The 55,980-nt window shown below is 69.4% G+C and carries 57 protein-coding genes and 1 tRNA gene (2 of these 58 cut by a window edge); 32 read left to right on the forward strand and 26 right to left on the reverse strand.

What is annotated here, in order from left to right; genetic code table 11:
- Positions 1-525, forward strand: the 3' portion of a protein-coding gene (locus HNP44_RS03930) for a MaoC family dehydratase N-terminal domain-containing protein (protein WP_259141366.1). The gene continues 33 nt to the left of window position 1, outside the view; 525 of the gene's 558 nt are visible here — the last part of the coding sequence; its start codon lies beyond the left edge, outside the window; it ends in the stop codon at positions 523-525.
- A gap of 22 nt (positions 526-547) precedes the next feature.
- Here the strand turns inward: HNP44_RS03930 and HNP44_RS03935 are convergent, their stop codons facing one another.
- Entirely contained in the window at positions 548-1,333 is a 786-nt protein-coding gene (locus tag HNP44_RS03935; protein ID WP_259141365.1) for a sulfite exporter TauE/SafE family protein, read from the reverse strand.
- Between the two features lie 25 nt (positions 1,334-1,358).
- On the opposite strand from HNP44_RS03935, the gene HNP44_RS03940 reads away from it, so the two are divergent.
- Complete coding sequence (locus HNP44_RS03940; RefSeq protein ID WP_259141364.1) at positions 1,359-1,868, forward strand: CGNR zinc finger domain-containing protein; 510 nt, start codon at positions 1,359-1,361, stop codon at positions 1,866-1,868.
- Positions 1,869-1,940: 72 nt separating this feature from the next.
- Entirely contained in the window at positions 1,941-2,579 is a 639-nt protein-coding gene (locus HNP44_RS03945) for an LppU/SCO3897 family protein (protein WP_259141363.1), read from the forward strand.
- Here HNP44_RS03945 and HNP44_RS03950 read toward each other — a convergent pair.
- Positions 2,566-3,561, reverse strand: coding sequence for a bile acid:sodium symporter family protein (locus HNP44_RS03950; protein WP_259141362.1), 996 nt, complete (start codon positions 3,559-3,561; stop codon positions 2,566-2,568). The two genes, HNP44_RS03945 and HNP44_RS03950, sit on opposite strands and share 14 nt — an antisense overlap.
- A gap of 303 nt (positions 3,562-3,864) precedes the next feature.
- Here HNP44_RS03950 and HNP44_RS03955 point away from each other — a divergent pair, with 303 nt between their 5' ends.
- The 3 genes from HNP44_RS03955 (at position 3,865) to HNP44_RS03965 (ending at position 6,001) form a co-directional block, all read left to right on the forward strand.
- Complete coding sequence (locus HNP44_RS03955; protein WP_259141361.1) at positions 3,865-4,044, forward strand: hypothetical protein; 180 nt, start codon at positions 3,865-3,867, stop codon at positions 4,042-4,044.
- 331 nt (positions 4,045-4,375) lie between these two features.
- The gene (locus HNP44_RS03960) at positions 4,376-5,386 is read left to right on the forward strand and encodes an acyl-ACP desaturase (RefSeq protein ID WP_259141360.1); all 1,011 of its coding nucleotides are present in this window, start codon (positions 4,376-4,378) and stop codon (positions 5,384-5,386) included.
- 192 nt (positions 5,387-5,578) lie between these two features.
- Positions 5,579-6,001 carry a DUF5994 family protein gene (locus HNP44_RS03965; protein ID WP_259141359.1) on the forward strand — a complete coding sequence of 141 codons (423 nt, stop codon included), beginning with the start codon at positions 5,579-5,581 and terminating at the stop codon, positions 5,999-6,001.
- 240 nt (positions 6,002-6,241) lie between these two features.
- On the opposite strand, the gene HNP44_RS03970 is transcribed toward HNP44_RS03965, so the two are convergent.
- Entirely contained in the window at positions 6,242-6,451 is a 210-nt protein-coding gene (locus tag HNP44_RS03970) for a cold-shock protein (protein ID WP_259141358.1), read from the reverse strand.
- A 395-nt stretch (positions 6,452-6,846) separates the two neighbouring features.
- Between HNP44_RS03970 and HNP44_RS20875 the strand changes: the two genes are divergently transcribed.
- The 5 genes from HNP44_RS20875 to HNP44_RS03995 all read left to right on the forward strand — a co-directional run bounded on the left by HNP44_RS20875 (position 6,847) and on the right by HNP44_RS03995 (position 11,094).
- Positions 6,847-7,134 carry a LuxR C-terminal-related transcriptional regulator gene (locus HNP44_RS20875; protein ID WP_374758729.1) on the forward strand — a complete coding sequence of 96 codons (288 nt, stop codon included), beginning with the start codon at positions 6,847-6,849 and terminating at the stop codon, positions 7,132-7,134.
- Between the two features lie 280 nt (positions 7,135-7,414).
- On the forward strand, positions 7,415-8,446 hold the full coding sequence (locus HNP44_RS03980; RefSeq protein ID WP_259141357.1) for an MspA family porin: 1,032 nt from the start codon (positions 7,415-7,417) through the stop codon (positions 8,444-8,446).
- A 30-nt stretch (positions 8,447-8,476) separates the two neighbouring features.
- On the forward strand, positions 8,477-8,698 hold the full coding sequence (locus tag HNP44_RS03985) for a hypothetical protein (RefSeq protein WP_259141356.1): 222 nt from the start codon (positions 8,477-8,479) through the stop codon (positions 8,696-8,698).
- Positions 8,695-9,141, forward strand: a complete 447-nt coding sequence (locus HNP44_RS03990; RefSeq protein ID WP_259141355.1) for a hypothetical protein — start codon at positions 8,695-8,697, stop codon at positions 9,139-9,141. Before HNP44_RS03985 ends, HNP44_RS03990 begins: the two co-directional genes overlap by 4 nt.
- A 234-nt stretch (positions 9,142-9,375) precedes the next feature.
- A complete protein-coding gene (locus HNP44_RS03995; protein ID WP_259141354.1) occupies positions 9,376-11,094 on the forward strand; it encodes a hypothetical protein in 1,719 nt (572 codons plus the stop codon).
- 1,027 nt (positions 11,095-12,121) lie between these two features.
- Here HNP44_RS03995 and HNP44_RS04000 read toward each other — a convergent pair.
- The 3 genes from HNP44_RS04000 to HNP44_RS04010 all read right to left on the reverse strand — a co-directional run bounded on the left by HNP44_RS04000 (position 12,122) and on the right by HNP44_RS04010 (position 14,216).
- Positions 12,122-12,206 (reverse strand) — tRNA-Ser (locus tag HNP44_RS04000).
- Positions 12,207-12,246: 40 nt separating this feature from the next.
- The gene (locus tag HNP44_RS04005; protein ID WP_259141353.1) at positions 12,247-13,422 is read right to left on the reverse strand and encodes a thiolase family protein; all 1,176 of its coding nucleotides are present in this window, start codon (positions 13,420-13,422) and stop codon (positions 12,247-12,249) included.
- 35 nt (positions 13,423-13,457) lie between these two features.
- Complete coding sequence (locus HNP44_RS04010; protein ID WP_259141352.1) at positions 13,458-14,216, reverse strand: 3-hydroxyacyl-CoA dehydrogenase; 759 nt, start codon at positions 14,214-14,216, stop codon at positions 13,458-13,460.
- Positions 14,217-14,366: 150 nt separating this feature from the next.
- Here HNP44_RS04010 and HNP44_RS04015 point away from each other — a divergent pair, with 150 nt between their 5' ends.
- On the forward strand, positions 14,367-15,332 hold the full coding sequence (locus HNP44_RS04015) for an NAD(P)H-quinone oxidoreductase (RefSeq protein WP_259141351.1): 966 nt from the start codon (positions 14,367-14,369) through the stop codon (positions 15,330-15,332).
- On the forward strand, positions 15,329-16,318 hold the full coding sequence (locus HNP44_RS04020) for a hypothetical protein (RefSeq protein ID WP_259141350.1): 990 nt from the start codon (positions 15,329-15,331) through the stop codon (positions 16,316-16,318). Before HNP44_RS04015 ends, HNP44_RS04020 begins: the two co-directional genes overlap by 4 nt.
- A gap of 5 nt (positions 16,319-16,323) precedes the next feature.
- Here HNP44_RS04020 and HNP44_RS04025 read toward each other — a convergent pair whose 3' ends face one another.
- Positions 16,324-16,965, reverse strand: a complete 642-nt coding sequence (locus tag HNP44_RS04025; protein WP_259141349.1) for a LysE family translocator — start codon at positions 16,963-16,965, stop codon at positions 16,324-16,326.
- Positions 16,966-16,968: 3 nt separating this feature from the next.
- The gene (locus HNP44_RS04030) at positions 16,969-18,174 is read right to left on the reverse strand and encodes a cysteine desulfurase-like protein (protein WP_259141348.1); all 1,206 of its coding nucleotides are present in this window, start codon (positions 18,172-18,174) and stop codon (positions 16,969-16,971) included.
- Between the two features lie 121 nt (positions 18,175-18,295).
- Between HNP44_RS04030 and HNP44_RS04035 the strand changes: the two genes are divergently transcribed.
- The 5 genes from HNP44_RS04035 (at position 18,296) to HNP44_RS04055 (ending at position 23,173) form a co-directional block, all read left to right on the forward strand.
- Complete coding sequence (locus tag HNP44_RS04035) at positions 18,296-18,805, forward strand: bacterial proteasome activator family protein (protein WP_259141346.1); 510 nt, start codon at positions 18,296-18,298, stop codon at positions 18,803-18,805.
- 102 nt (positions 18,806-18,907) lie between these two features.
- Complete coding sequence (gene wzm / locus HNP44_RS04040; protein ID WP_259141345.1) at positions 18,908-19,765, forward strand: galactan export ABC transporter permease subunit Wzm/RfbD; 858 nt, start codon at positions 18,908-18,910, stop codon at positions 19,763-19,765.
- A 1-nt stretch (position 19,766) separates the two neighbouring features.
- A complete protein-coding gene (gene wzt / locus HNP44_RS04045) occupies positions 19,767-20,564 on the forward strand; it encodes a galactan export ABC transporter ATP-binding subunit Wzt/RfbE (protein WP_259141344.1) in 798 nt (265 codons plus the stop codon).
- Positions 20,557-21,468 (forward strand): galactofuranosyltransferase GlfT1, encoded by a 912-nt coding sequence (gene glfT1 / locus HNP44_RS04050; protein WP_259141343.1) that lies wholly within the window; start codon positions 20,557-20,559, stop codon positions 21,466-21,468. The genes wzt and glfT1 overlap by 8 nt, the downstream gene beginning before the upstream one ends.
- A 70-nt stretch (positions 21,469-21,538) precedes the next feature.
- The gene (locus tag HNP44_RS04055; RefSeq protein WP_259141342.1) at positions 21,539-23,173 is read left to right on the forward strand and encodes an acyl-CoA synthetase; all 1,635 of its coding nucleotides are present in this window, start codon (positions 21,539-21,541) and stop codon (positions 23,171-23,173) included.
- 64 nt (positions 23,174-23,237) lie between these two features.
- Here HNP44_RS04055 and HNP44_RS04060 read toward each other — a convergent pair whose 3' ends face one another.
- From HNP44_RS04060 to HNP44_RS04090, 7 genes are all read right to left on the reverse strand, one after another.
- Positions 23,238-23,654, reverse strand: a complete 417-nt coding sequence (locus HNP44_RS04060) for a DoxX family membrane protein (protein WP_259141341.1) — start codon at positions 23,652-23,654, stop codon at positions 23,238-23,240.
- Positions 23,655-23,752: 98 nt separating this feature from the next.
- The gene (locus HNP44_RS04065; protein WP_259141340.1) at positions 23,753-24,964 is read right to left on the reverse strand and encodes an MFS transporter; all 1,212 of its coding nucleotides are present in this window, start codon (positions 24,962-24,964) and stop codon (positions 23,753-23,755) included.
- On the reverse strand, positions 24,957-26,471 hold the full coding sequence (locus HNP44_RS04070; protein ID WP_259141339.1) for an FAD/NAD(P)-binding protein: 1,515 nt from the start codon (positions 26,469-26,471) through the stop codon (positions 24,957-24,959). The genes HNP44_RS04065 and HNP44_RS04070 overlap by 8 nt, the downstream gene beginning before the upstream one ends.
- Positions 26,472-26,618: 147 nt before the next feature.
- Positions 26,619-28,334 carry a hypothetical protein gene (locus tag HNP44_RS04075; RefSeq protein ID WP_259141338.1) on the reverse strand — a complete coding sequence of 572 codons (1,716 nt, stop codon included), beginning with the start codon at positions 28,332-28,334 and terminating at the stop codon, positions 26,619-26,621.
- On the reverse strand, positions 28,334-28,771 hold the full coding sequence (locus tag HNP44_RS04080) for a GtrA family protein (protein ID WP_310437654.1): 438 nt from the start codon (positions 28,769-28,771) through the stop codon (positions 28,334-28,336). The genes HNP44_RS04075 and HNP44_RS04080 overlap by 1 nt, the downstream gene beginning before the upstream one ends.
- Before the next feature lie 29 nt (positions 28,772-28,800).
- Entirely contained in the window at positions 28,801-29,292 is a 492-nt protein-coding gene (locus HNP44_RS04085; protein ID WP_259141337.1) for a hypothetical protein, read from the reverse strand.
- Entirely contained in the window at positions 29,282-29,500 is a 219-nt protein-coding gene (locus HNP44_RS04090) for a helix-turn-helix transcriptional regulator (protein WP_259141336.1), read from the reverse strand. The genes HNP44_RS04085 and HNP44_RS04090 overlap by 11 nt, the downstream gene beginning before the upstream one ends.
- A gap of 149 nt (positions 29,501-29,649) precedes the next feature.
- Between HNP44_RS04090 and HNP44_RS04095 the strand changes: the two genes are divergently transcribed.
- Complete coding sequence (locus tag HNP44_RS04095; RefSeq protein WP_259141335.1) at positions 29,650-29,910, forward strand: hypothetical protein; 261 nt, start codon at positions 29,650-29,652, stop codon at positions 29,908-29,910.
- A gap of 14 nt (positions 29,911-29,924) precedes the next feature.
- Positions 29,925-31,760 (forward strand): glutamine--fructose-6-phosphate transaminase (isomerizing), encoded by a 1,836-nt coding sequence (glmS, locus tag HNP44_RS04100; RefSeq protein ID WP_259141334.1) that lies wholly within the window; start codon positions 29,925-29,927, stop codon positions 31,758-31,760.
- Here glmS and HNP44_RS04105 read toward each other — a convergent pair whose 3' ends face one another.
- From HNP44_RS04105 to HNP44_RS04125, 5 genes are all read right to left on the reverse strand, one after another.
- The gene (locus tag HNP44_RS04105) at positions 31,761-33,140 is read right to left on the reverse strand and encodes an aldehyde dehydrogenase family protein (protein ID WP_259141333.1); all 1,380 of its coding nucleotides are present in this window, start codon (positions 33,138-33,140) and stop codon (positions 31,761-31,763) included.
- On the reverse strand, positions 33,137-34,390 hold the full coding sequence (gene doeA / locus HNP44_RS04110) for an ectoine hydrolase (protein WP_259141332.1): 1,254 nt from the start codon (positions 34,388-34,390) through the stop codon (positions 33,137-33,139). Before doeA ends, HNP44_RS04105 begins: the two co-directional genes overlap by 4 nt.
- The gene (locus HNP44_RS04115) at positions 34,387-35,640 is read right to left on the reverse strand and encodes an aspartate aminotransferase family protein (RefSeq protein ID WP_259141331.1); all 1,254 of its coding nucleotides are present in this window, start codon (positions 35,638-35,640) and stop codon (positions 34,387-34,389) included. The genes doeA and HNP44_RS04115 overlap by 4 nt, the downstream gene beginning before the upstream one ends.
- 34 nt (positions 35,641-35,674) lie before the next feature.
- On the reverse strand, positions 35,675-36,823 hold the full coding sequence (gene doeB2, locus HNP44_RS04120) for a N(2)-acetyl-L-2,4-diaminobutanoate deacetylase DoeB2 (protein ID WP_259141330.1): 1,149 nt from the start codon (positions 36,821-36,823) through the stop codon (positions 35,675-35,677).
- A 305-nt stretch (positions 36,824-37,128) separates the two neighbouring features.
- On the reverse strand, positions 37,129-38,289 hold the full coding sequence (locus tag HNP44_RS04125; protein WP_259141329.1) for an acyl-CoA dehydrogenase family protein: 1,161 nt from the start codon (positions 38,287-38,289) through the stop codon (positions 37,129-37,131).
- Between the two features lie 98 nt (positions 38,290-38,387).
- Between HNP44_RS04125 and HNP44_RS04130 the strand changes: the two genes are divergently transcribed.
- From HNP44_RS04130 to HNP44_RS04165, 8 genes are all read left to right on the forward strand, one after another.
- Positions 38,388-39,014, forward strand: a complete 627-nt coding sequence (locus HNP44_RS04130; RefSeq protein ID WP_259141328.1) for a TetR/AcrR family transcriptional regulator — start codon at positions 38,388-38,390, stop codon at positions 39,012-39,014.
- 68 nt (positions 39,015-39,082) lie between these two features.
- Positions 39,083-40,504: an FAD-binding oxidoreductase gene (locus HNP44_RS04135; RefSeq protein WP_259141327.1), complete on the forward strand. Its 1,422-nt coding sequence runs from the start codon at positions 39,083-39,085 to the stop codon at positions 40,502-40,504.
- A gap of 28 nt (positions 40,505-40,532) precedes the next feature.
- Positions 40,533-41,294: a decaprenylphospho-beta-D-erythro-pentofuranosid-2-ulose 2-reductase gene (locus HNP44_RS04140; protein ID WP_259141326.1), complete on the forward strand. Its 762-nt coding sequence runs from the start codon at positions 40,533-40,535 to the stop codon at positions 41,292-41,294.
- Positions 41,295-41,337: 43 nt separating this feature from the next.
- Positions 41,338-43,224: a galactan 5-O-arabinofuranosyltransferase gene (locus HNP44_RS04145; protein ID WP_259141325.1), complete on the forward strand. Its 1,887-nt coding sequence runs from the start codon at positions 41,338-41,340 to the stop codon at positions 43,222-43,224.
- Between the two features lie 2 nt (positions 43,225-43,226).
- Positions 43,227-44,054: an SDR family NAD(P)-dependent oxidoreductase gene (locus HNP44_RS04150; RefSeq protein WP_259141324.1), complete on the forward strand. Its 828-nt coding sequence runs from the start codon at positions 43,227-43,229 to the stop codon at positions 44,052-44,054.
- An 83-nt stretch (positions 44,055-44,137) separates the two neighbouring features.
- The gene (locus HNP44_RS04155) at positions 44,138-45,160 is read left to right on the forward strand and encodes an ABC transporter substrate-binding protein (protein ID WP_259141690.1); all 1,023 of its coding nucleotides are present in this window, start codon (positions 44,138-44,140) and stop codon (positions 45,158-45,160) included.
- A 105-nt stretch (positions 45,161-45,265) separates the two neighbouring features.
- Positions 45,266-46,930 (forward strand): TIGR03767 family metallophosphoesterase, encoded by a 1,665-nt coding sequence (locus HNP44_RS04160; protein WP_259141323.1) that lies wholly within the window; start codon positions 45,266-45,268, stop codon positions 46,928-46,930.
- Between the two features lie 85 nt (positions 46,931-47,015).
- Positions 47,016-47,375, forward strand: a complete 360-nt coding sequence (locus HNP44_RS04165) for a hypothetical protein (protein ID WP_259141322.1) — start codon at positions 47,016-47,018, stop codon at positions 47,373-47,375.
- Here HNP44_RS04165 and HNP44_RS04170 read toward each other — a convergent pair.
- Genes HNP44_RS04170 through HNP44_RS04180 form a run of 3 tightly spaced genes read right to left on the reverse strand, consistent with a single transcriptional unit; the run spans position 47,372 to position 49,196 of the window.
- Positions 47,372-47,947, reverse strand: coding sequence for an energy-coupling factor transporter transmembrane component T family protein (locus HNP44_RS04170; protein ID WP_259141321.1), 576 nt, complete (start codon positions 47,945-47,947; stop codon positions 47,372-47,374). The genes HNP44_RS04165 and HNP44_RS04170 overlap by 4 nt on opposite strands.
- Positions 47,947-48,630, reverse strand: coding sequence for an energy-coupling factor ABC transporter ATP-binding protein (locus tag HNP44_RS04175; RefSeq protein ID WP_259141320.1), 684 nt, complete (start codon positions 48,628-48,630; stop codon positions 47,947-47,949). Before HNP44_RS04175 ends, HNP44_RS04170 begins: the two co-directional genes overlap by 1 nt.
- On the reverse strand, positions 48,627-49,196 hold the full coding sequence (locus tag HNP44_RS04180; RefSeq protein ID WP_259141319.1) for a biotin transporter BioY: 570 nt from the start codon (positions 49,194-49,196) through the stop codon (positions 48,627-48,629). Before HNP44_RS04180 ends, HNP44_RS04175 begins: the two co-directional genes overlap by 4 nt.
- 40 nt (positions 49,197-49,236) lie before the next feature.
- Between HNP44_RS04180 and HNP44_RS04185 the strand changes: the two genes are divergently transcribed.
- Complete coding sequence (locus HNP44_RS04185; RefSeq protein ID WP_259141318.1) at positions 49,237-49,818, forward strand: TetR/AcrR family transcriptional regulator C-terminal domain-containing protein; 582 nt, start codon at positions 49,237-49,239, stop codon at positions 49,816-49,818.
- Between the two features lie 91 nt (positions 49,819-49,909).
- Here the strand turns inward: HNP44_RS04185 and aroQ are convergent, their stop codons facing one another.
- Complete coding sequence (gene aroQ, locus HNP44_RS04190; protein ID WP_259141317.1) at positions 49,910-50,350, reverse strand: type II 3-dehydroquinate dehydratase; 441 nt, start codon at positions 50,348-50,350, stop codon at positions 49,910-49,912.
- 206 nt (positions 50,351-50,556) lie between these two features.
- On the opposite strand from aroQ, the gene HNP44_RS04195 reads away from it, so the two are divergent.
- Complete coding sequence (locus HNP44_RS04195) at positions 50,557-50,859, forward strand: hypothetical protein (RefSeq protein ID WP_259141316.1); 303 nt, start codon at positions 50,557-50,559, stop codon at positions 50,857-50,859.
- Positions 50,860-50,914: 55 nt separating this feature from the next.
- Here HNP44_RS04195 and HNP44_RS04200 read toward each other — a convergent pair whose 3' ends face one another.
- Complete coding sequence (locus HNP44_RS04200; protein ID WP_259141315.1) at positions 50,915-51,967, reverse strand: hypothetical protein; 1,053 nt, start codon at positions 51,965-51,967, stop codon at positions 50,915-50,917.
- Positions 51,964-52,389: an ImmA/IrrE family metallo-endopeptidase gene (locus HNP44_RS04205; protein ID WP_259141314.1), complete on the reverse strand. Its 426-nt coding sequence runs from the start codon at positions 52,387-52,389 to the stop codon at positions 51,964-51,966. The genes HNP44_RS04200 and HNP44_RS04205 overlap by 4 nt, the downstream gene beginning before the upstream one ends.
- A gap of 101 nt (positions 52,390-52,490) precedes the next feature.
- On the opposite strand from HNP44_RS04205, the gene HNP44_RS04210 reads away from it, so the two are divergent.
- Together HNP44_RS04210 and HNP44_RS04215 are read left to right on the forward strand one after the other, a co-directional pair.
- Complete coding sequence (locus HNP44_RS04210) at positions 52,491-55,742, forward strand: arabinosyltransferase domain-containing protein (RefSeq protein WP_259141313.1); 3,252 nt, start codon at positions 52,491-52,493, stop codon at positions 55,740-55,742.
- A 110-nt stretch (positions 55,743-55,852) separates the two neighbouring features.
- On the forward strand, positions 55,853-55,980 hold the 5' portion of the coding sequence (locus tag HNP44_RS04215; protein ID WP_259141312.1) for an arabinosyltransferase domain-containing protein. 3,256 nt of this gene lie beyond the right edge of the window; only the first 128 of its 3,384 coding nucleotides appear in the window; it begins with the start codon at positions 55,853-55,855; its stop codon lies off the right edge, out of view.

Below are 55,980 nucleotides of genomic sequence, written 5' to 3' on the forward strand. Positions count from 1 at the left end.
CCCGAAGAGATCAGCGCGCGCACCGCGAGCGCCGTCGGCCACCACTACGTGCACCGCGACACCTACCTCGTGGGTCGCGAGAAGATCCGCGAGTATGCACTCGCCTCCCAATTCACCGACCCGGTGCACTTCGACGTCGAGGCGGCGCGCGCCGCCGGCTACACCGACCTGGTCGCGCCGCCGATGCTCGTGAGCGTCGCGGGCATCGTCTCCAACCGCCCGCTCTTCGACGACTCCGTGATCGGGTACGGCGCCAGCCAGCTGATCCAGGCCGACGAGGCGATGACCTACCACCGGCCCGTGGTCGCGGGTGATGAATTGACCATCCATGTGTACGTGGACAAGCACCGCCGCGTCGGCGGGTACGACATGGTGACGCTCCGGAACGAGATGTACGCGCAGGACGGCGAGCACCTGGTCTCGCTCTCCACCACGCTCATCGGTGGCTCGCCCGACGGCGACGAGGCCGGGGACTTCAGCGAGGCTGCGAAGAGCGTGGTGATGCACGGCGTCGTCATCGCCTGATCGCGCCGACGCTGCCGGGCGGTCACCGCGCGAACTGCCGCATCACGTCGTAGCCGAGCTTGCAGATGAACACCGAGACCACGACGAGGAAGACCACCTTGACGAAGCCGCTGCCCTTGGCGACGGCGGTCCGCGCGCCGAGGTAGCCGCCCGCGACGTTGGCGCACGCCATCGCGACGCCGAGCTTCCAGTAGCCCGCGCCCTGCGGCAGGAAGACCACGAGCGAGGCGAGGTTGGTCGCGAAGTTCGCGACCTTCGCCTTCGCCGACGCCTCCAGGAAGGCGTAGCCCATGAGGCCGACCATCGCGAAGACGAGGAATGATCCGGTGCCGGGGCCGAGCGCACCGTCGTAGACCCCGATCGCGAACCCGGCCACCCCGGCCGTCACGAGATGACGGTGCCCGCGGTAGCGCAGGTCCGTCTCGTCGCCGAGGTCGGGCTGGCGCAGCGTGTAGACGAAGACGGCGATGAGCGCGGCCAGGATGATCGGGTTGAACGCCGACCGCGGGATGTGCGAAGCGATGAGCGAGCCCGCGATCGCGCCGGCGAACGCGGGGACGGCCAGCGCTACGGCGGTCCGCCAGTCGGGCCGCACGCGCCGCCAGTAGGTGATGCTGCTCGTCGTCGTGCCGGCGATCGAGGCCATCTTGTTGGTCGCGAGCAGGTGGATCGGCGCGGCCGTCGGGAAGGCGATGAGCAGTGCGGGCAGTTGGATCAGCCCGCCCCCGCCCACGACGGAGTCGACCCAGCCGGCTGCGAGGGCGGCGAGGAGCAGGAGCAGGAGCGTCGTCGTGGTGATGTCGGGCACCGGTCGATCGTGCTGTAATGGCCTTGTGCACATCAACCCTTACGGCGAGGGACCGGTCCTGCTCGCGGTCGACCTGGCGAACGCTCCGGCCGTCGACCTCGACGACCTGGTCCGACGGTGCGACGCGCACGACATGCTCGTCGAGACCGTCGGCGCGGAGGACTTCGCCGGTTGCGACGCCCTGATCGACGCCTGGCTCACCGTGGTGGACGCCGACGATGTCACGACCCGGGTGCATCGGCTCAACGGGCTCCTCGCGGAGCACGCCTCCCACCCGCGGGTCACCGACCACGCCGGCACCGGCTGGCACATCCACTACCGCGAGTCCGGCGCAACACTCACCGGCCAGCTCGCCGTCCTGATCCTCACCGGGACGGCTCTGCACCTGACCACGCGCGGCATGGGCAGGCTGGGCCGGTGTGCCTCGTCGGACTGCGAAGCGGTGTTCGCGGACGTCTCCCGCAACGGCCGGCAGCGGTACTGCTCGCCGCGCTGCGGCAGCCGAGAAGCCGTACGTCGGCACCGCGCCTGCTGACCCCGGCGACACATGATGTATCAGCGATCACATTATCTTGCATACCTAAACATGGTTGTCGATACTTGTCCGGTGACTGCGCCCTACGCCCCTCTGACCTGCACGTTCTGCGGTTCGTCGCCCGCCATCAAGGCGACCGTCCGCGGGCATCAGGGCGTCCTGATCGTCATGCGATTCCTCAAGCTCAGCGGCCCGTACTGCCGATCCTGTGGCATCGCGATGGTCCGCGAGATGTCCGCGAAGAGCCTGTGGCAAGGCTGGACGAGCTTCCTCTCGATCCTGATCAACCCCCTGACGCTGCTGTGGAACCTCGTGATCCGGATCCGCCTGCAGCGCCTACCGGCCGTCCAGTCCTACGGACACGCGCACCCGATGGACGAGGGCAGGCCCCTGTACCAGCGGCTGGGCATGCTCGGCCTGATCATCCCGGTCGCCTTCTTCGGCTGGCTCCTCTACAACAAGTTCGTGCTTCACGAGGCCGACGCGACCGGCGCGAGCGCGGGCGAGTGCGTCTCGACATCGGGCGACAAGCTCGGCGTGGTCGTGCCGTGCGGCGATGCCAAGGCTGAGTTCCGCGTGGCCGGTCGACTGGAGGGCACAAGGAACGCAATCGAGTGCACGACGGCCTACCCGACCGTGACCAAGACCTTCACCGAGACCCGCCGGAGCACGGACTACGTGCTGTGCCTGGAGCCTGTCACGGTGCGGTAGCGCGGGCCTCCTCACGCAGGGGCCGGCGCGCGAGCCACGCCGCGACCACGGCGCCGGAGATGTTGTGCCACAGAGAGAAGACCGCGGAGGGCAACGCTGCGAGGGGCGAGAAGTGCGCCGTCGCGAGCGTGGCCGCCAGGCCCGAGTTCTGCATGCCGACCTCGAACGCGAGCGCGCGCCGGGCGCGGTCGTCGAGGCGACCCACCTTGCCCGCCAGGTAGCCCAGGCCGAGCCCGAAGCCGTTGTGCAGCAACACTGCGAGGAAGACGATGCCGCCCGCCGCGGCGAGCTTGCTCGCGCTGCCGGCGACCACGATCGCGACAATGAAGGCGATGACGATCGCGGATGCCCACGGCAGCACCGGTAACGCTCGCGCGACGAGATTCTTCACGAACCGGCGAGCGAGCACGCCGAGGATCACCGGCAGCAGAACCGTTTTGACGATGTCGACCACCATCCCGCCGGCGTCGATGGGCAGGTAGGAACCGGCGAGCAGCAGCACCAGCAGCGGCGTCACGATCGGGGCGATGAGCGTGGAAACGCTGGCCACCGCCACTGACAGCGCCACGTCACCCTTGGCCAGGAACGCCATAACGTTCGACGCCGTGCCGGACGGCGCACAGCCCACGAGGATCACGCCCACCGCCAACTCGGGCTCGAGGTTCAGGCCGTGGGCGATGACCCAACCCGCTCCCGGCATGATCACGTAGTGCGCGACGATGCCGAGCACGACCGCCCAGGGCCGCTTCGCCACGGAGGCCAGGTCGGGCGGGGTCAGCGTGAGCCCCATGCAGAACATGATCACGCCGAGCAGGTACGGCACCGAGGGCGCGAGCGGCGTGAACGTGCTCGGCGTCAGGTACCCGACGACGCCCGCCACCAGGACCAGGAGTGGGAAGACGGCGACCGCCGTCCGCGCGATCCGTGCCTCCGCCGCGAGGGCGGGGTTCGCGGGGGTTCCGGGCGGCGAGGACGCAGACATTCTTCGATAGTCTCACTTCCCAGTCGAGCGGGTCCATCGCCCTCCCCAATGCTCCGCACCGGAATCACGGACAGCTCACTGACATCGGTGCCGGATCGAACCCATCGAGCAGCGCGAAGACCGGAGTGACGAGACCACCGACCAGGACCACGGCAAGCACCACTCAACTTCGCCTAAAGGCCCGTACGGAAACCTCCTCAACAAGGGCGTGAGACCGTACCGCACAACTATCTCGAGACCGGCATCGCGGAAAGCTCGACGGCTCTTCGCTTCGGACACCACGCCGCCACAGGATAGGAAGCCATGAACACGTCACCTCGAATCGGTGCCGGGCTCGCACTGACCGCCCTGGCCGCCACCACATTGGGCGCCACGGCGTCTGCGGAGACGGTCACCTACGGTCACGGCACGAACTTCGAGTTCCGAGACCCGGGAATGGAGACGACCGTCTGCGTCACGCGACGGGTACGGGTCAGAACCTGATCGATGACAGCCATATCTCTATCATGCAGTCGCAACTCCGAGGGCGAGGCGGGATCGAGAACGTTCGATAACTTCGCGGATGCCGTCGCAGGGGAGGCTGGGGCGGAGCACCTGGTCACGGCATGGTCGGAGCCGCGGAGGACTGGTCGATTGACGCATCGAACAGGATGAGGACACGACCGGCTGTACAGTCGACACAACGCACCGACGTCTCGCGGGCCGTAGCGCCGATTCGCCACACGCCCAATGCCGGTGCCCCACTTCTCGGTGGAGTTCCCACGCTGAGGATCCTCAGAGTGCCGCACCGGCACGACATCGATTGGAGCCAGCGATGGCACCCAGTTCCGCACCGCGCGGCTCAAGCGCGAGTCTGGTCACTCACCGCCCACTGACGCACCTGGAGCTCCTGCGGGAGCTCTCCGGTGTCGCCGAGGACAACGTCAACCGCCATCTCTCGATGACGAAGGACTGGAGCCCCCACGACTACATCCCGTGGTCGGACGGCAAGAACTTCGCCGCCCTCGGCGGATCGGACTACGACCCCGAGGAGAGCCGCCTCGACGAGGTCGCCAAGGCCGCCATGATCACCAACCTCCTCACCGAGGACAACCTCCCCACCTACCACCGCGAGATCGCCGCCAACTTCTCCATGGACGACGCCTGGGGCCACTGGGTCGGCCGCTGGACCTCCGAAGAGAACCGCCACGGCATCGCCATGCGCGACTACCTCGTCGTCACCCGCGGCGTCGACCCGGTCAAGCTCGAGCAGGCCCGCATGATCCACATGACCAACGGCTGGGACCCCCAAGGCAAAGTCGCCCAGCAGACGGAGCAGACCGGCACGATGCTGCATTCGGTGGCGTACGTGACCTTCCAGGAGCTCGCCACCCGCGTCAGCCACCGCAACACCGGCAAGGTCTGCCAGGACCCCATCGCCGACAAGATGCTCCAGCGCATCGCCGCCGACGAGAACCTGCACATGATCTTCTACCGCAACATCTCCGCCGCCGGCCTCGACCTCGTCCCCGACCAGGCGATCCGGTCGATCACCGACACCATCAAGCACTTCGAGATGCCCGGCGCCGGCATGCCCGACTTCCGCCGCAACGGCGTCCTCATGGCCAAGCACGGCATCTACGACCTGCGCCAGCACAAGGACGAGGTCGTCATGCCCGTCCTGCGCAAGTGGAAGATCTTCGAGCGTGAGGACTTCAGCGCCGAGGGCGAGCGCACCCGCGAGGAGCTCGCCGCCTTCCTCGACGAGCTCGAGACCGCGGCCGTCAAGTTCGAGGAGATGCGCGACCGCTCCCTGGCACGGGCGGCCGCCAAGCGGAACTGCTAGACTCGAAAGACGTTCTGCGGTAGGCGGATTCCCTCCGCCCGCAACGGTTCTGCGCGCCGTTTCAGCGCCCCTACAGTGCGGGGCCCCGCGAGGAACACCTCGCCTCTCCTCCCCTGGACCCGGGGACCGCGATCGGGTACGCGCGATCACGCCGACGAGACGGACCCATGGCCGCCACCACCGAATCCACCCGTGAGTCGAGATAGGGCGACGCCGGCCGAGCTGCTCGACATGCTGCGGCGGCCGCCCGCAACGATCGGCCGCCCGGTACCCGGCCGGGTACTGCTCCGCAGCCCCTCGTCGCTACCACACCACATCGCCGGCGTGTGGTGGCCCCGGAGCAGGCAGCTCGAGCAGGAGCTACCCACCGTCATCCCTACGATCGGACTTCGCCTGAAAAAGCTCACCCGCATCAGCTACAGCACCACCGACTGGGCGCGCCGCGAACCCCGGATGGAGATCATGGGTGACCTCGTCGAGCTCGATCCCGCACACCCGTCGGGCCTGATCGTGTTCGCCGGCCCGAACGCCACGATCGCCTTCGGGCTGATCGCGCCGAACACGACGCAGCAGCAGGCGGAGCGCACTGCCACCGCCATGCTCCAGGATCGATGACCCCCGGACAACGAGGAGAAACATGACTGACGAAGCACCCGAGAAGGCGCGGACACGGCGCAAGTGGCCGTGGATCGTCGCAGCCGTCTTCATCGCTTGCACGTTGCTGTCGATGTCATAGCCCTGTCGCCTCACCGTGTGGCTGGGGCTGTCGGCGCCGAGCGAGTCCGAAACGACGAAACCGGCGGCGCTCCAGGAGAATTCTCCTGAGCGCCACCGGCGATTCGTGCTGTCTGGAACCTAGACCTTCTGCACCGCGACGGCCTGGGGGCCGCGGTCGCCGGCCTCCTCCTCGAAGCTCACCCGATCGTTCTCATCGAGGCTGCGGAAGCCGCCGTTGCCGAGGATGCCGGAGAAGTGCACAAACAGGTCCTTGCCGCCGTTGTCCGGGGTGATGAACCCGAAACCCTTGTCGGCGTTGAACCACTTGACGGTGCCCTGTGCTGCCATGTTGTTACTCTCCTGAATATCTGTACGGAATCGACGTTCGATCCCGGGCCTGCGGAGATACGCGAAACCAAGGCAACTGAGTGTCACAGAGATCTGGTGTAGAACTGCCGCGGAAAGTCTTCGCGAGCGTGTCACCAAGAAAATCAACCACTTTCACAGTAGCACCCCCGACGAGCAAGCGCCACCGTTACGCGGAGGGCGCCTCGTCTCGCTGCCCGGTCAATGTCAGGACGGCCGCCGCCCGATCCGGACGCGCCCCGGCGAGGCCGTCCACCACCGCGAGGACGATCAGGACGAAGGGCAGAACGAAGTAGCCTGCGCGAGAGACCAGCGACAGGAGGAGGACCGAAGTCGCACCGAGGGTGCTCGGCGACCGAACCAAGGCGACGAAGGCCGTGCTGCTCTCCGTCCGTCACCGTGCGCCTGGTTCGGAAGTACTCGAAGGCGTACGAGCCCGTGGACACCGGTGCGCTCACCGCCTCACCGGTCGGGAGCGCGAGGTCCTCAAGGCGGTCGCGACCGGGCTGTCCAACAAGGAGATCGCTGCCGGCCTTGTCATAGCCGAGGAGACCGTCAGCGCGAGCATCAACACTGCGCCGCGAGTGGAGGCGCCTGCGTGTGATCTACGCCATGGCCGTTCGCGCGCGCCCCGCGCCGCGGGCATGGCCCGCCCTGGTCGTTGAGCTGCGAGAACACGTCTGCGAGCACGCTCGAGCGGAATTCGAGATCGCGATGCGTGGATGTGTCAGTTTCATAACGGTCCTTCGCGGGACTTCCGAAAGACCGAAACCTCTGCTTCAGTGTGGCCAGAGTTGTTTATGTGACTGAAGTGAATTTCTTGAGCGGGGGGACAAGATGAACCGTGCTGGTGTGAACCAGGCTGTGCGGCGGGGCAACCTCGAGCGTCGGCGACGAGATCGCGGGATCCGGAAACAGCTGTGGAGGGCCGGAGCGTTCGGCTTCGTGGGGGCCACGGTGCTCGCCGGTGGAGTCGTCGCGGCCGCACCGCCGGCAGCGGACAAGGCGCCGCGCCCCGGAGCCATCCGGACGGGCTTGTTCGCCGACACCTCCCGGGCGCTGGAGACCCGCGAGGGCTACGTGATCCGGGCGTGGAAGTACGGCGAGGAGCTGCGGTCGATCATTCCGCTCGGCCGTGCCTTGAACACATATGAGGCGATCGTCTCGATCGCCGGTGAGGGGCTGATCGAGTACAGGGATCCGAAGAACAAGCCGAAGGTGCCGATCCGGAGCGCGTCGATCACGGTGGGTCTGACCTTGGCGTGCGCGGCGACGCCGCAGAGTCTGCAGATCGGCGGCACCTTGTCGAATGCGGTGAACGCTTCGGTGACGCCGTCGCTGTCCGGCACCGTCGGAGCCACCGCAGGCGGCCAGGGCGGTTCGAGCGGCGGGCAGGGCAGCGGCTCGGTCAACGGGTCCATCACACCCGGGATCTCGGGAACACTCGGCGACACGGTCACCACGTCGGGAACCATGACCGGCACCATCGCACCGGGCACATCGAAGGACTTCCCGATCGCCAAGAAGAACCTCGCCGGGCAGTCCGGGTACGTGGTGACCAAGGAGACCCGGATCGCGATGGACTCGTGCCTCGGCGGCGCGCAGGTCCGCGCGTACGCCACCGCGACGCTGTCGACCGATCAGGGCGACTCCGCGATCACCACGTACGGCAAGCCGCTGTTCATCGAGCGCGACAACCCCGGTCCGGCGAAGAATCCGCCGAAGATCACCGAAGATCCCAAGCCGGCACCAGCGCCCGCCGTCGCGGGAACCACGATCGCCGCCGCCACAACGACCGCGCCGGTCAAGCCCGCCCCGAAGCCGGCGGCGCCAGCCGTGAAGCCCGCGGGTGTGGCGCCGAAGCCGGTCGCCGTGTCCCCGGCGAAGCCCGCACCGGCGCCGTCGTCCGCCGCCGCACCGCCGGCGAAGCCCGCACCGGTGAAGCCCTCCGCTGAGCAACTGGTGCAGGTCCGGTGACCGCGCGCCGACGAGCAGGAGAGCGGGCGCATGGCTGAACAGGGACGCGGGAGCGTGCTCAAGGATGCGCTAGGTTTCGCCGCCGGCGCCGTGTTGATCGTGTGCTGCGCGGTGACACTGCCGCAGCTCCCGAAGGCCGTCGACGCGATCGGCCCCTGGCCGGTGTGGGGCGGGTTCTTCGTCCTCACGATGTTGGCGGGCTGGCTGTTCTGGTCGAACATTCAGAACCTCTACGACCACCTGAAACGATGACCGGCCCCAGCGAACTGAACCTCGCCCAGACGCTGCAGCGAGCGTTCATCGAGGCCGGCGAGCCGAGCATCAGCTCGGTGGCAGCGGGGTCGGGCGTCTCACGCCAGCGGCTCTCCGACTGGCGCTCCGGCAAGCACGTACCGAGCCGGTTCGATGACGTCGAACCCGTCATCGCCTACATCCGACTCGTCGCCGACGCGAGCGAACCCGTCGCAATGAACGGCGACCGAGTCACCGGATGGACCGACGAGAACTGGCGGCAGGCGTGGAAGCGCTCGACTACGGTTGCGTCTTCCACTGCGTCCCGCGCATTGCCGCAAGCGGTGGTGTCGACCGAGAAGGTGGATCGGCGGCCCGTCGCGATCGTCGTCGTCGGCCTGCTCGTTTTCCTCGTCGCGGCCCTCGCGGTAGCGGCCTTCCTCGCCAGCTGGGCGTATCGATAGGTGCGCCGGACCGCCGGTCCGGTGCGATCCGGCGACCTTCAGCAACAACCGGCAGAGATCACGGTTCAGTCACGGGCACTCCTCTGACCAGTTCCGATTCGCTGCGGGATCCCGCCGGACATGGCTGGATCGTTGAACCGGCAGACGAGGCCGTGCTCTGGTGAATCCGTCAACCGCCGATCGTGAATACACCGGCCGAGCGGCACCCCCTTCTCCGCACGAATCGAGGCACACGTGGCATCCCCCTCCGACCCACCCACCGACCGCGCTGGCGACACGGAGCAGTTCCCCGTCACGCGCGTCAGCACCGCCGCGGCGACCGATACCGACGACGTGCCGTCGACCGGTGGGCCCGCGCACGCTGTCAGCGCAAACGCTCCGGGGATCAGCCGTGCCGGGTGGTGGGCCATCACGATCGCGGCCGCGGTCGTGTTGGTTCTCGGGTTCTTGCTGACCTTCGGCCCGGCCCGCTACTGGACCCCGGTCCCGGCCGTCTTCCTCGGGTACTTCCTCATCTCCGGCGTCATCGGCCTGGTGTTCTGGAAGGGCGTCCGCGAACTCTGGGACTCGAACCCGACGCTGCACTCCGGCGACGGGCCCGCCACGCCCGGCGCCCGAGTCGCCGCCGCGATCGGTGCCGTCGGCATCGCGTCCGCGCTGATCATGCTCCCCGTCGGCCTCTCCGACGCGCCGGCCAGCGCAGCGCCGTGCCCAGACGGGACAAATACTTGTGGGCCGCAGCCGACCATGGGGCCGCAGCCCACCCAGGGCAACGGCGGCAACACCACCGCCCCGCAAGCACCGAACACCACCGTGCCCGGCTACACCCCACCGGACACGCCGCCGCAGCAGGGCAGCGGCAGCACCCCGACCGTGCAGGGGCAGGTCCCGACGATGCCTACCGGCGACAGCCCGTCGAACGGCTGCATCTTCAACTGCGGCCCCACCCAAGCACCGCAGCAGGCCCCGCAGACCGGGCAGGCCACCCCGCCGCAGACCGCGCAGAACCCGGTCACAACCGCACCGAACACGCCCGCAACCACCCCGCAGGCGCCGACCACCACGGCGCGACTGCGCACCCCGACGCCCGAGACGACCACCTCCACGACCTCGAGCAAGGCGCGCGACCGCGACTACGACCAGCAGCGCAGCAGCGACGAGGACCGCGAGAAGAACTCGCCGTACCCGTACCAGGCCGCCCTTCTCTCGGCGGTCGGCGGAACGTACCGGCGGCGGCGCGATGGCAAAGTCGATCCCAGCCGGATTCTCGTGGACCCTACAACTGCATGGGGCGAGGTGTACGACATCGTCCAGCAAGGCGGATGGACGCAGGGGCCAAATCTCCCAGACCACAGCGTTGACAACGCGACGTGGAACACATGGGAGATTCGAGGTCGCGATCGGCTCGCGCGAACCAAGGTCGGTGTTGGCATGCAGGGCGCCGCGCTCGTCCTCCCTCAGGGTTCACGAGGTCTGCAACAATACGTCGGAGGGACCGGGCGTCCGTTGTCAATCAGCCCAGAGGATCTGATGGCCGATTCCGCTCAATACAATAAGCATGTTTCCGATACCGTTCAACACATCATTTCCGACATGCTCGCGAGGGGCACAACTGGTACGCAGGCGTTTGTATCGAGTTGGGACGGAACGAGTACTGCGACAGATTCGACGGACTGGCACTTCCTCCTCGGAAAGTTCTCAACCAGCATTTCCGGATTGGTGAATCTCAAGCCGGACGGTAGTTACACGGTAAGCTACGTTGTACACGTGTACGACTACTACGACTGGAAGCCGGGCGCCCCCATGCCTGAGATCGCGCAAGACGTAGGCTTGAGCGCTGAGGACATGTTCAGACTGCACATGGTGGGGCTGGCGAAGAACTTTGAAACAGTAGGAACTAGTGCAGTTATCGAAACCATTGGAAAGGTGCAGCCCGCGCCAAGCACCCCGTAAGGATTTCCATGCAGTTTACTCCCGTCCGTCCGTTCACATCCGCCCGCCGTGTCGTCCTGTGGTCGACGTTGATGTGTACTGTCGTATGCATCGCTGGATGCACTACAGACTTCTGGAAAGAGGTGCCAGCAAGCGCCTCCGAACGGCCTATATCGCAGATCGCGAATGAGGCGTTCGCTTGGGGGTACATTCGAGGCGTATCCGACAGTGGGGATGTCACGAGAGCCAAGAAGTCAATTTCCAGCCACGGGGAGATTTCGTATTCCGTCGGTCTTCATGCAAGCAGCTGCTATAGCGCGACGATTGCCTCTCTTTCCCTTCTTCCCGAAGGCATTCCTAGCAACGGGCGGATCGTCTACGGACCGCAGATGGACTTTTCCCCGCCAGGTTATGAATCCGCGCCGGCATCATTGAATCGCGACGTGGGAATTCGAATCCGTAGGATCCTGACCGTCGATTTGGGTGAATCGGACAATTTGACCGGCCCTTGTTCAATGTCAATTGACCTGAACGAGTACTAGTCAGTGCCGTCTGTGAAGGCAATCAGAGCTCTCCGAGGTTGAACAACGAACGAGCTGGGGCAGCGCCGCCGAACTATCGGCGGGGCTGTTCCTGGTTGGCCGGTCGCCACCGTCACGCGGATGCGACCTCCTTCGCCTCGCGGTAGTTGTACACGCTCTGTCTGCTGATGCCGAACTCCGTCGAGAGCCCCGTCGCGGACTCGCCGCTGGCCACGCCTTCGTCTCGTCGAGCGACCGGAACCGCTTCCGGTGCTGGAGTCATTTCCCTCCGGGAAGCGTGGCGTTGACCCGCGCCTCGTATCGGGGTCCACGCGGACCTTCGAAGCACGTACTGTAGCTGGGTAGTCGAGCCATGTGTACATCCCATCGGTGATTTCTTTGATCACCCGCCAGCCGGGACGACACGCCGACACTAGCGCCGAGAATTCCACCGGCGATCGAGGCAAGGTGTGGCAAGTTTCGAAGGTCCCGATGCCGTATTCGGCACCGGGACCCTGCTTTACCTGCGGAAGCGGAGGGATTTGAACCCCCGGTGGTTTCACCCACGCTCGCTTTCAAGGCGAGTGCATTCGGCCGCTCTGCCACGCTTCCCTCGCGCCGTACGATACCGGACCGCACGGCGCCGATCAGCTCAGAGGCGCTCGATGATGGTCCCGTTCGCCATGCCGTTGCCCTCGCACATCGTCTGCAGGCCGTAGCGGCCGCCGGTCTGCTCGAGGTGATTGACCAGCGTCGCCAGCAGGCGGGTGCCCGACGCGCCGAGCGGGTGCCCCAGGGCGATGGCGCCGCCGCGGGGGTTCAGCCGGGCGGGATCGACGTCGAACTCGGCGGCCCAGGCCATGGGCACCGACGCGAAGGCCTCGTTGACCTCGAAGGCATCGATGTCGTCGGCTCGCAGGCCGGCGCGAGCGAGCACCCTGTGTGTCGCGGGGATCGGGCCGCTGAGCATGACCTCGGGGTCGGAGCCGACCACGGAGAAGGCGTGGAACCGCGCCCGTGGGGTCAGGCCCAGGGCCTCGGCCTTCTCGGCGCTCATGATCAGCGCGGCGGAGGCGCCGTCGGTGAGCGGCGACGAGTTGCCCGGCGTGATCGACCAGTCGATCTCGGGGTACCGCTCCGCGAACCGGGGATCGGCGAAGGCGGGCTTGAGTTCGCCGAGGCCGTCAGCCGTGGTCGAGCCGCGGACGGTCTCGTCGACGGCGTGCGTGCCGCCGTCGGGCAGCGTAACGGGCACGATCTCGCGGTCGAAACCGCCGGCGGCGTGGGTCGCGGCGGCCCGACGATGCGATTCCGCGGCGAAGGCGTCCAGCGCCTCCCGGTCGAACTTGCCACGGGCGGCGAGCAACTCGGCGCCGATGCCCTGGTGCGGCAGGCTCGGGAAGCGGGCGGCGAGCGGCGCGAAGGGCGCACCACCGGTGGGGCTGGTCCCCATCGGTACGCGACTCATGGACTCGACGCCGCCGGCGATCACCACGTCGTACGCGCCGGCGATCACGCCCTGTGCCGCGAAATGCGCCGCCTGCTGCGAGGATCCGCACTGGCGGTCGATCGTGGTGCCGGGCACCTCGATCGGGAGCCCGGCGGTGAGCGCGGCGACTCGCGCGATGTTGAGCGCCTGATCCCCCACCTGCTGGACGCACCCGCCGATCACGTCCTCGACGAGGGCGGGGTCGAGGTCGTTGCGCTCGATGAGGGCGGAGATGACGCCCGCGAACAGGTCGACGGGGTGGACGGGGTGCAGGGCGCCACCGGGCTTGCCCTTGCCGGACGGGGTGCGAACGATGTCGACGATGACGGCGTCGGTCATGGCTGTGCTTCCTTCGATCTCAGGTGACTAGGGGTTCAGCGCGGGGCCATGCGGATGGCGCCGTCGAGGCGGATGGTCTCGCCGTTGAGCATCGGGTTGCCCACGATGGCGGCGACGAGGTCGGCGTACTCCGACGGGTCACCGAGACGCGCGGGGTGCGGCACCTGCGCGCCCAGGGAGGCGCGCGCCTCGTCGGGCAGCGTGCCGAGCAACGGCGTGAGGAACAGGCCCGGCGCGATGGTGACGACGCGGATCGCCAGCGATGCCAGGTCGCGCGCGATGGGCAGGGTCATGCCCACGACGCCGCCCTTCGACGCCGAGTACGCCGCCTGGCCGATCTGGCCGTCGAAGGCCGCGACGGAAGCGGTGTTGACGATGACGCCACGCTCCTCGCCGTCGAGTGCATTCTCGGCGATCACGGTGGCCGCCAGTCGGATCACGTTGAACGTGCCGATGAGGTTCACGGAGATCACCTTCGAGAAGGCATCGAGCGGGAACGCGCCCTTCTTGCCCGTGGTCTTGATCGCGTTGCCGATGCCCGCACAGTTCACGACGATCGCGAGGGTGCCCTCGTCGTTGGCGAGGTCGACGGCGGCCTGCACCGCGGCCTCGTCGGTCACGTCGGCGGGGGCGAAGCGCACGGCGTCGCCGAGGGCGGCAAGAGCCGAGGTATCGGCACCCGGCAGGTCGATCGCGACGACGCGGGCGCCGCCGGCGACGAGACGGGTCACCGTCGCCAGGCCCAGTCCGGAGGCGCCGCCCGTGACGAGTGCAGTCTTGTTCTTCAGGTCCATCGCGATCTCCTCGCCCTCGCGCCACCGTTCAAGTGACTGAATGTTCATTCACTTCTAACACGTAGCGAGGTCCCCGACTGCATTCTCGCGAAGCCGAGGCGCGCACCACAGCCCGCGCGACGGCCGCGCCCGGTGTGCTAACCATGAACCATGAGGGCCATCGGCGTCGACGAAACCACACAGGACCTGCGCATCATCGACCTCCCGATCCCCGAACCCGGCCCCGGCGAGGTGCGGATCGCCGTCGCGGCGACGGCGGTCAACCGGGCCGACCTCATGCAGCGCCGCGGCCTCTACCCGCCCCCGCCCGGCGCGAGCCCGATCCTCGGCCTCGAGGTCTCGGGCACCGTCGACACCGTCGGCCCCGACGTCGCGGGCCTCGCCGTCGGCGACGAGGTCTGCGCGCTCCTCGCCGGCGGCGGCTATGCCGAGTACGCGCTCGCGCCGGCCGCGCAATGCCTGCCGGTCCCCATCGGCGTCTCCGTCGTCGACGCCGCGGCGCTCCCCGAGGTCTCCTGCACCGTTCACTCGAACATCGTCACCGAGGCCGGGCTCCGCGCCGGCGAGACGCTCCTGGTGCACGGCGGCGGCAGCGGCATCGGCACCCACGCGATCCAGCTCGGCAAGGCCCTCGGTGCGACGGTGGCCGTCACGGTCGGCTCGGAGTTCAAGGCGCAGCGCTGCCGCGAGCTGGGCGCCGACATCGTGATCGATTACCACGACGAGGATTTCGCGGAGATCCTGCGCGACCGCGCCGACGTGATCCTCGACATCATGGGCGCGAAGTACCTCTCCCGCAACGTCCAGACTCTCGCCCCGCAGGGCCGTCTGGTCATCATCGGCCTGCAGGGCGGCGTCACGGGCGAGCTGAACATCGGTGCGTTGCTGGGTAAGCGGGGCCGGGTCAGCGCCACGAACCTGCGGGGCCGCCCCGCGGTCGGACCGCACAGCAAGGCCGAGGTGGTGGCCGCGGTCCGGGAACAGGTCTGGCCCCTCGTCGCCGACGGTGCCGTGCGCGCCGTCGTCTCCGCGCGCCTCCCGCTCGCCGACGCGGCCACCGCCCACGACCTCCTGGACTCCCCCGAGTCCGTCGGAAAGGTGCTCCTGACCCCATGATCGACGACCTCGCCACCCGCCTCCTCGAGGCTCAGATCGCCTTCGCGCGCAAGCAGCTCCGCGACACGACCTACCACTCGTTGGTGATCGACGAGGTCGACCACGCGCTCGCCGTCGCCTCCGAGCTGACCCTGGCCGAGGCCGTGACGCCAGACATGATCAAAGCCGTCGCCGCCAAGTACGCCGTCCAGGTGCCGGTCGAGGGCGCGATCCCCGAGCTCGTCGGGGAGATCGCCGGCCGCCTGTACCGGCACACCGTCAACGACACCACGCGGCTCGACGAGGTCATCGACAGCCACAGCTTCGAGATGCTGCTGAGCACCGTGACGGAGATGGACCTCACCCGGCGGGTACTGCAGGCCCTGTCCGAGAGCCCCGTCACCGAGGACGCGGTGACCTCCGTCCTGCACGCCGCCGCGTCGTCCGCCGCCGACGATGCGAACCGCGCTCTCGCCCGGAACGCGGTGACCCGCACCGTCGCCGGGGCCGCTGCGCGGGCCCTGCGACCCGCCCTCCCCGCGCTCGGCCAGCGCGCCGACGCCGCCGCCCGGCACGGTGTGCGTTTCGCCCTGCGCCGGGTCGCGGCCGACGGTGACGAGACCCTCGCCGAGGCCGTCCGGGACTTCTGGCGCCAGCACCGCGACAGCGCGGTCGCGGAGTACCGCGGGGTGCTCACCGACGGCGACGTGGAGGACGTGGTGGTGCTGATCTTCGAGTTCTGGCGTACCTTCCGCGACACCGAGTACTTCCGCGCACTGCTCGACGAGGGCATCGACCACGTCTTCGACAAGTACGGCGACGCCTCGCTCTACGAGCTGCTCGCCGAGCTGGGTGTGGGCCGCGAGGACATGATCGAGGAGGCTCTGCGGTTCGGACCGCCGGTGATCGCCGTCCTGGACGAGCGCGGCGTCATCGAGGGCCTGCTGCGCCGCCGACTCACCCCGTTCTTCGAGTCCGAGGAGTACCGCGCCGCAATCGACGGCTGAGCGGATCAGACGAACGCGGTCACCAGGATCACGACGGCACACACCGCGACGATCGCGCCGCCCGCGGCGGTGACGATCCGCCGCATCCGCACGGTCGACCGTGCCCGCAGCACCGCCCCCAGGCCGATGAGCACGAGATTCCAGCCGAACGAGGCGATCCCGACGCCGATCGTGAACGCCGTCGCCACAGGCGGCCGGTGCAGCCCCTCCCCCAGACCCACGGCGATCGCGCCGAAGTACACGAGCGGAAAGGGGTTGACGGCGGTGAGCCCGAAGAACATCGCGTACCGCGCCCATCCCCCGCTCCCGCCGGCCAGCTCGGCACCGTTGGGATCGGCGGGATCAGGACGGAAGGCCTTGCGCACCATGAGGACCGCGACCACGATTAACAGGAGGCCGCCGACGGCGGCGGGCCACCTCCCCCACTGCGCAACGAGCGGCGCCAGCACCGAACCGGCGGCCAGCGCCAGCACGGCGAAGATCAGATCCGCAGTGCCGACGCCCGCGGCGGCGGGGACGGCGCGACGCCAGCCGCGGGAGGCCCCCTCGTGCAACAGCATCACGCCGATGGCGCCGAGCGGGAGGACGGCGCCGAGGCCCGCGAGAATCCCTGCGCCGAAGGCAGCCGCCAGCGCTGACGATCCCACCGTCTAGCCCAGGGAGGCGAGGGCGCGGACCAGCTGGTCCACGTCGTACGGAGTCGAGTAGGGCGCCAGGCCGACGGTGACCGCGCCGCCGTACTCGGGCACGCCCAGCCCGGCGAAGTAGCGGCTCGGCACGTTCGACAGGGCGCACACGCCGTTGTCGGCCAAGCGCTTGGCAGCCTTGGCCGCCGGCACGCCCGGCATCGTGAAGGAGACCGTGGGCACCCGGCGCTCGGCGCGGCCGATGATCGCCACCTGCGGAGCGGAGGCCAGGGAGTTGAGCAAGTAGAACAGGAGGCGCTGCTGGTACTGGCGCAGGCCGAACATCGACTGCTCCAGCCGGTCCCGGCGCGTGCCGACCGACGACTCGTCGAGGCCGGCGAGGTGATCGATCGAGGCGATGAGCCCCGCCAGCATCGCGTACTGATGCTCGCCCAGCTCGAACCGCTCCGGCCCCGTCAGGCTGCGATCGGGGTTCACGGCGCGCAACCGGCCGAACAGCGACGGATCGCGGAAGGCCATCGCGGCCACCTGCGGCCCGCCCCAGCGGTTCGCGCTCACCAGCAGGACGTCGGCGCCGAGCCGCTCGATGTCCAGCAGCTCGTACGGCGCGGCGCTCGTCGCGTCCACCACGAGGAGCGCGCCCACGCGGTGCGCCGCCTGCGCCGCCGCGGCCACGTCGATGACGGTGCCGATGGTCGACGAGGCGTACGGCACCGCGATCACCGACGTGCTCGACCCGGCCAGCTCCTCGAACTGCCACGCCGGGACCTCACCGGTCTCGATGTCGGCCTCGACCCACCGGACCCGGCCGCCGCCGCGATCCGCGACGCGCAGCCACGGCGACTGGTTCGCATCGTCGTCCAGGCGGCAGAGCACGATCTCCGAGCCGAGCCCCAGACGCGCGCTCAGCGACTCTGCGAGAGACGTGAGCAGCTGCTCGCGGCTGGGCCCGAGCACCACACCCTCGGGATTGCCGTTGACGAGGTCGGCCACCGCCACCCGGGCGGCCTGCACGATCGAGCGCGTGTGCGCGGCCCCGGCGTAGACGCCGTAGGGGTTGCTGACGAATCCGCGGAAGGCGTTCGCCACCGCCGAGGACACCGCTCCGGGGATCTGGGCGCCGGCTTGCGGATCGAAGTGGATCCACCCGTCTCCCAAGGCAGGATAAAGCCCCCGGACGCGGGCAACGTCGAATGCGGATACTGCCACCGCAGTCGATGCCCGGCCGGGTTCACCCTGGCCTTCTGAGAACGTGTTCACTGGGACGCAGATTACACCGCCGCACCGACGACACCGTGGTCCGCCCGCGGGGAGCTGCCAGAATGGTGGTATGAGCGATCGCGACGAGGTGGAGATCATTCCCGCGGGTGCCGGCGCCGGCGCCGGCAGCGAAGCGGATGAACCGGACAACCCCGCCGAGGAACTGCACAGCATGGTCGAGCAGCCCGCGAAGGTGATGCGGATCGGCACGATGATCAAGCAGCTCCTCGAGGAGGTGCGCGCCGCGCCGCTCGACGAGGCCAGCCGCGCCCGGCTCAAGGACATCCATCGGACGTCGATCAAGGAGCTCGAGGACGGGCTCTCGCCTGATCTGCAAGCCGAGCTGGAGCGCCTCGCGCTGCCCTTCACGGACGAATCGACCCCGTCGGACGCCGAACTGCGGATCGCGCAGGCACAGCTCGTCGGCTGGCTCGAAGGCCTCTTCCACGGCATCCAGACCGCCCTCTTCGCGCAGCAGATGGCCGCCCGGGCCCAGCTCGAGCAGATGCGGCAGGGCGCCCTGCCTCCGGCGATGAACCCGGGCCCGGAGTCGCAGACCGGTCACGGTCAGTACCTGTGACGGTGCCGCCCGCGGGCGACGGGCGCACCGTCGGAAGGCGACCGGGGCGCTCCCGCTCGACGTGCGCCGGACGAGCCCTCGGGACGGGTACCCTGGCCTACCGTGCCCGTCGATAGCCCCCACGCCGCCCAACCGGCGCCCCTCGTCTCGGACTCGCGCACTTTCTCGCGTGCGATCCGCGACCTGGTCGACGGCGCCACCGTGCATCGCGAGCTTTGGCTCGAACTGGGCTGGCAGGACATCAAACAGCGCTACCGCCGGTCGGTGATCGGCCCCTTCTGGATCACGATCGCCACCGGCGTCACCGCCAGCGCGCTCGCACTCCTGTGGTCGGTGCTGCTCGGCGCCGACGTGAAGACGCTGCTGCCGCAGCTCACCGTCGGCTTCGTCCTGTGGGCCTTCATCCAGAGCTCGATCATCGACGGCGCCGAGGTGTTCATCGCCAACGAGGGCCTGATCAAACAGCTGCCCGCGCCACTGTCGGTGCACGTCTACCGACTGGTGTGGCGACACATGCTGTTCCTCGCCCACAACATGATCATCGTGGTGATCGTGCTGGCGATCTTCCCCCCGAAGCAGTGGTCTTGGACGCAGCTCAGCGTGATCCCCGGGTTCGCCATGCTGGCCATCACCGGGGTCTGGGTCTCGATGTTCTTCGGGATCCTCGCCACCCGGTTCCGCGACATCGCGCCGCTCCTCACCGCCCTGACGCAGTTGCTGTTCTACATCACCCCCGTGGTGTGGACGCTCGACACCGTTCCCGGCGGCAACAGTGAGCGTGCGCAGCTGGTGAAGCTGAACCCGCTGTACCACTACCTGGAGATGGTGCGCGGACCGCTCACGGGCAAGCCCTTCGATCCTCAGCACTGGTACGTAGTGATCGGCTGCACGATCGTCGGCCTGGGCCTGACCCTCGTGCTCATGAAGCAGTTCCGTTCCCGAGTCGCGTATTGGGTGTGAGATGAGCGTTTCCATTCGGACGCAGGATGCCTGCGTCGACTTCCCGGTGTTCGACGCGAAATCGCGCTCGATCAAGCGCGCAGTCATGGGCTCGGCCGGCGGAAAGGTGATGGCCGACGACAACGTGGTCGTGGTCGAGGCACTGCGCAACATCACCATGAGCCTCGACGAGGGCGACCGCGTGGGCCTCGTCGGCCACAACGGCGCCGGCAAGTCGACGTTGCTGCGGCTCCTCGCCGGGATCTACGAGCCCACCCGCGGCTCTGCGCTCGTGAAGGGTCGCGTGGCACCCGTCTTCGACCTCGGCGTGGGCATGGATCCCGAGATCTCGGGCATGGAGAACATCATCATCCGCGGGCTGTTCCTGGGGCAGACCCGCAAGTCGATGCTGCGCAAGGCCGACGAGATCGCGGAGTTCACCGAGCTGGGCGACTACCTGTCGATGCCGCTGCGCACCTATTCCACCGGTATGCGGGTGCGCATCGCCCTGGGCGTGGTCACGTCGATCGACCCCGAGATCCTGCTGCTCGATGAGGGCATCGGCGCCGTCGACGCCGAGTTCATGCGCAAGGCCCGCAAACGGCTCTCCGCCCTGGTGGAGCGCTCCGGAATCCTCGTCTTCGCATCGCACTCGAACGAATTCCTCGCGCAGCTCTGCGACCGGGCGATGTGGATCGATCACGGCGAGATCCGGCAGGAGGGCGGCATCGAGGAGGTCGTGACCGCCTACGAGGGCCTCGACGCCGGCGCCCAAGTGCGCACGGTGCTCGACATGCTCGAGGCCGAGAAGGATGAGTGACGGCCTGGGCAGCGTCGTCGCGGTCGTCGTCACCCACGACCGAGCCGGCCTGCTCGCGAAGTCCCTCGAGGTGCTCAGCTCGCAGGAGCGGCCCGTCGACCACCTGATCGTGGTCGACAACGCGGCCCAGGACGAGGTGCGCGCGCTGGTCGAGTCGCAGCCCGTCGCCACCACGTACCTGTCCTCTCAGTTCAACCTGGGCGGTGCCGGAGGCTTCGCCCTCGGCATGCTGCACGCGCTCGCGCTGGGCGCCGACTGGATCTGGCTCGCCGACGACGACGGTCGCCCCGAGGGACCGCAAGTGCTCGGCACGCTGCTCGACTGCGCCGAGCGCCACGGCCTGGCGGAGGTCTCGCCCGTGGTCTCGACGCTCGACGACCCCGAGACGCTGGCCTTCCCGCTCCGCCGTGGCCTCGTCTGGCGACGCGAGCGTTCCGAGCTGATCGACCCCGAGGCACCGTCGGACGACGTGCTGCTGGGGATCGCCTCCCTGTTCAACGGCGCACTGTTCCGCAAGGACACCGTCGCGGCGGTGGGGGTGCCGGATCTGCGGCTGTTCATCCGTGGCGACGAGGTGGAGGTGCACCGTCGGCTGGTGCGTTCGGGCCTTCCCTTCGGCACCTGTCTGACCACCGCCTACCTGCACCCGAACGGCGCCGACGAGTTCCGGCCGATCCTGGGCGGGCGCATGCACACCCAGTACCCGGACAACGAGACCAAGCGCTTCTACACCTATCGCAACCGCGGCTACCTGCAGTCCCAGCCCGGGATGCGGAGGCTGATCCCGCAGGAGTGGGCACGGTTCGGCTGGTTCTTCCTGGTACAGCGGCGCGACGTCGCGGGCTTCCGCGAGTGGCTGCGGCTGCGCAAGCTGGGACGCGACGAACGGTTCACACGGCCCTGATCCCGGTGGTGTACACCTCTTATTGAAGGGGGCTCAACAGAGCTCCCGCGATGCCTCTATCATCGTCGTCATGGGAACGAGCCTGGTCTCCGATCTTCTTCCGCAGGGCCACGCCCTGCTGCGCATGCTCCAGCGCCGGGTCGTCGACCCGGCACGCCCCGACGTCGCGCTGCGCGCGCTCGGCTACAACCGGCAGTACGGCCCGCAGGCCGCGCTGGTGATCAAGGGCGCCGCCGAGAACCCCGACCGCATCGCGATCGTCGACGAGCGCGGCACGCTCACCTATGCCCAGTACGAGGCGCAGTCGAACGCCCTGGCCCGCGGCCTGCGCGCGTCCGGCCTCTCGTCCGGCGACGTGATCGCCGTACTCGCCCGCGACCACCGCGGCCTGCTGCTCATCATCAGCGCCGCCGCTCGTGCGGGCATGCGCCTGGCCATGATGAACACCGGCTTTGCCAAACCCCAGTTCGCCGAGGTCTGCGAGCGCGAGAAGGTCCAGGCGGTGTTCCACGACAGCGAGTTCACCTCCCTGCTGGACGCGCTGCCGGATGACATGCCGCAGTACCTGACCTGGGTCGACGAGGCCGACGACGTGCCCGCAGGCGCGAAGACCATCGACCAGCTGATCGCCGGCCGCGACGCCAAGCGCGTCCCGCCGCCGGACAAGCAGGGCGGCTTCATCATCCTGACCTCGGGCACCACCGGCCTGCCCAAGGGTGCGACCCGCAGCAAGGTGCCCTCGCTGGCGACGGCGATGCTCGTGGACCGCATCCCCTTCAAGCGCCGCGGCACCGTCGTCATCGCCTCGCCGATCTTCCACTCCACGGGCTTCGCCATGTGGTCCGCCGGGATGTCGGTCGGCTGCACCACCGTGACGATGCGCCGGTTCGACCCGGAGAACACCCTCAAGCTGATTGCGGACAACCGCGCCGACATGTTGGTCGCGGTTCCCACGATGCTCACCCGCATGCTGAGCCTGCCCGCGGAGACCCTCGCGAAGTACGACACCAGCTGCCTGAAGTCCGTGGTCGTGGCCGGCTCCGCGGTCGCCCCCGAGCTCTCGGAGAGGTTCCAGGACGTCTTCGGCGACGTGCTCTACAACGTCTACGGCTCGACCGAGGTCGCCGTCGCCACCGTCGCGACGCCGCGGAACCTGCGCACCGCGCCCGGCACTGTCGGCAAGCCCCCCGTGCTCACGACGGTGCGCCTGTACGACGAGAACGACGCGCCCGTCGAGGGCGTCGGCAAACGGGGCCGCGTCTTCGTGCGCGCCGGCGCGCCCTTCGAGGGATACAGCGACGGTCGCACCAAGCAGATCATCGACGGCCACCTCTCGTCGGGCGATATGGGCCACTGGGATGAGCACGGCCTGCTGCACATCGACGGCCGCGACGACGACATGATCGTCTCCGGCGGCGAGAACGTCTACCCGCTCGAGGTGGAGAACCTGTTGGTCACCCGCGACGACGTGGTGGAGGCCGCAGTGATCGGCGTGCCCGATCCCGAGTTCGGCCAGCGGCTGCGCGCCTTCGTCGTGATCGAGGGCGGCGCCCCCGGCGACGACGAGGCCCTGGTGAAGGACCTCAAGGACTACGTGCGCAGCAACCTGGCCCGGTTCAAGGTCCCGCGCGACGTGGTCTTCCTCGATACCCTGCCCCGCAATCCCACGGGCAAGATCGTCCGCCGGGAGCTCCCGAAGGACTGACGCACGACGAATTCGGCCCCGGATCCGCACTTCGCGACCGGGCCGAACTCGGGTCAAGGAGCGATCACCAGGCGGGGAACAGCGGGCCGGTGAGACCCAGCGGCACCGACTGGGTGACATTGACGAAGTAGAACAGGATCAGCGCGCCGCCGATGAGCGCGAGGTTCTTGTTGAAGGAGATCATCTCGGTCTGCTTGGCCTGCGGATCCACGGCCTTCCAGAAGTCGTGCATCATCACCGTGACGGGCAGCAGGAACAGCACGAGCAGCAGCGCGCCCAGGTCGATCCACACGCCCAGGATCAGCGACAGGCCGCCAAGCAGCGCGATCACGCCGCTGCCGACCACGGCGAGCTTCGCGGCGGGGACCTTCTTGGCGGCGGCGTACTGCGCCATGCCCTCCGCGGCGGTGAAGTGGCCTACGGCCGACATCACGAACAGGACCGCGAGCAGAATGCGACCGATCAGGAAAACGACGTCCATGGTGGAGCTCCTCGTTCGAGGCGGCGCACCGTGCGCCGCGATACGGGAACTATAACCGGACCTCGGTCCGGATGGTTCCCGGGCCGTCGTGTTCCGCGTCATGGCTTCGCGCGCGTGGTCCCCCAGACGACGGCGGCGAGGGCGAGCAGCGGCAGGCCGATCGCCACCGACGTGCTGACCGCGGACCGCAGGTGCAACGCCTCGATCACCACGGAGTACACCGCACCAGCCCCCATCTGGAGGAAGAAGAACAGCCCGGCGCCGACGCCCTGAGCCTTCAGGTCCAGCTCCAACAGCCCGGCCTGCGCGAATGGAATCGCCGCGCCCACACCGAGGAAGCCGACGGCGAGCGGGATGACCACCGCCGCGGCCGTCGGGACACCCAGGGCCGCCAGCGCCACGAGGGCGGCGCCCCCGAGCGTCGAGCCGATCGTGCACAGCCGCACCGCGGTCCGCGCGGAAGCGGCCCGCCGAATCACCACGCTGCCGGCGATGTAGCCGAGCGCGGGGACAATGAGCAGCAGCCCGTACTGGATCTCGGTCGCGCCGTGCAGCCCCTGCAGGATGAACGCGGACTGTTCGATGAACAGGAAGTAGCCCATCCAGGCAAGCGAGATCACCACCGCGTGCCGGTGGAAGCCCTTGCGCACAAAGGCGTCCGCGATGCCCCGCCCGATAGCGCGCGGGGTCGGCGCGACGGGCGTGGTTGGCGCGGCCGTGGGCACGAGCCGCAGGAAGGCGAGGGCGAGAACGAGACCGACAGCGGCCAGGCCGAGGAAGAGCGCACGCCACGGCGCGACCTGGACCAGCGCCGAGCCGAAGAAGGGAGAGAGCGCGGGCGTCGCCGCGATGACGATCGACAGGGACGTGAGGAGGTGCATCCGAGCGTCCGTCGGGTACCGGCGCTGGATCACCAAGCGGCACAGCACCGTCGCCGAAGTACCGCCGACAGCCTGCACGAACCGGGCGACACCGAGCACCGCCACCGTCGGGGCGGCGGCTGCGAGCACCCCGCCCACTGCGAACAGGACGAGGCCCAGCGCTTGTAGCGTTCGGGCGTCGAAGCGGTCCGCGAGCACACCCGCGGCGAACATCGAGACCGCGTAACCCGCCATGTAACAGGACAGCGTGAGCTGCACCGCGGAGACGGAGGTGTGCAGGTCGATCGCCATCTGCGGCGTCGACGGGTTCAGCAGGCTCAGGCCCAGCTGCGGCGCGGTGACCGCGACGAGCAGCATGATCGTGGCCCACCGTTCCGGCGTGCCCACCCCGGCCTCCGACCGCTCGGCGACCGCGCTCGCCTCAGCCACCGGTCACCGCCACCGATGCGGGCACCGGTTCCGCCTGCGGCACCGCCGGATTCACCCGCTCGGCGATGGACCGCGCCACGGCGCGGGCGCGCCGGCGGATCTTGGCGATGCTGCTGATGTAGTAGAGGTCGCCCGAGGCGATCTCGCCGAGCGCGTACAGCCCCGGCACCGACGTGCCGTCGCGGCCGACGATCGCGTTGTCGGCGACATTGATCCGCAGCCCGCCATAGGGATTGCGGCGGGCGGTGCCGCCGTAGACGAGCGAGGAGACCAGGCTGGCCGCCGCACCCGAGGGCGCCCCGGCGGGCGTCCGGGTCGCGTTGACCACGTGCTGGACGGCCTCGTCACCGTCGGCGCTGCTCACCACCAGCCCCGAGGCCGACGGCGCCACGTCCCGGACGCCGTGCCGCACGGTCAGCGCACCGTCGACGACCATGTCCCCGAGCACCTGCGCGCTCCGGGCGGGCAGCGGGTTGGCGAGGGCCTGGAAGGGCGCGTGCACCGACGCGACCATCGCCGACCGCGCCGAGCGGGTCATGGCGGACCACAGGTCGTTCGCGTAGTACTGGGCCACGCAGATCACCAGCCGCTGCACCTCGGGCGCGATCGAGACGGGGCGGCCGGCGAAGCCCGCGAGCCGGGGCCCGGCGGGCTCGGCGATCGCGCGGAAGGCGGCGCGCACCTCGGACCGGCGCAGGCCCTCGCCCACGGCGAGGTAGTCGACGATGTTCACGACGTCCTCCCATTCGAGGCCACCGTGCTTGAGCTGCACGCGCCGGATGAGCGCGCCCACATCGGGATCGAAGTCGAGCGGCTCGAGGTCGCTGCGCACGTCCGGGAGGATGCCCTGGCGCGAGGCCATCAACAGCCGGCCGTCCCAGCTGCGCGAGCGCACGGCCAGCGCGACGTCGATCGCGCTGAGGCCCGTGCCGATCACCGCGGCGGACTGGCCACCGAGGACGGTCGGCAGCCACTCGTCGACGGGGTACGGGTCCTGGGTGTAGTGCTCGGTCCCCTCGAGCCGGTACGGGTCGGCGGGCGGGCTCGACCCCAGCGCGAGCACGACCACGTCGTGTCGGTACGTCTCCGGTGCGAAGCCGGGGCGGTGCACGACGAGCCGCCACAGGTCGCCCTCGCGGGCCGCGTCGGTGACGCGGCCGGTGATCCTCGTGAGCGAGTCGCCGAAGTCCACCGCGCGGGCCTGCGTGCACTGCCGCAGGTAGCGGCCGTACGCCCAGCGCGGGACGAAGCTGTGCCCGCCCTCGACGAGGAGCTCCGGCTCGTTCGCGCGGCACCACTCGACGAACTCGCCGGGTTCCTCCGCGGAGATGGACATCGCGAAGGCCTGCCGGTTGAGCAGGGCGGAATCGGACTCCTCCGCGTACGCCCGGCCGGGTCCGATGACCCGGTCGGCGTAGACGGAGACGGACAGATCGTCGCTCACGGGCAGCTGCCGCAGCAGGCTCACGGCGGCGGCACCCCCTCCGACGATCCCGACTGACACCACGACGCTCTCCCCTCGATCGTTACCTGTGCGTAACGATCGTCGCGAAGGGCGACACGGTGGGCAAGAGAAGATACGTCACACCGGACAAGGGTGGACAGACCGGACAAAGTCGTATATGCGCCTAACGAACAGCTCTTCCCTCAGTGCTCACCAGTACGTATGGCGTGTGTGCGGCAGCGGCTGCGGGTCCGGCCCCTCGGCGGGTGGGGGCTGTACCAGGTGCACCACCTGGAGGATGTGGAACTGCTCCTGGTGCACCACCGCGAGCCCACCGTAGTCGAGCGAGACCTGCATGTCGGTGCCCATGAACCGGAACGGGCGGAAGGTCCACCACAGGTTGCCGTTCTCCTGCCGGAAATCGTCCTCGGGCCGGTCGGCGTCGGCGAGCACCCAGGCGGCGGTGCACTCGTCGGCCGCCCAGGACGCCCATTGGTTGACGCCCTTCTCCTTGTCCCAGAGCTTCCCGTCGGAGCGGCGGTCGCCGTCGTTCCCCATGTCCCGCAGGCCGTCGAACATTCCCGGCAGGCCGTCGTGCACGATCCGCAGCGAGGGCCACGCCCAGCTCGGCTGCACCTGGAAGAAGACGCAATCGCCGGGTCGCGCATTGTCACGGATGTAGCGCGCGGCGTAGCTGAAGTCACTGCCGCCCGGCTTCGATAGCGGGCTGTGCTGCCACAGGTAGCCGGGTATCGCAGTCACCGCCAGCACCGCGATCAGCGCCGCGCCGGCGACCCGCGGACGCGGCAGCGCCCGCGCCACCGTCGTGACCGCGGCAGCGAGCACGAGCACCACGCCCGGCACCGTGAAGCTCACGTACCGCCCCACGTACGACGGGACGATCGGCGAGACCAGCAGGATCGCCGCGAGCGGCACCAGTGCGCCGGCCAGGCCGTAGCGGAGCACGCAGGCGAGGTCCATGGGGGACGTGCCCGTCGGTGCCGCATCCGCCGGTCCACCGTCCCTCGTCCGCGCGGATCCGTCGACGCCGCGCCGCCACCAGAGCAGCGCGGCGACGGCGATCACGAGCCACGCCGCGATCGCGAAGGCGTACGAGTGGTCGAACCACTGATCGACCAGTACGTTCTGGAAGATCCGCCACCCCGGCCATTGGAGCCAGGACACCTGGTCGCGCTGCGTCGCCGCGAGGATCACCACGGGGCTCGCCAGCGCGATCGCTGCCGCCGACGCGATCACCGCGGGTCTCAGCACGGTGCGGGTGCGGGTCCGCTCGTCCGCGGCGAGGATCACCAGGACCGCGAGCACGAGGGTCGCGGAGTAGAGGAAGAGCACCGTCGCGAGCAGCAGCGCCGCACCGTAGGCGAGCCAGGCCCGACGGCGCGGGTCGCGCCGACGACCGCTCGCCGCGCCGGGTTCACCGGGTTCACCGGGTTCACCGGTCGACGATGCGGCCCGGTGCGCAGCGATCAGCACGAGCGCCGCAGAGGCGATCACCCAGGAGTAGGAGCGGGCTTCGACGCCCGACCAGGTGAGCCGCGGCAGGATCACCGCGATCACACCCGCGACCAGCGCGAAGGTCTCCCCGCCGAGCCGACGCGCGAGAAAGTAGCAGGCCGCGACCGCCGCGCCGACGCCGAGCGCGGAGAACGCCCGCAGCGCCACCTCGTCGAGCCCGAAGGCAAGGGAGAAGGTGCGCACCCCCCAGTAGTAGAGGCCGTGCACGGCGTCGATGTTCGTCAGCAGGTGCCACAGCTCGCCGGGCGAGCGGTCGATGGCGGAGGCGGTAGCGAGCTCGTCGAACCAGACGGACGGGCGCCCGCCGTGCCAGAGCGACAGTAGGACGCCGAGGAGCGCGAGAGCCCCGGGGACGAGCAGTGTTCGCCGCGGCCGAATTGCCCGGGCCATCACATCAGCTTGAAGATCACCGTGCGCTGGACGATGAAGTTGACGACCGTCGCCGTGCCCTGGGCGACGACGAAGGCGACGAGGCGGTTCACGTAGCTGCCGATGCCGTCCTCGGGCGGCGGGAACAGCGTGTAGAAGGCCATGTAGATGCCCAACTGCACGCCGTACATGGCGATGTAGAGCGCCCACACCGCGATCATCCGCTTGGTGGAGGGCTCGGCCTGGAAGGTCCAGCGACGGTTGAGCAGGTACGCGGTGGTGGTGCCGCAGACGAAGCCGACGGTCTTGGCCAGGGCCTCGTCCAGGCCGAGGAATTTGCCGAGCAGGAGGGTGATCCCGAAGTCGACCACCGCCGAGAAGCCGCCGGTCAGCACGAAGCGCACGAGCTGGGTCTTGAGATCGAGGGGTACCCGATCGGCGGCTTCGGAGGTGGTCACGAGGTCACAGCGTACCGATGGATCCTTCGTTATTCGAATACGTCGTCGTCGGCGGCGGCCGCGGCCTCCCGGCGACGCTCCGTCCGGGCCGCCAGGAACACGGCGCCGGCGGCGATCCCCGCGCCCACGATCCCGCCCACCGCAGCGCCCGCGATCGTGCTCGGGTCGCGGTCCAGCTGCAGCGAGCACCACACCGCGAGGTACGGGATCAGGATCGCCGCCATCACGGCCTTGCGCTTCGGGGTCATGAAGGCGCGGGAGATAGACGCCAACGGCACGCCGTGCCGGGAGCAGTAGCGGTACGTGGCGAGCTGCGTCGCCAGCAGCAGCAGGAGTACCGCCATCGCGGCGATCCGGGCGCCCTCCGCCGCCGCGATCAGGGAGGCCACGAGCGCCGCCGGGGCAGCCCAGTAGTAGCCCACCGCCATCGCCCGGTAGTACTCCTCGCGGTTGCGCTCATCGCCCCACGCGGGGTCCGACGGCGCGAGGATGAAGTCCTCGATACGACTCTCAGCCGACATGATCGTCCTCCTTCAGGGGAAACAGCTCTTCGACGGTGGCGCCGAGGGCCCGGGCCACCTTCAGCGCGAGGTACACGCTGGGCGCGTAGTCACCCTTCTCGACCGAGACCACCGTCTGCCGGCTCACGCCGACGGCGGCGGCCAGTTCGGCCTGGGTGATGCGCTGGTCGCGTCGCCGCGCCCGCACCGGGTTCTCGTCGCCCTCCACACGACAGAGTCAAGCAACCTTGACATATTGTGTCAAGTATTCTTGTCACTCTTGTCGTTCACCGAGCCGATCGGACGATTCAGTCTCATTCCTGCCCGATTCCGGGCAGATAATTGACACGGCACCGTCGGGCACGGAAGATCGAAGCCGTGCCGGATAGCGATCTCGTCGATCACATCGCGCGGACCACGGGGCTCTCCGCCACCGAGGCCGGGCGTGTCATCGACGACGTCACGGCCTACTACCGGGAACCGGTCGAGGAGTTCGTTCGCCGTCGGCATCGCGACCTGCAGAGCCGCGGCGCCAAGAACGCGGAGATCTTCGCGACCCTCATCGACGAGTTGAGCAGCCGGCTCGTCGCCGCCCCCACTCTCACCGAGCGGCAACTGCGCCGCCTCGTCTACAGCTAGGAGCACCACCCAGCATGTGCGGAATCGTCGGATACATCGGTGGCCAGACGGCCGTGGACATCCTCGTCGACGGACTCACCCAGCTCGAGTACCGCGGCTACGACTCGGCCGGTATCGCCGTGCTCGGGCCGTCCGGCGCGAAGCGCGTCCGCAGCGTCGGCCGCGTCCGCGACCTGGAAGCCGCGCTGCCGAAACGGCTCGCAGGCAAGACCGGCATCGGCCACACCCGCTGGGCCACGCACGGCGCGCCGTCCGAGGCCAACGCGCACCCGCACACTTCCGCCCCCGACGCCCAGGGCAACGAGCGGATCTTCCTGGTACACAACGGCATCATCGACAATGCTCGGGACCTACGACTCCAGCTCGAGGCAGACGGTGTCGAACTCGCCTCGGACACCGACTCGGAGGCCGTAGCCCACCTGATCGCTCGCAGCGGCGCGGAGACCCTCGAGGACGCGGTCCGTGCCACGCTGTCCAGGCTCAGCGGCACCTACGCACTGGCAGTGATCGACACGGAACATCCCGACCGGATCGTCGTGGCCCGTAACGGCTCCCCGCTGATCATCGGCGTCGGCGACAAGGAGATGTTCGTCGCCTCCGACATCTCCGCCGTTGTACGGCACACCAGCCAGGTCGTCCATCTCGACGACGGCGAGTGCGCGACCGTCACCGCTTCCGGCTTCCGCATGTTCAGTGCCGACGACGCCCGGGCCGTTTCGAAGTCCGCCACCTTCGTGGATATCTCGCCTGATGACCTGGAGCTGGGCAATCACAGTCATTTCATGCTCAAGGAGATCGCGGAGCAGCCGAGTTCGCTCGAACGCATGCTGTCCGGTCGGCTGGACGAGCGCTTCGCGACCGCGCGCCTCGACGGTCTGAACCTGGACGCCCAGGCCATGCGCCGGTTCAAGCGCGTGAAGATCCTGGGCTGCGGTAGCGCCTACTACATGGGCCAGTTGGGTGCTTCGGTTATCGAGGAGCTGGCTCGGATCCCCGCGGACGCCGAGCCCGCCAGTGAGTTCCGCTACCGTAACCCGATCATCGAGCCCGACACCCTTTACGTCGCAGTGAGCCAGTCCGGTGAGACCGCGGACACGGCGTTCGCCGTGCAGGAGGTCAAGCGCAAGGGCGGCACCATCGTCGGACTCGTCAACGTGGTCGGCTCGACCATCGCTCGCGAGGTGTCCGGCGGAATCTATCTGCACGCCGGCCCCGAGGTCTCGGTGGCCTCCACCAAGGCCAACACCCACATGGCAGTCGGCTTCGCACTACTCGCACTCGCCCTCGGGCGGGTCCGCGATCTCTCGATCACCGATGGCAAGCGGATCGTCAAGGGCCTCAAGGCTCTCCCGTCGCAGATCGAGGAGATCCTCAGCGCACCCGGCGATGTCGAGGATGCAGCGAAGCTCCTGGCCGAGGCACCGAGCCTGTTCTTCATCGGCCGTGTGCGCGGCTATCCGACAGCCCGCGAGGGCGCACAGAAGTTCAAGGAGGTCAGCTACCGTCACGCCGAGGCCTACGAGGCCTCGGAGCTCAAGCACGGCCCGCTCGCGCTGATCAGTTCCGCGATGCCGACCGTCGCCATCGTCCCGGACGACGAGCTTCTCGACCGGAACATCGGTGCGCTACATGAGATCTCTGCACGCGGAGGACGAATCGTCGCGATCACCAATCCCGACGTCGACCTGCCCGAGGCGGAGGTGACGCTCACCGTGCCGAAGAACGAGCCCGAACTGAATCCGATCCTGCTGATGATCCCCACTCAGCTTCTGGCCTACTACGCCGCCCTGAGCCTGGGACTGAACATCGACCGGCCTCGCAACCTGGCGAAGTCGGTCACCGTCGAGTAGTCAGTCCCGCTTCGGACCCACCCAGACCTGCTGGGCGTTGACGAACTCGTGGATGCCGGCACGGCCCAGCTCGCGACCGTAGCCGGACCGCTTGATGCCACCGCTCGGCAGCCGTGGGTCCGTCTTGACGATGCCGTTGACGCTGACCTGCCCGGCCTCGAGCTCCCGCGCGATGGCCTCGCCGCGTGCCGCTTCGGTCCAGATGCTCGCGGCGAGGCCGTACGGGGTGGCGTTCGCGAGGTCGACGGCGTGGTCGGGGTCGACGGCCGCCATCACCGCGGCGACGGGACCGAAAGTCTCCTCCGCACACGCGGCCATTCCGGGCCGCACTCCGGTCAGCAGCGTGGGCGGGTAGTAGAACCCCGGTCCGTCGGGCAGCGTCCCGCCGAGGAGACAACTGGCGCCCGCCCTCACGGTCTCGGTGACCTGGCGGTGCAGGTTGTCCCGCAGGTCGGCCCTCGCGATCGGGCCGACCTGGGTGTCCTCCTGCCTGGGGTCGCCCATCCGCAGCGCGGCGAGCCGGGTGCGCAGCGCCTCAACGAGGTCGTCGTGCACGGACCGCTCGACGATGATCCGCTTCGCGGCGATGCAAGACTGTCCGGCGTTGATGATCCTGGACAGCGCCAGTACCTCAGCGGCCGCCTCGATGTCGGCGTCCGCCAGCACGATTGACGGGTCCGACCCACCCAGCTCCAGCACCGCGGGCTTGATCTCCGAGGCCGCGACCGATGCCACCGCGGAACCCGCTCGATCGGAGCCCGTGAAGGAGACGGCGCGGATCCGGCGGTCGCGGATCACGCCGGCCACATCGGGCGTCGCCACTGGGAGCGAGGCGAACACCCCGTCGGGTGCGCCGACGGCACGGAAGGCGCCGGCGATGGCGGCAGCGCAGCCGGGGACGTGCGGATCATGCTTCATGACGGCCGTGTTGCCCGCCATGAGCGCGGGCGCGCAGAACCGGAAGGCCAACCAGAACGGAGCGTTCCACGGCAGCACGCCGAGCACCGGGCCGATCGGCAGATACTGCACGTAGCTGGAGGTGGCATCGGACACGACGGCCTCCGCAGTCAGGTACTGCTCGCCGTGGTCGGCGTAGTGCTCGGCGGCCCACGCCGCCTTGTTCACCTCGCCGCGCGCCTCAGTAATGGGCTTGCCCATCTCCTCGGTCATCACGTAGGCGTAATCCTCGACGCCGCGACGTAGTTCAGCGCCCACCGCGCGCAGGAGTCGCGCCCGCTCGGCGAAGCCCGCGCGCCGCCAGTCGTGATAGGCCGTCTCGGCGCGCTCAAGCGTCGCGTCGATCTCGAGGGGGCCCGCGGCTGGGACCTCCCTGATCGATTCGCCCGTCGACGGGTCGATCGCGGTCAGCATCGTCGTCATGGCAGCACCTCCGTCTCAGTTGCGTTCTGCTGCGGCCCTTCGCCGGCCGCCGTGCCCTTCGCCGCCCAGACGGCCGGGCCGCCGGCGCCGTCGTGCACGGCGAAGTCCTCGTCGAGCGTGAAGAAGGACTCGCAGCCGTCATCGGTGATCCGGATGGTGTCCGAGATGCCGACGGTCTTGTCGCCGTCGACGCCCCACATCCACGGGATCACGTGGAAGGTCATGCCCGGCTCCAGCGCGGTGAAGTCGCCCGGGTTGAGGCTGAGGATGTAGCCCTCGTCCCACGACGGCGGGAAGGCTATCCCGATGGAGTAGCCCGACCGGGTGATCAGCCGCGCACCGACGGCGTTGTCCGAGATGATCCGCCGAACCAGCGAGTCGGCGTCGGACACCGTCATCCCTGGCCGCATCAGCGATTTCAGTTCAGCGAGAGCCAGCTTCATCCGCTCCTGCGCCTCGTACATGGTGGGCGAGAGCTCGCCGTTGACCGCGGTGCGCATCAGCGCGGCGTGGTACCGGCGGTAGCAGCCGCCCACCTCGAGGAAGACATGCTCGCCCGGCTCGATGGTGCGACCCTCCCACGTCGCATGACCGATCATCGACCGCGGGCCCGAGGCCACGTACGGCATGACTGCCGGGAACTCCCCGCCGGCGCGGAACATCGCGGCGCTGATCGCCGCCGCCACGTCGTTCTCCGTGTTCCCGGGGACTGCGGCCTCCAGCCCCGCCGCCATGCCGGCCTCCGCGGCGCGGGCGGCCTTGCGCATCACCGCGATCTCGGCGTCGGACTTGGTGGCCCGCCCCGCCTCGACGATGCCGAAGCAGTCCATGAGCACACCGTGCTGGAAGGAGGTGTGCACCCGGTCCTGCTGGTACGCGGGGAAGAAGTAGCTGTTGCGCTCGTAGCCCACGCGCTTGGTCCCGAGGCCGCCCTCCTTGAGGGTGAGCACCAGCTCCTGGATGGCGTCGCCGGTGTCGGGATAGGGGCGGGTGCGCTCCACCCAGGTCCGCGCGATCACGTTGGACTCCTCCATCGCGCGGGTGATCATCACCGGCTCCTCGTCGAGCGGCACCACGAGCGCCTGGAAGAAGGAGTAGCCGGTGGTCTGATAGTCGGTGAGATACATCAGGTTCTCGGGGTCGGTGATCACCACGGCGTCGAGCCCGCGCTTGTCCATCCGCTCCCGCAGCTCGGTCAACCGCCGCTCGTACTCCTCCGGCGGGAAGGTCATATCGTCGCGCCGCTTCATCGCGCCACCTCCGTCACGGCCGCCTCCAGGATGTCCAGGCCCGCGGCGAGGTCCTCGTCGGGGATCGTCAGCGGCGGGATGAGTTTCAGGACGCGCCCTCCGCTGCCGCACGGACCGACGAGGAGTCCGGCGTCGAAACACGCCGCCTGGACGGCCTTGGCGAAGGCCCCGTCGCCGGTGTCCAGAGCCTGCATCATGCCCTTGCCCCGCACCTCCCAATCGCGGTCGGGGTGGGCGGCGGCGAGCCCGGCGAGGCGCTTGCGCATCGTCTCCCCCTTGGCGGCGACGGTGGTCATCAGCTCGTCGTCGGCGAAGTAGTCCAGGGCGACGGTGCCCGCCACCATCGACAGGCCCTGGCCGCGGAAGGTGCCGGTGTGCGCACCGGGCGACCAGTGCGCGTCGACGGCGGGCTTGTTGAGGTTCATGGCGATCGGCGTGCCGTAGCCGCCGAGCCCCTTGGCGAGGGTGATGACATCGGGGTCGAGGTCGTAGCCGTCGAAGCTGAAGTAACTTCCGGTGCGCCCGCACCCCGCCTGGATGTCGTCGATGATGAACAGCGCGCCGGTCTCCCGCGCGAGATCCTGCACCGTGTGCAGCCAGTCGGCGCTCGCGACGTTGACGCCGCCCTCGGCCTGCACGGCCTCCACGAGGAAGGCGGCGGGCGGGGTGTGGCCGCTGGACGGGTCCGCCAGGGCGGCAGCGTAGTCCGCGAGAGCGGTCTTGCCGCCGGGGGCGCTCTCGAAGGGCAGGCGCACCACGTCGCGCAGCGGCACCCCCGCCCACTGCCGGAAGGCGTGGTTGGCGGTGGCGGCGAGCGCCCCGAGCGTCATGCCGTGGAAGCCGTGGCTGAAGGCCACCACCTCGCGGCGGCCGGTGGCGAGGCGGGCGAGCTTGAGCGCTGCCTCCACCGCGTTGGTGCCGGTCGGTCCTGTGAACTGCATGCGGTGGTCCATGCCGCGCGGCGCGAGGATCACGTCGTGGAAGCGGGTGAGGAAGTCGCGCTTGGTGGTCGTGTAGGTGTCGAGGCTGTGGGCCACGCCGTCGGCCTCGAGGAAGTCGATCATGGCGCGCTTCATGTTCGGGTTGTTGTGCCCGAAGTTGAGCACGCCGGCGCCCGCGAAGAAGTCGATGTAGCTCTTCCCAGCCTCGTCCACCTGCCGTGCGTTGGACGCGGAGGCGAAGACGGTGGGGAAGTTCCTGCAGTACCCACGGACTTCCGATTCCCAGTTCTCGAACGCAGCAGTGTCCATGCGAATTCCTTTCGTTCCGTTCGACTCTCTTCGGTCAGGGCGGCTCCGGCGCCCCTGCGAGACCCACCAGCAGGCGCGCCGCGGGATCGAGCAGGGCATCGTCGAAGTCGTATTCGGCGCTGTGCAGCGGCGCCTCGGTGCCGGAGCCGAGGAGCGCGAAGGCCCCCGGGATCCGCTGCAGGTAGTAGCTGAAGTCCTCCGACGCGAGGACGGGCGTCGCGGCAGCCGGCTCGGGCCAGTCCGCGCCGAGCACCGTCGACAGGCGGTCCCGCAGCTCGGCCGCCGGGCCGGGATGGTTGACGGTCGCCCCGTAACGCGCGGTGGTCCGGACGTCGGCACGCACGCCGTGGGCGGCGGCGGTGCCGCCCGCGATCTCGTCGATGAGGGCGAAAACCCGGGTGCGGGCCGCGTCGTCGGCCGCACGCACGCTTCCCGCGAGCCGGGCCGTGCCCGGGGTGACGGTGGCGGCACTGTCCGCGCGCAGGGAGGTCACGGCCACCACGGCTGCCTGCTGCGGCGAGGTGCGGCGCGCGACGATCTGCTGCAGCGCGACCACGACCGCGGCGGCGGCAAGCACCGGGTCACGGGTGGCCTCGGGCTGCGAGGCGTGGCCGCCCCGGCCGATCAGCTCGACCTCGAAGGTCCCGTTGGCCGACATCACGGGTCCGTCGGGGCAGAGGACGCGACCGAGGGGCATGCCGGGCCAGTTGTGCCAGCCGAAGACGACATCGACGCCGTCGAGTGCACCGTCGGCGATCATGCCGCGCGCACCGTGCCCGCCCTCCTCGGCGGGCTGGAACAGCAGGGTGACCGGGCCAGGAAGGCTCGATTCGTGGGCGTGGAGCCACCGGGCAACGGCGAGCAGGGCGGCAGTGTGGCCGTCGTGCCCGCACGCGTGCATGACGCCGTCGGTCGCGGAAGCGTACGGCAGGCCCGTCGCCTCGCGGATAGGCATGGCGTCGATGTCCGCGCGCAGCGCGACATGCCGGCCGGTCGCGGTCGGGGAGAGGCGGACGACGGTGCCCGTGTCCGCGCAGGGCCGCCACGCGAGACCGATCGCGTCGAGTTCGGCGCGCACGGCCGCGGCGGTGGCGTGCTCCGCCCAGGCGAGCTCAGGGCGGCGATGAAGTTCGCGTCGGAGTTCGGTGGCCCGGGCAACGGTCTCGGCCCAAGAATCGTTCATCGGACCTCCTCGGATGGGTGTCCGTTTCGGTCCTGACCAACGTACCGCGATCCGACGGAAGGCGCACGGACGTCACCCGAACGACGGATCTGCCCGGGTCCGCGATGCATCCGCGTGAATCCGCGTGGGGCACGGGAAGCACGGCACGCGGATCCGCGGGCCGCCGCCCGAGCTGAACCCGCGTGCGGCACCTGCGCGTCGCGCAGGTGCCGCACCGTCGACGAGACCGCAGCACTGCTACGGATCGCCCCGTCGATGGTCCGACTGCGCCGACATCCTGCGCTGCAAGAGATCCGCGGCGCCCACTAGAGGCTGCGCGCGATCAGTTCCTTCATGATCTCGTTGGTGCCGCCATAGATCTTCTGCACCCGTGCGCCCGCGTAGAGCTGAGCGATGGGGTATTCCATCATGTAGCCGTAGCCGCCGAAGAGCTGCAGCACCTTGTCGACGACGCGGCACTGCATGTCGGTGGCCCACAGTTTCGCCATGGACGCGGTCGCGGCGTCGAGGGTGCCGTCGATGGCGCGTCCGATGCAGTGGTCGATGAGCGTCCGGCCGGCGAAGACCTCGGTCTTGGCTTCGGCGAGCACGAATTTCGTGTTCTGGAAATCGGCGATCGGACGGCCGAAGGCCTTGCGCTCCTTGGTGTACGCGATGGCCTCGACCACGGCTTTCTCCGCCGCGTCGACGCCGCCGATGGCGATGCTCAGCCGCTCGCGGGGGAGCTGGCGCATCAGTTGGTAGAAGCCTTGGCCCTCCACGCCGCCGAGCAGGTTCTCCACCGGGACGCGCATGTCGGTGAACGAGAGCTCGCGGGTGTCCTGCCCGTGCTGTCCGATCTTCTTGAGGACGCGCCCGCGCTCGAAGCCGGGCAGGTCCTTCGTCTCCGCGACGATGAGGGAGATCCCCTTGGCACCCTGGCTCGGATCGGTCTTAGCCACGATGATCAGCAGATCGCAGTGACTGCCGTTGGAGATGAACGTCTTCGAACCGTTGATGACGTACTCATCGCCCTCGCGGACCGCGGTGGTGCGCACGGCCTGCAGGTCCGAGCCGGTACCGGGCTCCGTCATCGCGACGGCCAGCACGGCTTCGCCCGCGGCCGCCTTCGGCAGCCACCGCGTCTTCTGTTCCTCGGTGCCGCAGTCGTCGATGTAGTGCGCGCAGATTGTGGAGTGCACGCCGTAGCCGAAGGCACCGTCGCCGGAGAAGACCAGCTCCTCTAGCACGACGGTGTCGTGCCCGAAGTCGCCGCCGGTGCCGCCGAGAGACTCAGGCAACTCGGTGCAGAGCAGCCCCGCGGCTCCCGCCTTGTTCCAGAACTCGCGGTCCACCTGGTGCTGCTCGGCCCACCGCTCCTGGTTCGGTGTGGCCTCACGGCGGAAGAACTCGGCGGCGTGCTTGCGCAGTTCCGTGTGCTCGGGAGTCTCCCAGACGGGGTGATAGTCGGGGAACAGTGCGGTCATGGGCAGTCTCTTCTCTTCAGCGCTCGAGCGGACAATACATTCGTATAGTCCACGATGCGTTTGTATCGCGCAAGGCCTCAGCCGCTAGGATCACGCAGGTGGAAGGGACACCAGCGGCCGGCCTCCCCGCGGCGAACGACGACCTGACCGCGAAGGCACGGATCCGCAACGCCGCGCTCGAGCTGTTCGCCGCACACGGGACGAGCGCCGTCTCGCTGCGCGCCGTCGCCGCGCGAGCCGGGGTCACCGTCGGACTGGTGCAACACCACTTCACGACGAAGGACGGCCTCCGGACCGCCGTCGAGGAGCAGATCGTCGAATACCACGCGCAGGCGATCGCCCGTGTCCCCGACGAGGGAGCGCCCGCCGACGTCGCGGCGGCCCGGGACGCCTCCGTCCGCGAGATGCTCGCCCGGCACCCCGCGGTCGTCGACTACCTCCGTCGGTCCTTCCTCGACCCGACGGGCTCACCGCTCCTGATCCGGCTCACCGAACTGGGCCGCAGCGAGGTCCTCCGCCTGCGCACCGCGCACCTCGCCTCCACCGAGCGGCCGGAATCCGACCAGGTGATCGCGATGATGGTCCGCCAGATGGGCACGCTGTTCCTGCAGCCGCTCGTCGACGCGATGTGGGAGCACCTGCGCGAGCCGGGCGCACCGTCGGACGACAAACCTCGACTGTCGGTGAGCACCGAGCCCGCGGGGCCGCACCGCCCCGACGTGTGACCAAGACGAGGTCACAGCGGCTTCAACCTCAGCATCGACTCAGGTTGGGCGCGGTAATCTGATGGGCGATGTCCGAGACAACTCTTCCCTATCTGCCCATCTCGACGCGCAAGCTGATGGGGTGGTCGCGCACCACCCCGATCGAGGGGCACGTGCTGTCCACCCCCGACGTGGACCAGATCGCCCAGGCCGTCGCCGTCGTGGCCGACGCCGAGGTCGACAAGCCCGCCTACCTGCGACGCGGCGTGATCGCGCGCGGGCTGGGCCGCTCGTACAACGAGTCGGCGCAGAACTCCGGCGGCCTCACCATCGACATGACGCCGCTCAGCGCGATCCACGCGATCGATGCCGAGAACGCGATCGTCGATGTCGACGCAGGTGTCGACCTCGACACCCTGATGAAGGCGGCCCTGCCCTACGGCCTGTGGGTGCCCGTCCTCCCTGGCACGCGCCAGGTGACGATCGGCGGTGCCATCGCGCACGACATCCACGGCAAGAGCCACCACTCGACCGGCAGCTTCGGCAACCAGGTCGCCGAGATCACCCTGCTCGTGGCCGACGGCCGCATCCTGACGCTGGCCCCGAAGGGCACGCCGGACGACCCGAAGGGCGAGCTGTTCTGGGCCACCGTCGGCGGCATCGGCCTCACCGGCATCGTGCTGCGCGCCAAGCTGAACATGCAGCGCACCGAGACCGCCTACTTCAAGGCGGACGGCTGCACGACCGCCAATCTCGACGAGACGATCGACCTGCACCTGAACGGCTGGGAGGAGGGCGCCGAGTACGCCTCCGGCTGGTTCGACTCGATCTCCAAGAAGAAGCTCGGCCGTGGCAGCTTCTCCAAGGGCAACCTCGCGAAACTCGAGGACCTGCCTGACAACCTGGCCAAGGACCCGCTGAAGTTCGACGCACCGTCCCTCGTGACGCTGCCCGACATCTTCCCGCACGGCCTGGCGAACAAGTTCGATTTCTCCCTGCTCAGCGAGGTGTACTACCGCACGGGTGCCACCTACCAGGGCAAGATCCAGAACCTGACGAAGTTCTACCACCCGCTGGATCTGTTCGGGGACTGGAACCGCGCCTACGGGCCGAAGGGCTTCCTGCAGTACCAGTTCGTGGTGCCGCCCGGGAACGAGGACGAGTTCAAGCAGATCATCGTCGACATCCAGGCCTCGGGTCACGTCAGCTTCCTCAACGTGATCAAACTCTTCGGCGACGGCAACGACGCGCCGCTGAGCTTCCCGATGCGCGGCTGGAACGTCTGCGTGGACTTCCCCATCAAGAAGGGCCTGCACGAGTTCGTGACCGAGCTCGACCGGCGCGTTCTCGCCATGGGCGGCCGCCTGTACACCGCGAAGGACTCACGCACCACCGCGGAGATGTTCCACGCCATGTACCCGCGGGTCGACGAGTGGATCGCCACCCGTCGCCGGATCGACCCGACGGGCGTCTTCATGTCCGACATGGGCCGCCGCCTCGAGCTCGCCTAAGCCTCACGACCGCAAGGAACCAAGACATATGAAGAACGCCGTGGGCGTCCCCCAGTCCCTGCTGCTGCTCGGCGGCACCTCCGAGATCGGCCTATCGATCGTCGAGGAGTACCTCGCCAAGAGCCCGATGCGCGTCGTGCTCGCCGCGCTGCCGAACGACCCGCTGCGCGAGCAGGCCGTCGCGCAGGTCGAGGCCGCCGGCGCCACGTCGGTCGAGGTCATCGACTTCGACGCGACCGACTTCGACGGTCACCAGAAGACCATCGACGCCGCCTTCTCCGGTGGCGACATCGACGTCGCGATCGTGGCCTTCGCCCTCGACTTCGACGCCGAGGAGCTCTGGCAGAACCAGCGCAAGGCCGTGCTCCTCGCGCAGGTCAATTACACGGGCGCCGTTTCCGTCGGCGTGCTCCTGGGCCAGAAGATCAAGGAGCAGGGCCACGGCCAGATCATCGCGATGAGCTCCGTCGCCGGCCTGCGCCCGCGCCGCAGCAACTTCGTCTACGGCTCCTCCAAGGCCGGCTTCGACGGCTTCTACCTCAACCTGGGCCAGGCCCTGGAGCCCTTCGGCGGCTCCGTCCTCGTGGTCCGCCCGGGCATGGTGCGCACCAAGTTCTCCGCGCACGTCAAGGAGGCGCCGCTGACGATCGACAAGGACGTCATCGCCACCCTCGCCGTCGACGCCGCGATCAAGGGCAAGTCGCTGATCTACGCGCCCGCACCGTGGGGCTTCGTCAGCTTCGGCCTGAAGAACATCCCGCAGCCGATCTTCAAGAAGCTCCCGATCTAGGGGGCGCGTCCGATTCTCGGCACCACCCTTTACGCTGGCCCGCGTGACTGACACGCGCACCGTCGACGCCCCCGAGGCCCCCGCCCGGGGGCGGGACCTGGCCCTCGACCTCGCCGCCGCCGCGATCCTCGCGGCGGCGGTCGGCGTCGTCGGGTGGTTCGCCATCAGCTCCGTCGAGTGGCCCGCGTACAGCAGCTCCAACGTCACCCGCGCGTTCTCGACCGTCTTCCAGGTGATCGCGATCGTCGTGCTCGCCGGCTGCGCCGTGCTCCTGTCCCGAGCCGTACCGGCCTGGCAGGCGCGCCTGGCCCGCCTGCTCTCCTTCGCGACGGTAGCCGGATTCGTCACCGTCACTCTGGCCCTACCGCTCGGCGGCACCAAGCTCTACCTCGGCGGCATCTCCGTCGACCAGCAGTTCCGCACCGAGTACCTGACCCGCTTCACCTCGTCGCCGCGGCTGGCCGACATGACCTACATCGACATGCCGCCGCTGTACTCCCCCGGCTGGTTCTGGCTGGGCGGGCGCTTCGCGAAGCTCTTCGGCCTCGAGGGCTGGGCGGCGTTCCAGCCCTGGTCGATCGTCTCGCTGGCCGTCGCCGCCGCCGTCGCGCTGGCCCTGTGGCTCACCGTCGTCGGGCCCGCCCGCGCGATCGCCGCGACGCTCGCCACCACCGTCGCGATGCTGCTCTACGGCTCCGCCGAGCCCTACGGCGCCGCAGTCGCGATCCTGCTGCCGCCCGCGCTGATCGTCGCCTGGACCGCCATCCTCCGCGGCCGCCGCGGGGCGCTCGTTCTCGTGGGGGTGTACCTCGGCATCGCGGTGTGGTTCTACACGCTGTACCTGGGCGTCGCGGCGTTCACCATCGTGCTGATGGGCCTGATCGCGCTGGTCGCCGCCTGGATCCGCAAGCGCCGGTTCGAGTGGCGCTACCCCGCGCGGGTCGCGGCGATGGGCCTCATCGCCATCGCGATCGGACTCCCCGCGTACGGGCCGTTCCTCCTGCGCGTTGCCCGCGACGGCACCGACTCCAAGGGCTCCGCGTTCCACTACCTCCCCGAGCAGGGTTCCGTTCTCTCGCTGCCGATGCTGCACTTCACGCTGCTCGGCGCGCTCGGCATGATCGGCGTGATCTGGGTCCTGGTGAAGGTCCGCTCCAGCCTGTCCGCGCAGGCGCTCGGCCTCGGCATCGCAGGCGCGTACCTGTGGGCGATCCTCTCGATGGCCGCCTCCCCCGCCGGCACCACGCTCCTCGGCTTCCGCACCGAGCCGGTGCTGCACATCCTGCTCGCCGCCGCCGGCGCGCTCGGCGCGGTGACGATGGTCGGCGCGCTCGGCGACGGCTACCCGCGCTACCGCGACGCCGGGGTCGTGCTCGGCGTGCTCGCCGCGATCGGTGTGGCGCAGACGATCCCGGCGCAGCTGGCCGGGGAGATCGCCGTCGCCTACTCCGATACCGACGGCCACGGCGAGCGTGGCGACCGCCGGCCCGCGGGCGCGGAATCGTCGTACAAAGACGTGGACGCCGCCATCCTGGCCGCGACGGGCAGGCCGCGGACCGACACCGTCGTGCTCACGGCCGATTACGGCTTCCTCGCGATCTACCCGTACTGGGGCTTCCAGAACCTCACGTCGAACTACGCGAACCCGCTGGCGCACTTCACCGCCCGGTCCGCGGCGATCGAATCGTGGGCGAAGCTGGAGACGCCGGACGAGCTGGTCAAGGCCCTCGGCGAGACGCCGTGGCGCGCCCCGGACGCCTTCGTCTTCCGACGGTCCGCCGACGGCCTCTCGCTGCGCCTCGCCGAGGACGTCTACCCCAACGACCCGAACGTGCGCCGATACACCGTCGTCTTCCCCGAGAAGCTGTTCGAGGACCCGAGATTCGCCGTCACCGAGACGGGCCCGTTCGTCGTGATTGTGAGGAAGTGACCATGTCTCTGTCCCGTTCCGTGCGCGACCTGATGCAGCGCCGCAGCCTGCTGCCCGACTCCGTCGATGCCGCGCTCTCCGGGAAGGGCCGGACACTGCGCGGCCTGCGGATCGTCGTGACCGGGGCGTCGGCGGGCATCGGCCGGGAGGCCTCCCTGCAGCTCGCCGAGCGCGGCGCCCACGTCATCGCCGTCGCGCGGCGCGAGCGAGAGCTCGAGGAGCTGTGCGCCCTGACCGGCGGCGAGTACCGGGTCTGCGACCTGACGGACACCTCGTCGATCGACGGTCTGCTCACCGACCTCGGCGAGGTCGACGTGCTGGTTAACAACGCCGGCCACTCCATCCGGCGGACCATCGCCGACTCCACCGAGCGCTTCCACGACTACCAGCGCACGATGAACCTCAACTACTTCTCCGCCGTGCAGCTCTCACTGGGCGTGCTGCCGGGGATGATCGAGCGCGGCCGCGGGCAGATCGTCAACGTGTGCACGTGGGGCCTGCTCGCGAACACGTTCCCCAAATTCTCCGCGTACGCCGCGTCGAAGAGCGCACTCGCGATCTTCGGTCGCAGCCTGAACGCCGAGCGTCCGCACCCCGGCGTCCACGCGACCAACGTCTACTTCCCGCTGGTCCGCACCGAGATGATCGCGCCCACGGCGGAGTACTCCGGGGCCTCCGCCCTCGAGCCTGACGAGGCCGGCCGATGGATCGTCCGGGCGATCACGCACCAGCCCGTCGAGGTCTCGCCCGCGGCGCTGCGCGCCGTCCTGCCGGTGATGGACCTGCTGTCGCCGGGGACCACCGACCGGACGATCTCCTCGCTGACCTGACCCGCGCCCGCAGCCATCGCGGCCCTTACCCGACGTAACTTTGATTTGCCTCACCTAAGGTGCGCGGTACGCTTCGGCCCGTGATGAAACGATCCTTCGCCCGCCGGCTCGCGCCCGCGGTCGTCCTGCTGGCCGCCACCGTCGGCCTGAGCGCCTGCTCGAACTCGAACGACGATGCCAAGACCCCGGGCAACACCGAGGTCGCGACCGGCGGCGAGCGCTTCGGCACCGCCGACGCCGAGACGGCCAAGCTCGGCACCGACGCGGCTCCCGGCGTCTTCCCGCGCACCATCAAGCACGCGCGCGGCGTGACCGAGATCCCGAAGAAGCCCGAACGCGTCGTCGTGCTCGACAGCGGCGAGCTCGATTCCGTGCTCACCCTCGGCATCAAGCCCGTCGGCATGGTGGTCACCGACGGCGCCAGCCCGATCCCGACCTACCTCGCCGACAAGGTGCAGGGCGTCGAGACCGTCGGCAAGAACACGAGCCTGAACCTCGAGGCCATTGCCAAGCTCAAGCCCGACCTCATCCTGGGCAGTCAGCTGCGCGTGGACAAGCAGTACGACCAGCTCTCCGCGATCGCGCCGACCGTCTTCTCCATTCGCCCCGGCTTCCCGTGGAAGGAGAATTTCCGGCTGATCGGCGCCGCACTGGGCGAGGAGACCAAGGCCGTCGACGCGCTCAACTCCTACGCGGACAACGCGAAGGCGCTCAGCGCGAAGTTCACCGGCCAGAAGCCCACCATCTCGCTCGTCCGGTTCATGCCGAACCGACTGCGGCTGTACGGCAACAAGTCGCTCATCGGCGTGATCCTGCAGGACGCCGGTCTGCCGCGCGCCGGCAACCAGGGCGTCGACGAGCTGGCCACCGAGATCTCGCTGGAGAACCTCTCGCAAGCCGACGGCGACTACATCTTCTACTCGAGCTACGGCAAGCCGGAGAACACCGGCGAGACCGCGGCGCTGGCGAACCCCGCGTGGTCGCAGCTCAGCGGCGTGCAGAAGGGCAAGGCCTTCCGCGTGGACGACGACGTCTGGTACCTGGGCCTCGGCCCGACCGGCGCCAACCTCATCGTCAAGCAGTTGGGCGAATACCTGGCGAAGTAGGCGGCACCAGCGTTCGGCGGCGGCACGCAGCCGCCGTCGAACGGTTACCAATGTTACGTGTGTTGTTCATGTGTCTCATGGGGCTCGTGGTTAGGGTCTCTACCCATGACCACACGCCGGGGATTTCTGCGCGCGGGCGCCGTCGCCGCGCTCGCCACCGCAACGACGGCCGCCACCGGCCGCATCGCGCACGCACTACCCGGCAGCACCATCGCCGGGAACATCGCCGGCACCACCCTGGAGCGGGTCAGCGTGCCCGGTCAGGCCCGCGCCGGCGGCTACCGCCCGCTGGTCGACGGTGCCGGCTGGCCCCTCTACGTGCGGCAGGAGCTCGCCACCGCCGGCGGCACCCGCGAGGCCGTCCGGGCGCCGCTCGCCTCGTTCGTGCAGCTCACCGACATGCACATCGTCGACGCGCAGAGCCCCGCCCGGTTCGAATTCGTCCACCCTTTCCAGGCGTCGGCCTTCCGCCCGCAGGAAACGCTGACCACCCAGGGCGCGGTCTCCCTCGTCGAGCGGATCAACGCGATCGCCGCGGGACCGTTCACCGGCCGGGCGTTCGACTGCGTGATCACCACCGGCGACAACACCGACAACCGCGAGTTCGCCGAGCTGAGCTGGTTCCAGACGGTGCTCTCGGGCGGCACCCTCGTGCCGAACACCGGCGCCCCCGACCGCTTCGAGGGCCTGCAGGCGCACGGCGCCGCCCTGTACTGGCAGCCCGAATCGCCGTACTGGGACCTGTACAAGGACAAGGGCTTCCAGCAGATCCCCGGCTTCCTCCGCGCCGCCATCGGCGCGCACACCAGCCCCGGCCTACGGATGCCCTGGTACGCCGTGGTCGGGAACCACGACGACAGCCTGCTCGGCACACTGCCCAACGGCATCGCCGACTGGCTCTACCTCTCGCCGGTGAAGCTCGACATCCCGCACACCGACCCCGCAGCTCTGGCCATCGCCCGCGCGCTCACGACGGATCCGGCGCAGGTCGGGCCGATGCTCACTCAGCTCAAACTCTCCGGGCCGGTGATCCCCGCGACCGTCGACGCCAAGCGGGCCCCGTTCAGCCCCCGCGACTTCGTACGCCGGCACTTCGACCCCGCGGTGACCGGCCCCGGCCCCGTCGGGCACGGCTTCTCCAGCCCCGACGGCCCCACCTGGTACACCTTCCAGATCGCGCCCGGCGTACTCGGCATCGCCCTCGACACCACCAACAACCTGGGCATCGCCGAGGGCACCATCGGCGAGAAGCAGCTCGCCTGGCTGGTCGCGCAGCTCACGGCCCACCCGGATCAGCTGGTCATCGTCTTCAGCCACCACACGTCGACGTCGATGTCGGCCAAGCTCCCCGACCCCGAGGAACCGGGCGAGAAGCAGTACGACGGCGGCGTGGTCGTGAAGACGCTCACCGACCACCCGAACGTGATCGCCTGGGTGAACGGGCACACCCACAAGAACGAGATGCTCCCGCACACGGGCCCCACGCCGAAGCAGAGCTTCTGGGAGATCAACACCGCCAGCCACGTCGACTTCCCGCAGCTGGCCCGCATCATCGAGGTCGCCGACAACCGCGACGGCACGATCAGCCTGTTCACGCCGCTCATCGAAGCGGCCAGCCCCGCAACGGCGAACCCGTCGGACCTCAGCGCGAAGGGTCTCGCCAGCCTCTACCGCGAGCTCGCCTACAACGACATCCACCGCGACGACGCGCTCCTCGGCGCCGCCGCCGACCGCAACTGCGAGCTGCTCCTCACCCACCCGCTGCGGTGACGCGCGTGTCGCCGGCGCCGCGTCGACGTCCCGCGCGCCGCACCGCGCCAGAAGAAGGCCCCGCGGCAGGTGCGATGCTGGGAGCATGCAGGAGTTCGAGCCCGCTGTCCTCTATCACGTCAGCTCCTCGAGGAACCGTGCGTCGATCGCCGCGCACGGCCTCGACGTGCGATACATGGGTGCTGCGCGCGGCATCGCAGGGAGCGACCACCCCGAACAGGATGGATGTTTCATCGCCCTCGGCGAGTATGAGATGCGGTGGTTCGTCCGCATGAACAACACCGGCGGGCCCGTCGACGTCTGGGCGGTCAGCGGCCTCGATCGCTCGGCCCTCGTGGTCTCGCCCGAGAACCACCATTACATGCCCGCAGTGATACCAGCGTGCCAGCTCACGCTCGTCCACGAGGACATCGCGCCGGGCGGCTGGGACGGCGACGGGAGTTAGAGGCCGCGGGCGGCGAGGGCCTCGCCGAGCAGATCCGCATCGCGGATCAGCCGGACCAGCACCGTCGGGAGGACGCGGACCAGCGAGGCGCGCTGCCCCCGCGCCCACGCCGCCTCGCGGGTCTCCCGGACAACGGCGATCACCGTCGGGATGGAGCGGATCGTCAACGCGATCAGCAGCTCCACGCGCCAACCCAGGATCCGCCCCGCAAGCGCCGCGAGGTCCGTCGCGCGGGTGGTGAAGACCAGCAGGTTGCCCGCCAGCACGCCCACCACGAGCTGCCCGACGGGACCGACGGCTGCACGCGCACCGTCGGACAGGCCCTGACTGAGCAGGTAGAAGACAGTGAGCACCACCGTGAAGAGCAGCGCCGGGCGCAGGGCCCGCCACAGGTGCACCGGGCGCAGTCGGGCCACCGGGAACAGCGCGGCGACGACGAGCGCCGAAGTCGCGAGCGGCACCGGCCGCGGGAGGATCGCCAGAAAGGTCACCAGCGCGAGCATCGCCAGCAGCTTCACCGCGGCCGGCGCGCGGTGCAGCGGGGAGTCGCGGGGGACGTAGCGGCCCAGCATCAGCGGGCCGCCAACTCGCGGTAGAAGGCGATCGACTCGGCGGGCGGCCCGTCGTGGACGAGGGCACCGTCGTCCATGACCAGCACGCGGTCGAAGTCGTCGAGCATGTCGAGGTGGTGCGTGAGCAGGACGACCTGCTGATCCAGCGCGGCGATCCGGTCCCGGACCTTGAGCACGTTGCGCAGGTCGAGCAGGGTCGTCGGCTCGTCGCAGACGAGGATCTCCGGGTCGGTGACCAGCACCGACGCGAAGGCGAGCATCTGTTTCTGCCCCGAGCTGAGCAGCTGCGCGGGGGCGTCGGCGTGGTCGGCGAGGCCGAATTCGGCGAGTACCGCCATTACCCGATCAGTATCGACGGGCCGCCTGCGCCCGCGGCCCGGCGGGCGCAGCGACAGCGCGACGTCCTCCGCGGGCGTGGGCATGACGATCTGCGCGGAGGCGTCGGCGAACATGAAGCCCACCTTCCGACGCACCTCGGATCGCTTCTTGCGCACGTCCAGGCCCAGGGTTTCGACGGTGCCGCCGTCCGGGACGACGAGGCCGTTGAAGGTGCGCGCGAGCGTCGACTTGCCGGAGCCGTTGGCGCCGATGATCCCGATCCGCCGCTCGGTCAGTTCCGCCGTGATGCCCCGCAGGACGGGGCGCTCGTCGTAGGCGTGATGAACATCGTCGAGCCGGATCATGCTCTCTGCTTGGTGGCGATCGCCGGGTAGGCCCGCGCCACCGTCACCACCACCAGCGACGTGACTACCACCTTGATCAGGTCGCCAGGGACGAATTGGAAACCCAGCGTGAGCTTGGCGAACAGGCCCGAGCCGGTGCGCCAACCCAGCCACGGCAGGCCGATGACGTAGACGACGAGCACCAGCCCGATGATGTTGGCGAGGCCCACCGTGAAGGGATTCGAGCGGCCCCACTTGTCGACGAGCCAGCCGGTCACCAGGGCCCCGACGATGCCACCGATGAGGAAGCCGCCCGTCGGACCGGTGAGCACCGCCAGGCCGCCGCGGCCGCCCGCGCCGATCGGCAGGCCCACAACGATGAGCAGCACGTAGAGCGCCACCGAGGCCCCACCCCAGGGGAAGCCGAGCAGCGACGCCGCGAGCATGAACCCCAGGGTCTGCAGGGTGATGGGCGCGATGCCGCTGATCGTGATGGTGGGCATCGCGAGCACCGCGGTGAGGGCGGTGAAGACGGCGACGAGGGCGAGATCGCGCGGCGTCGCGCGATACGTGGCGGCGTTGAACACGGTTCAAGAAGTATCGGGGCGCTCGGCTAGAGTCAAGTCCGTGGCCATCAACCGCTCCGACGTCCTGACGTCCGCGATCGGCGTCCTCGACCGGTCGGGCCTGCCGGACCTGACGATGCGGCGCGTGGCGGCCGACCTCGGCGTCGCGCCGGGAGCGCTGTACTGGCACATCCCGAACAAGCAGTCGCTGCTCGCCGCGATCGCCGACACCATCCTCGCCGACCCCGCGCTGGCAGCGGCGGCCTCGAAGTCGCGGATGCGCTGGGACCGCCAGCTCACCGGCTACGCCCACGCGCTGCGCGCGGTGCTGCGCAAGCACCGCGACGGCGCGGAGGTCGTCTCCGCGTCCCTCGCCTCGCAGCTCGGCACCAGCAACCTCCAGTCGCAGATCGCGGAGATCGCGGCCGCAGCCGGTGCCCGGCCCGTCGACGCGAGCGCCGTCGCCCTGACACTGACGCACTTCGTCGTGGGCTTCACCTTCGAGGAACAGACCCGGGAGGCGATGGCCCGAGCGGGGGCCGCCGCGGGCGAACTGGACCAGACCGCCACCGACCGGGCCTTCGCCGGCGGCGTCGACCTCATCATCGACGGGCTGCGCGCCCGCACGACCGCGCCGGCCTAAGGCTGGTCCCGCGCGCCGGCGCCGGCGTGAGCCGAGTCCTCGTCGGACGTTCGAGCGCGCGCCACGTCCTGTGGTCTGGGAGGCGCCCCGGTCAGGACAGGTCGACCGCGCGATCCACCGCATAGCCGTACCCGGCGATCCCGAATCCCGCGATCACGCCGGCGGCGATGGGCGAGACGTAGGAGTGGTGCCGAAAAGACTCTCGCGCGTGGACGTTGGAGATATGCACCTCGATGATCGGCACCTCCGGGATCACCAACGCATCGGCGACCGCGACTGAAGTATGTGTCCATGCTGCCGGATTGACCACTATCGCGGAGAAGCTTCTTTCGCGCGCGACGTCGTGGATCCACCCCACCAGCTCGGCCTCGTCGTTGGTCTGCCGAACCTCTACCTCCGCGCCTCGCGCGGCGGCTGCTCGCCGACAAACGTCGACGACGTCGGTGTACGAATTCTGCCCGTAGACCTGCGGCTGCCGCACGCCCAACATGTTCAGATTCGGTCCGTTCAGCACCAGAATGCGGGCTCCCATGGAGCCAGAATAGCCCGGGGCAGATCAAAGAAATGGGATACATGTCCCACGCCATGCGCATCCGCCCCGTGGATCATGTAATCTCCCAGTATTCGCAATCTGGAAGGGAGGGCCCAATGACAACGTTCGCGGCCAAATTGAACCGACTTTTCGAGGTCGTGCATCCCGCGGACCGGGGACCCTATACCTCCTCGGAGTTCTGCAGGATGGTCGAGGAGAGCGGCGGCAAGCTGTCCGTTCCCTATCTGTCGCAGCTGCGCTCGGGCCGAAGCTCGCGCCCCGCGTACGACATGGTGGCGTCCATCGCGCAGACCTTCGGCGTCCGCGCCGAGTACTTCTCGGACCCGCTCTACGAGCGTGAGGTCCTGGGCGACCTGGAGCTGACCCGCGAGTTGCGCGAGTCGGGCATGCTCGAGATGGCGCGCCGTTCGACGAAGCTCTCGGCGGACCGTCGGGCAGCGCTCGCCGGCCTCCTCGCCGAGCTCGAGGCGGAGGACGACAAGGCTTAGGCCGTACACCTCTCCGGGCCTCTGGCCCGCCGGGCCGGGAGCGGCCCACCGGGGCTCAGCGCACCCGCTCCAACAGGGGCGACGGGGTGTGCTGGGCCCTTTTCGTCACTGCGGCCGTCCAGCGCGAGGTCCGCCAGCCCGACGGGGGCTCCAGGTCGACGGCGTGCACGGAGCCGTACGGCGCCTCACGATCCAGCCACAGCGCCACCGCTGCGGCGCGATCGACCGGAGACGCGTCGGACAGCTTCCCGGCGCCGGGGCTCGCCAGCATCGCCCAGCCGTCGAGCACGACAACGGCACGCGCCTCCGCCGTCTCGACCCAGCCGCCACCCGGCCGCACGACAGCCTCAAGGTCGGGAAACAGCTCTTTGACCTGCTCGTACGCCGGCCGGAAGTGCAGCCACTCCCGCGCCGAGATCAGGATCGAGGCGAGCCACGAGGCCATCAGCACCAGCGTCCAGCTCGCGAACGCGGCGTCCAGCATGAACCGGTTCAGCCGGAGCACCCACACACCCACCTGGAGCTGCTGAAGCAGGACGCCGCCGGCGATCACGTTCGCGACCGCGACGATCGCGAGCAGGACCCCGCCCAGCGCCAGGAGCCGCAGCTGCGCGCGGCGCACCCGGCTGCGCTTGGACACCCGCCACGTCGACACGGCCACGACCAGGGCCGTGGCGCCGAGGCAGGTGTAGACCAGCGCCGTCTCGACCGCGAGTCCGAAGCCGGCGCCGAAGCCCAGCCCCGTCGGGTCGCCGAGGCGGCCGAGGACCGAGCCCGTCACAGTCACCACGCCGACCAGAACGAGCGGCGAGGACCAGGCCGTGAGCCTGGCCCGGCTGAGTCGCCCGTCGAGCGCGAAGGCGAAGACCAGGGCGCCGTAGCAGGCCACGAGCAGCAGGACCCGCTCGACGGTCACCACCTCGTACTCGGACAGGCCCAGCCGTCCCAGCGCCTCGATGGACACCGGAGTGTCGATGGTGACCATCAGTGCGAGCGCGATGGCGGTGAGCAGAGCGCCGCCCGCCGGGGGGTTCCGGTTCGTCTGCCACCGGCTGAATCTTTCCAGCGCCCCGAGCCAGAGGATCGGTGCGACGAGCGACGCGATCATCCGAGCAGTTCGTCGACCACCGAGTCGACACGGGCGATCGTGTGCCCGGCCTTCACGCGACGCACGAGCAGCGTGGCGAAGGACTCCGCCTCGGCCTCGCACCGCGCGGCCCGGCCGCTGTCGGGATCGGAGGAGCAGCCCTGCTCGTGGCCGAGCACCAAGTGGCCGAGTTCGTGCGCGAGCGTTTGCTCGAAGGTGGCGACGCCGCTGGAGACCACCAGCAAGTCGCGTTCGTCAGAGCGCAGCCACATCCCGAAGACGCCGACGGGCAGCGTCATGCGCTGCACGTCGATCCGTCGGCCGAGATGCTCGGAGTAAGCGGCGACCACTTCGGCGACGGTCTCCGGACCCGATCCGGACCGCGGGGTCACCGCACGCACGACAGCGCGGACTGCGCGTGTCGGCCGGTCGGATCCCCTCATGACCGAAACGATACGTCGGTTCGTCGGCTCGTTGTACACCAAGCCGCTCATAGAACCGGTTCGCCCGGATTCCGCCAGGTCGCGACGTCTAGACTCGCGGGGTGCCCGAACCGTCCGACGCTGCCCGCACCGTCCGCTCCACGGCCCGGACCGCCGCACTCACCGGCGTGCTCGGAGTGCTGTTCGCGCTGCTCACGCCCTTCATGCCGGTCCAACAGACCACCTCCGCGTTGGACTGGCCGCAGCGCGGATCGCTCGAGGCCGTCACGGCGCCGCTCATCTCCTACGTGCCCGACAGGATCGACGTCACCATCCCCTGTTCCGCGGTGAGCGGACTCCCCGGTGGTGTCGGGACCCTGGTCGCGACGGGCCCCGTCGACTCGCCCGACACGGTCCGACGGGGCATGACCATCAGCGTCACCACACTCGCCGACCAGCGACGCATGCTGGAGGTGGTGGTCCGTAACACCCCCCTACTCGCGGTCGACGTCGCAGCACTGACGTCCCCGGGATGCCGCGCGATCGTCTTCTCCGGCGATAACAAGACGGTGAAGGCCGAGGTCACAGGCGTCTCCGCCCCCGACGGCACTCCGCTCGCCGGCGGCAAGGACAACGGCTTCGACTACCGGCCACAGGTCGTCGGAGTATTCACAGACCTGCATGGCACAGTCACGGACAGCACGCGGATTCAGTTCCGTGCGGATATCGACACGCGTTACTCGACGGTTCCGGCGGCCGCGCGCTGGGTCGTCATCGTCCTTGCGATCGCCCTGATCCTCGCGAGCCTCGTCTCCCTGCACCGGCTCGACGTCGCGGCCGACGGCCGACGGCACCGTCGGATCCTGCCCGAGGGGTGGTGGCGCCCGACGAAGCTCGACAGCACCGTCCTCGCCCTGCTGGCGACCTGGCACGTGATCGGCGCGAACACCTCCGACGACGGCTACATCCTCACCATGGCCCGCACGGCGGAGGCCGCGGGCTACACCGCGAACTACTACCGCTGGTACGGGGCGCCCGAGACCCCCTTCGGCTGGTACTACCAAGCCTTCGCGTGGCTCTCGCACCTCTCGACCGCCAGCCCCTGGGTCCGGCTGCCCGCCCTGATCTGCGGCGCCGCGACCTGGCTCATCATCAGCCGGGAGGTGGTGCCCCGGCTGGGCCGGGCCGCGCGCTCGCGGTTCGCGCTGTGGGCCGCAGCCGGGGTCTTCCTGGTCTACTGGTTCGCCTTCAACAACGGCCTGCGCCCCGAGCCCGTGATCGCTCTGGGCGCGCTGCTCACGTGGTGCTCGGTGGAGCGCGCGATCGCGACGGGCCGGGTCCTGCCCTTCGCGGCTGCCGCGGTCTTCGCAGGGTGGACGGTGGCGGCGGGGCCGACGGGCATCATGACGGTGGCCGCGCTGCTCGCGGGCGTGCGGCCGGTGGGCCGGCGGATCCTCGCCCGGGCCCGCTCGAACGCCGCCGGGTTCCGGCTCACGGTCGCCGCGTCCGTGGCGCCGGTGCTGGCCGCCGGCGTGCTGCTGGTGCCCATCATCTTCTCCAAGCTCACCGCGTCGGCCTTCGTGCAGAAGACGCTCATGCAGTCCGACGTGGGCACCGTCGTCGACACCAAGAAGTGGTACAACGAGATCGACCGTTACTCGGCCCTGTTCACGTTCACGGCCGACGGCGGCGTCGCCCGACGGTTCGCCGTCATCGTCACCATCGCCTGCCTGCTGCTCACGGGCGCGGTCCTGCTGCGCAAGGGCCGGATCCCGGGCACGACCCTCGGGCCGAGCCGTCGCCTCGCGGCCGTCACGCTGGGCGGCCTCCTGCTCCTCATGTTCACCCCCACCAAGTGGACGCATCAGTTCGGCGCCTTCGCCGGCCTTGCGGGCGCGCTGGCCGCGCTGGCGGCGATCGCCGTTGCCCCCGCGGCTCTGCGCAGCGCCCGCAACCGCGCCCTGAGCGCCGCGGTGGTCCTTCTGGTGCTCGGGCTGTCCTTCAGCGGCCCGAACGGCTGGTGGTACGCCAGCAACTACGGCGTGCCCTGGGGCGAGTCGACGGTGCTCGCGCTCGGCACGGTCTTCTTCGCCGGTGCGGGCGTCGCGCTGCTGGTGGCGGGATGGCTGCACTTCCACGAGCCGGATCCGGCCCCGGTTCCCCCTCGGGCGAAGCGGGTCGTCGACGCCTTCGGCCGCCAGTCGTCGATCACATGGGCCGCGTGGGCGGTCGTCGTGCTGTGCGTCGGCTCGATGCTCGCGACGACCGGCATCACCCAGTTCTCCTCGTTCTCCAACGGCAAGGCGAACCTGCGCGCAGTCGGCGGCGACGGCTGCAATCTGGCCGATTACGTGCTCACCGAGCCGGATCCCACGTCGGGCCTGTTGCTGCCGCTGGACGGGGACATCCGCGACGGCCTTGCCGGGCCGGGCACCACCGGTGTCTCGCCCGACGGGGTGCCGACGATCATCAACGCCACCACCAGCTCGAACACCGACGACTCGAGCACCTCGCTCGACGCGATGGCGCGGCTGCCACAGGACACCACGTCGGGCCGCACGTCGACGGCCGGGATCAACGGCTCGCACATGCGCCTGCCCTACGGCCTGGATCCCGCGCGCACCCCCGTGCTCGGCTCATACTCACAGGAAGGCCAGGTCAAGGCCCAGGTCGTCTCGAAGTGGTACCCGCTGCCGGCGAAGGCTGCCGACCGCTCGCTCATCACACTCTCCGCCGCCGGGAAGTTCACCGACGACGAGCTCTACGTCGAGTACTCCACCGACACCCCATCTGCGGGCGCGCAGCCGAAGGTCGCGGGAAAGAAGTCCTTCATCGACATCGGGCCGAAGCCCGCGTGGCGGAACCTGCGTCTGCCCCGCACCGACCTGCCCGCGGATGCCACCGCGATCCGGGTGGTCGCGGTCGACGACGACCTGGCGATCGACCATTGGCTCGCCGTGACCCCGCCGCGGGTGTCGAAACTGGTCACGGCCCAGGAGCTGATCGGCTCCACCGAGCCCGTGCTGCTCGACTGGACGTCCGGGCTGGCCTTCCCGTGCCAGCGGCCGTTCAGCCACAGCAACGGCGTCGCGGAAGTGCCGCAGTGGCGGATCACCCCCGACCAGAACCTCTCACCGGTGACCACGGAGTGGGAGGGCACTCTCGGTGGCGGGCCGCTCGGCTGGACGCAGATGCTGCTCCAGCAGGAGAAGATCCCCGGCTACCTCCGAGGCGATCTGGGCCAGGACTTCGGCGACGTGATGCGGCTCGTTCCGTACTCGCAGGCCCGTGCGGCGGATCTCACACTCGGTACCCGCACCGTGTGGGGCACCCACGTCGAGGCGCCGATCCGCAAGGACCGGACCGATTCCTAACGGACTTTCCTGACCTGCGGCATCGCGCCGACTGAGAATCCGTTAAGCGATCCCGCCTTCCCCGGACGGCGAATCGGTTCTCGCAGCTGACTCGCATACCATGAGCACCCGTGTCCGTGCCTACGTCCCGCTCCGAGTCGGAGCCCGGCCCGCAGCGGCGAGCCGCCGGCGTCGCCCGCCTCGTCGCGGTCGTCGCCGGCGTGGTCGGCCTGCTGCTCTGCCTGCTGACCCCGCTGCT

Origin of the sequence: Tsukamurella ocularis (assembly GCF_024807615.1) — a bacterium.
Classification (GTDB): domain Bacteria; phylum Actinomycetota; class Actinomycetes; order Mycobacteriales; family Mycobacteriaceae; genus Tsukamurella; species Tsukamurella ocularis.

Bases quoted from the DNA above. Each gene is read 5' to 3' on its own strand.
- HNP44_RS04140 (WP_259141326.1), top strand. From the start codon at position 40,533: ATGAAGAACGCCGTGGGCGTCCCCCAGTCCCTGCTGCTGCTCGGCGGC.
- HNP44_RS04175 (WP_259141320.1), bottom strand. From the start codon at position 48,630: ATGATCCGGCTCGACGATGTTCATCACGCCTACGACGAGCGCCCCGTC.
- HNP44_RS03950 (WP_259141362.1), bottom strand. From the start codon at position 3,561: ATGTCTGCGTCCTCGCCGCCCGGAACCCCCGCGAACCCCGCCCTCGCG.
- HNP44_RS04075 (WP_259141338.1), bottom strand. From the start codon at position 28,334: ATGGCCCGGGCAATTCGGCCGCGGCGAACACTGCTCGTCCCCGGGGCT.
- HNP44_RS04125 (WP_259141329.1), bottom strand. From the start codon at position 38,289: ATGACCGCACTGTTCCCCGACTATCACCCCGTCTGGGAGACTCCCGAG.
- glmS (WP_259141334.1), top strand. From the start codon at position 29,925: ATGTGCGGAATCGTCGGATACATCGGTGGCCAGACGGCCGTGGACATC.
- HNP44_RS04155 (WP_259141690.1), top strand. From the start codon at position 44,138: ATGAAACGATCCTTCGCCCGCCGGCTCGCGCCCGCGGTCGTCCTGCTG.
- HNP44_RS04160 (WP_259141323.1), top strand. From the start codon at position 45,266: ATGACCACACGCCGGGGATTTCTGCGCGCGGGCGCCGTCGCCGCGCTC.
- wzt (WP_259141344.1), top strand. From the start codon at position 19,767: ATGAGCGTTTCCATTCGGACGCAGGATGCCTGCGTCGACTTCCCGGTG.
- HNP44_RS03955 (WP_259141361.1), top strand. From the start codon at position 3,865: ATGAACACGTCACCTCGAATCGGTGCCGGGCTCGCACTGACCGCCCTG.
- HNP44_RS04055 (WP_259141342.1), top strand. From the start codon at position 21,539: ATGGGAACGAGCCTGGTCTCCGATCTTCTTCCGCAGGGCCACGCCCTG.
- HNP44_RS03990 (WP_259141355.1), top strand. From the start codon at position 8,695: ATGACCGGCCCCAGCGAACTGAACCTCGCCCAGACGCTGCAGCGAGCG.
- HNP44_RS04085 (WP_259141337.1), bottom strand. From the start codon at position 29,292: ATGTCGGCTGAGAGTCGTATCGAGGACTTCATCCTCGCGCCGTCGGAC.
- aroQ (WP_259141317.1), bottom strand. From the start codon at position 50,350: ATGGGAGCCCGCATTCTGGTGCTGAACGGACCGAATCTGAACATGTTG.
- HNP44_RS03970 (WP_259141358.1), bottom strand. From the start codon at position 6,451: ATGGCAGCACAGGGCACCGTCAAGTGGTTCAACGCCGACAAGGGTTTC.
- HNP44_RS04135 (WP_259141327.1), top strand. From the start codon at position 39,083: ATGTCCGAGACAACTCTTCCCTATCTGCCCATCTCGACGCGCAAGCTG.
- HNP44_RS04170 (WP_259141321.1), bottom strand. From the start codon at position 47,947: ATGCTGGGCCGCTACGTCCCCCGCGACTCCCCGCTGCACCGCGCGCCG.
- doeA (WP_259141332.1), bottom strand. From the start codon at position 34,390: ATGAAGCGGCGCGACGATATGACCTTCCCGCCGGAGGAGTACGAGCGG.
- HNP44_RS04165 (WP_259141322.1), top strand. From the start codon at position 47,016: ATGCAGGAGTTCGAGCCCGCTGTCCTCTATCACGTCAGCTCCTCGAGG.
- glfT1 (WP_259141343.1), top strand. From the start codon at position 20,557: ATGAGTGACGGCCTGGGCAGCGTCGTCGCGGTCGTCGTCACCCACGAC.
- HNP44_RS03985 (WP_259141356.1), top strand. From the start codon at position 8,477: ATGGCTGAACAGGGACGCGGGAGCGTGCTCAAGGATGCGCTAGGTTTC.
- HNP44_RS04005 (WP_259141353.1), bottom strand. From the start codon at position 13,422: ATGACCGACGCCGTCATCGTCGACATCGTTCGCACCCCGTCCGGCAAG.
- HNP44_RS04200 (WP_259141315.1), bottom strand. From the start codon at position 51,967: ATGATCGCGTCGCTCGTCGCACCGATCCTCTGGCTCGGGGCGCTGGAA.
- HNP44_RS04060 (WP_259141341.1), bottom strand. From the start codon at position 23,654: ATGGACGTCGTTTTCCTGATCGGTCGCATTCTGCTCGCGGTCCTGTTC.
- HNP44_RS04105 (WP_259141333.1), bottom strand. From the start codon at position 33,140: ATGACGACGATGCTGACCGCGATCGACCCGTCGACGGGCGAATCGATC.
- HNP44_RS04035 (WP_259141346.1), top strand. From the start codon at position 18,296: ATGAGCGATCGCGACGAGGTGGAGATCATTCCCGCGGGTGCCGGCGCC.
- doeB2 (WP_259141330.1), bottom strand. From the start codon at position 36,823: ATGAACGATTCTTGGGCCGAGACCGTTGCCCGGGCCACCGAACTCCGA.
- HNP44_RS04010 (WP_259141352.1), bottom strand. From the start codon at position 14,216: ATGGACCTGAAGAACAAGACTGCACTCGTCACGGGCGGCGCCTCCGGA.
- HNP44_RS04020 (WP_259141350.1), top strand. From the start codon at position 15,329: ATGATCGACGACCTCGCCACCCGCCTCCTCGAGGCTCAGATCGCCTTC.
- HNP44_RS03960 (WP_259141360.1), top strand. From the start codon at position 4,376: ATGGCACCCAGTTCCGCACCGCGCGGCTCAAGCGCGAGTCTGGTCACT.
- HNP44_RS04150 (WP_259141324.1), top strand. From the start codon at position 43,227: ATGTCTCTGTCCCGTTCCGTGCGCGACCTGATGCAGCGCCGCAGCCTG.
- HNP44_RS04015 (WP_259141351.1), top strand. From the start codon at position 14,367: ATGAGGGCCATCGGCGTCGACGAAACCACACAGGACCTGCGCATCATC.
- HNP44_RS04195 (WP_259141316.1), top strand. From the start codon at position 50,557: ATGGTCGAGGAGAGCGGCGGCAAGCTGTCCGTTCCCTATCTGTCGCAG.
- HNP44_RS04205 (WP_259141314.1), bottom strand. From the start codon at position 52,389: ATGAGGGGATCCGACCGGCCGACACGCGCAGTCCGCGCTGTCGTGCGT.
- HNP44_RS04115 (WP_259141331.1), bottom strand. From the start codon at position 35,640: ATGGACACTGCTGCGTTCGAGAACTGGGAATCGGAAGTCCGTGGGTAC.